Source organism: Massilimicrobiota sp. An80, from assembly GCF_002159255.1.
GTDB classification, from domain to species: domain Bacteria; phylum Bacillota_I; class Bacilli_A; order Erysipelotrichales; family Coprobacillaceae; genus Allocoprobacillus; species Allocoprobacillus merdigallinarum.
On record NZ_NFHI01000006.1, the window covers coordinates 1 to 57671 of the forward strand.

The 57671-nt window shown below is 30.4% G+C and carries 65 protein-coding genes, 2 other RNA genes, 1 pseudogene, 1 riboswitch and 1 other annotated feature (1 of these 70 running past the window's edge); of the genes and pseudogenes, 18 read left to right on the forward strand and 50 right to left on the reverse strand.

The genetic code is table 11. The features are described from left to right. Positions 1-73 precede the first annotated feature (73 nt). The 3 genes and pseudogenes from tnpA to B5G32_RS13770 all read right to left on the reverse strand — a co-directional run bounded on the left by tnpA (position 74) and on the right by B5G32_RS13770 (position 1103). Positions 74-487, reverse strand: coding sequence for an IS200/IS605 family transposase (gene tnpA / locus B5G32_RS02690; RefSeq protein ID WP_204209603.1), 414 nt, complete (start codon positions 485-487; stop codon positions 74-76). Positions 488-586: 99 nt separating this feature from the next. Then, positions 587-757: pseudogene (locus B5G32_RS02695) on the reverse strand (transposase); the annotation flags it as partial. Positions 758-929: 172 nt separating this feature from the next. After that, positions 930-1103, reverse strand: coding sequence for a hypothetical protein (locus B5G32_RS13770; RefSeq protein WP_158093959.1), 174 nt, complete (start codon positions 1101-1103; stop codon positions 930-932). 187 nt (positions 1104-1290) lie between these two features. Between B5G32_RS13770 and B5G32_RS02700 the strand changes: the two genes are divergently transcribed. From B5G32_RS02700 to B5G32_RS02715, 4 genes are all read left to right on the forward strand, one after another. Then, a complete protein-coding gene (locus B5G32_RS02700; RefSeq protein ID WP_087245006.1) occupies positions 1291-1626 on the forward strand; it encodes a hypothetical protein in 336 nt (111 codons plus the stop codon). Positions 1627-1721: 95 nt separating this feature from the next. Beyond that, positions 1722-2912 (forward strand): Rep family protein, encoded by a 1191-nt coding sequence (locus B5G32_RS02705; protein ID WP_087245005.1) that lies wholly within the window; start codon positions 1722-1724, stop codon positions 2910-2912. Positions 2913-3036: 124 nt separating this feature from the next. Beyond that, positions 3037-3450, forward strand: coding sequence for a DUF4258 domain-containing protein (locus B5G32_RS02710; protein ID WP_087935782.1), 414 nt, complete (start codon positions 3037-3039; stop codon positions 3448-3450). Positions 3451-3598: 148 nt separating this feature from the next. Continuing rightward, positions 3599-4516 carry a tyrosine-type recombinase/integrase gene (locus B5G32_RS02715; RefSeq protein ID WP_087245003.1) on the forward strand — a complete coding sequence of 306 codons (918 nt, stop codon included), beginning with the start codon at positions 3599-3601 and terminating at the stop codon, positions 4514-4516. On the opposite strand, the gene B5G32_RS02720 is transcribed toward B5G32_RS02715, so the two are convergent. Further along, entirely contained in the window at positions 4498-5175 is a 678-nt protein-coding gene (locus B5G32_RS02720) for a helix-turn-helix domain-containing protein (protein ID WP_158093960.1), read from the reverse strand. The two genes, B5G32_RS02715 and B5G32_RS02720, sit on opposite strands and share 19 nt — an antisense overlap. A gap of 154 nt (positions 5176-5329) precedes the next feature. Between B5G32_RS02720 and B5G32_RS02725 the strand changes: the two genes are divergently transcribed. Continuing rightward, positions 5330-5629, forward strand: a complete 300-nt coding sequence (locus B5G32_RS02725; RefSeq protein WP_087245001.1) for a hypothetical protein — start codon at positions 5330-5332, stop codon at positions 5627-5629. Between the two features lie 20 nt (positions 5630-5649). Beyond that, the gene (locus B5G32_RS02730) at positions 5650-6756 is read left to right on the forward strand and encodes a tyrosine-type recombinase/integrase (protein WP_087935783.1); all 1107 of its coding nucleotides are present in this window, start codon (positions 5650-5652) and stop codon (positions 6754-6756) included. Between the two features lie 104 nt (positions 6757-6860). On the opposite strand, the gene ssrA is transcribed toward B5G32_RS02730, so the two are convergent. The 9 genes from ssrA to B5G32_RS02775 all read right to left on the reverse strand — a co-directional run bounded on the left by ssrA (position 6861) and on the right by B5G32_RS02775 (position 14960). Beyond that, positions 6861-7215: a transfer-messenger RNA gene (ssrA, locus tag B5G32_RS02735) on the reverse strand. A gap of 1 nt (position 7216) precedes the next feature. Further along, a complete protein-coding gene (smpB, locus tag B5G32_RS02740) occupies positions 7217-7663 on the reverse strand; it encodes an SsrA-binding protein SmpB (RefSeq protein WP_087244999.1) in 447 nt (148 codons plus the stop codon). A gap of 16 nt (positions 7664-7679) precedes the next feature. After that, positions 7680-9884, reverse strand: coding sequence for a ribonuclease R (gene rnr, locus B5G32_RS02745; RefSeq protein ID WP_087935784.1), 2205 nt, complete (start codon positions 9882-9884; stop codon positions 7680-7682). Between the two features lie 65 nt (positions 9885-9949). Continuing rightward, positions 9950-10171, reverse strand: a complete 222-nt coding sequence (secG, locus tag B5G32_RS02750) for a preprotein translocase subunit SecG (protein WP_087244997.1) — start codon at positions 10169-10171, stop codon at positions 9950-9952. A gap of 56 nt (positions 10172-10227) precedes the next feature. Then, the gene (locus tag B5G32_RS02755) at positions 10228-10767 is read right to left on the reverse strand and encodes a hypothetical protein (RefSeq protein WP_239386177.1); all 540 of its coding nucleotides are present in this window, start codon (positions 10765-10767) and stop codon (positions 10228-10230) included. Further along, positions 10739-11464, reverse strand: coding sequence for a DUF4430 domain-containing protein (locus B5G32_RS02760; protein ID WP_087935785.1), 726 nt, complete (start codon positions 11462-11464; stop codon positions 10739-10741). The genes B5G32_RS02755 and B5G32_RS02760 overlap by 29 nt, the downstream gene beginning before the upstream one ends. Further along, complete coding sequence (locus B5G32_RS02765; RefSeq protein ID WP_087935786.1) at positions 11457-12596, reverse strand: prenyltransferase/squalene oxidase repeat-containing protein; 1140 nt, start codon at positions 12594-12596, stop codon at positions 11457-11459. The genes B5G32_RS02760 and B5G32_RS02765 overlap by 8 nt, the downstream gene beginning before the upstream one ends. A gap of 79 nt (positions 12597-12675) precedes the next feature. Further along, positions 12676-12853, reverse strand: a riboswitch (cobalamin riboswitch). Between the two features lie 63 nt (positions 12854-12916). Continuing rightward, a complete protein-coding gene (crcB, locus tag B5G32_RS02770; RefSeq protein WP_087935787.1) occupies positions 12917-13273 on the reverse strand; it encodes a fluoride efflux transporter CrcB in 357 nt (118 codons plus the stop codon). Further along, positions 13266-14960: an MraY family glycosyltransferase gene (locus tag B5G32_RS02775; protein ID WP_087935788.1), complete on the reverse strand. Its 1695-nt coding sequence runs from the start codon at positions 14958-14960 to the stop codon at positions 13266-13268. Before B5G32_RS02775 ends, crcB begins: the two co-directional genes overlap by 8 nt. A gap of 289 nt (positions 14961-15249) precedes the next feature. On the opposite strand from B5G32_RS02775, the gene B5G32_RS02780 reads away from it, so the two are divergent. Beyond that, positions 15250-16401, forward strand: a complete 1152-nt coding sequence (locus B5G32_RS02780) for a DUF871 domain-containing protein (protein WP_087297237.1) — start codon at positions 15250-15252, stop codon at positions 16399-16401. A 43-nt stretch (positions 16402-16444) separates the two neighbouring features. Here the strand turns inward: B5G32_RS02780 and B5G32_RS02785 are convergent, their stop codons facing one another. The 9 genes from B5G32_RS02785 to B5G32_RS02825 form a co-directional block, all read right to left on the reverse strand. Further along, positions 16445-17212, reverse strand: a complete 768-nt coding sequence (locus B5G32_RS02785) for an AIM24 family protein (RefSeq protein ID WP_087304670.1) — start codon at positions 17210-17212, stop codon at positions 16445-16447. A 73-nt stretch (positions 17213-17285) separates the two neighbouring features. Further along, positions 17286-17981, reverse strand: coding sequence for a DNA/RNA non-specific endonuclease (locus B5G32_RS02790; RefSeq protein WP_087935789.1), 696 nt, complete (start codon positions 17979-17981; stop codon positions 17286-17288). Next, the gene (locus B5G32_RS02795) at positions 17978-18523 is read right to left on the reverse strand and encodes a flavodoxin domain-containing protein (RefSeq protein WP_087935790.1); all 546 of its coding nucleotides are present in this window, start codon (positions 18521-18523) and stop codon (positions 17978-17980) included. Before B5G32_RS02795 ends, B5G32_RS02790 begins: the two co-directional genes overlap by 4 nt. 83 nt (positions 18524-18606) lie before the next feature. After that, positions 18607-19173 (reverse strand): dihydrofolate reductase family protein, encoded by a 567-nt coding sequence (locus B5G32_RS02800; protein WP_087935791.1) that lies wholly within the window; start codon positions 19171-19173, stop codon positions 18607-18609. Positions 19174-19324: 151 nt separating this feature from the next. After that, positions 19325-20404 (reverse strand): ABC transporter substrate-binding protein, encoded by a 1080-nt coding sequence (locus B5G32_RS02805; protein WP_087935792.1) that lies wholly within the window; start codon positions 20402-20404, stop codon positions 19325-19327. After that, entirely contained in the window at positions 20385-21191 is an 807-nt protein-coding gene (locus B5G32_RS02810; protein ID WP_087935793.1) for an ABC transporter permease, read from the reverse strand. The genes B5G32_RS02805 and B5G32_RS02810 overlap by 20 nt, the downstream gene beginning before the upstream one ends. After that, complete coding sequence (locus tag B5G32_RS02815) at positions 21188-22030, reverse strand: ABC transporter permease (RefSeq protein ID WP_087935794.1); 843 nt, start codon at positions 22028-22030, stop codon at positions 21188-21190. The genes B5G32_RS02810 and B5G32_RS02815 overlap by 4 nt, the downstream gene beginning before the upstream one ends. 1 nt (position 22031) lies before the next feature. Continuing rightward, positions 22032-23609, reverse strand: a complete 1578-nt coding sequence (locus B5G32_RS02820) for an ABC transporter ATP-binding protein (protein ID WP_087935795.1) — start codon at positions 23607-23609, stop codon at positions 22032-22034. A gap of 17 nt (positions 23610-23626) precedes the next feature. Next, on the reverse strand, positions 23627-24160 hold the full coding sequence (locus B5G32_RS02825; protein ID WP_087244984.1) for a helix-turn-helix domain-containing protein: 534 nt from the start codon (positions 24158-24160) through the stop codon (positions 23627-23629). A 201-nt stretch (positions 24161-24361) separates the two neighbouring features. Between B5G32_RS02825 and B5G32_RS02830 the strand changes: the two genes are divergently transcribed. Beyond that, entirely contained in the window at positions 24362-24787 is a 426-nt protein-coding gene (locus B5G32_RS02830; RefSeq protein WP_087935796.1) for an acyl-CoA thioesterase, read from the forward strand. 260 nt (positions 24788-25047) lie between these two features. On the opposite strand, the gene B5G32_RS02840 is transcribed toward B5G32_RS02830, so the two are convergent. Next, positions 25048-25836 carry a Cof-type HAD-IIB family hydrolase gene (locus B5G32_RS02840; protein ID WP_087935798.1) on the reverse strand — a complete coding sequence of 263 codons (789 nt, stop codon included), beginning with the start codon at positions 25834-25836 and terminating at the stop codon, positions 25048-25050. Further along, complete coding sequence (locus B5G32_RS02845) at positions 25837-26616, reverse strand: HAD-IIB family hydrolase (RefSeq protein WP_087935799.1); 780 nt, start codon at positions 26614-26616, stop codon at positions 25837-25839. It abuts the gene before it with no gap. 656 nt (positions 26617-27272) lie between these two features. Here B5G32_RS02845 and B5G32_RS02850 point away from each other — a divergent pair. Then, complete coding sequence (locus B5G32_RS02850; RefSeq protein WP_087935800.1) at positions 27273-27830, forward strand: hypothetical protein; 558 nt, start codon at positions 27273-27275, stop codon at positions 27828-27830. A 129-nt stretch (positions 27831-27959) separates the two neighbouring features. Then, positions 27960-28187 (forward strand): hypothetical protein, encoded by a 228-nt coding sequence (locus B5G32_RS02855; RefSeq protein WP_158093961.1) that lies wholly within the window; start codon positions 27960-27962, stop codon positions 28185-28187. 204 nt (positions 28188-28391) lie between these two features. On the opposite strand, the gene mreB is transcribed toward B5G32_RS02855, so the two are convergent. The 4 genes from mreB to B5G32_RS02875 all read right to left on the reverse strand — a co-directional run bounded on the left by mreB (position 28392) and on the right by B5G32_RS02875 (position 31368). After that, entirely contained in the window at positions 28392-29381 is a 990-nt protein-coding gene (gene mreB / locus B5G32_RS02860) for a rod shape-determining protein (RefSeq protein ID WP_087245783.1), read from the reverse strand. 187 nt (positions 29382-29568) lie between these two features. Next, positions 29569-30204 (reverse strand): M23 family metallopeptidase, encoded by a 636-nt coding sequence (locus B5G32_RS02865; protein ID WP_087245781.1) that lies wholly within the window; start codon positions 30202-30204, stop codon positions 29569-29571. 31 nt (positions 30205-30235) lie between these two features. Next, positions 30236-31138, reverse strand: coding sequence for a stage II sporulation protein D (spoIID, locus tag B5G32_RS02870; RefSeq protein WP_239386178.1), 903 nt, complete (start codon positions 31136-31138; stop codon positions 30236-30238). 26 nt (positions 31139-31164) lie between these two features. Continuing rightward, on the reverse strand, positions 31165-31368 hold the full coding sequence (locus B5G32_RS02875) for a DUF1146 family protein (protein WP_087245779.1): 204 nt from the start codon (positions 31366-31368) through the stop codon (positions 31165-31167). Between the two features lie 68 nt (positions 31369-31436). On the opposite strand from B5G32_RS02875, the gene B5G32_RS02880 reads away from it, so the two are divergent. Genes B5G32_RS02880 through B5G32_RS02895 form a run of 4 tightly spaced genes read left to right on the forward strand, consistent with a single transcriptional unit; the run spans position 31437 to position 33943 of the window. Next, on the forward strand, positions 31437-32357 hold the full coding sequence (locus tag B5G32_RS02880; RefSeq protein WP_087935802.1) for an aldo/keto reductase: 921 nt from the start codon (positions 31437-31439) through the stop codon (positions 32355-32357). A 9-nt stretch (positions 32358-32366) separates the two neighbouring features. Next, on the forward strand, positions 32367-32873 hold the full coding sequence (locus tag B5G32_RS02885; RefSeq protein ID WP_087245775.1) for a GNAT family N-acetyltransferase: 507 nt from the start codon (positions 32367-32369) through the stop codon (positions 32871-32873). Further along, positions 32864-33367: a GNAT family N-acetyltransferase gene (locus B5G32_RS02890; RefSeq protein WP_087245773.1), complete on the forward strand. Its 504-nt coding sequence runs from the start codon at positions 32864-32866 to the stop codon at positions 33365-33367. Before B5G32_RS02885 ends, B5G32_RS02890 begins: the two co-directional genes overlap by 10 nt. A gap of 42 nt (positions 33368-33409) precedes the next feature. Continuing rightward, entirely contained in the window at positions 33410-33943 is a 534-nt protein-coding gene (locus B5G32_RS02895) for a ferritin-like domain-containing protein (RefSeq protein ID WP_087245771.1), read from the forward strand. A 31-nt stretch (positions 33944-33974) separates the two neighbouring features. Here B5G32_RS02895 and B5G32_RS02900 read toward each other — a convergent pair whose 3' ends face one another. Then, the gene (locus tag B5G32_RS02900) at positions 33975-34856 is read right to left on the reverse strand and encodes a YitT family protein (RefSeq protein ID WP_087304682.1); all 882 of its coding nucleotides are present in this window, start codon (positions 34854-34856) and stop codon (positions 33975-33977) included. Between the two features lie 90 nt (positions 34857-34946). Next, a complete protein-coding gene (locus B5G32_RS02905; protein ID WP_087245766.1) occupies positions 34947-35981 on the reverse strand; it encodes a glycoside hydrolase family 25 protein in 1035 nt (344 codons plus the stop codon). 195 nt (positions 35982-36176) lie between these two features. Between B5G32_RS02905 and B5G32_RS02910 the strand changes: the two genes are divergently transcribed. Then, a complete protein-coding gene (locus tag B5G32_RS02910) occupies positions 36177-37364 on the forward strand; it encodes a C40 family peptidase (protein WP_087935803.1) in 1188 nt (395 codons plus the stop codon). A gap of 178 nt (positions 37365-37542) precedes the next feature. Further along, a complete protein-coding gene (locus B5G32_RS02915) occupies positions 37543-37749 on the forward strand; it encodes a hypothetical protein (protein WP_087935804.1) in 207 nt (68 codons plus the stop codon). A gap of 154 nt (positions 37750-37903) precedes the next feature. Here the strand turns inward: B5G32_RS02915 and B5G32_RS02920 are convergent, their stop codons facing one another. The 14 genes from B5G32_RS02920 to ffs all read right to left on the reverse strand — a co-directional run bounded on the left by B5G32_RS02920 (position 37904) and on the right by ffs (position 49074). Beyond that, positions 37904-39721 carry a PTS fructose transporter subunit IIABC gene (locus B5G32_RS02920; protein WP_087935805.1) on the reverse strand — a complete coding sequence of 606 codons (1818 nt, stop codon included), beginning with the start codon at positions 39719-39721 and terminating at the stop codon, positions 37904-37906. Then, positions 39711-40634 (reverse strand): 1-phosphofructokinase, encoded by a 924-nt coding sequence (gene pfkB, locus B5G32_RS02925; protein WP_087245758.1) that lies wholly within the window; start codon positions 40632-40634, stop codon positions 39711-39713. The genes B5G32_RS02920 and pfkB overlap by 11 nt, the downstream gene beginning before the upstream one ends. A gap of 66 nt (positions 40635-40700) precedes the next feature. Next, on the reverse strand, positions 40701-41555 hold the full coding sequence (rsmI, locus tag B5G32_RS02930) for a 16S rRNA (cytidine(1402)-2'-O)-methyltransferase (protein WP_087935806.1): 855 nt from the start codon (positions 41553-41555) through the stop codon (positions 40701-40703). Further along, positions 41548-42282, reverse strand: a complete 735-nt coding sequence (locus B5G32_RS02935; RefSeq protein WP_087297259.1) for a tRNA1(Val) (adenine(37)-N6)-methyltransferase — start codon at positions 42280-42282, stop codon at positions 41548-41550. Before B5G32_RS02935 ends, rsmI begins: the two co-directional genes overlap by 8 nt. After that, a complete protein-coding gene (locus B5G32_RS02940; RefSeq protein ID WP_087297260.1) occupies positions 42263-43093 on the reverse strand; it encodes a PSP1 domain-containing protein in 831 nt (276 codons plus the stop codon). Before B5G32_RS02940 ends, B5G32_RS02935 begins: the two co-directional genes overlap by 20 nt. A gap of 12 nt (positions 43094-43105) precedes the next feature. Further along, a complete protein-coding gene (locus tag B5G32_RS02945) occupies positions 43106-44059 on the reverse strand; it encodes a hypothetical protein (RefSeq protein ID WP_087935807.1) in 954 nt (317 codons plus the stop codon). Further along, complete coding sequence (gene tmk, locus B5G32_RS02950) at positions 44056-44679, reverse strand: dTMP kinase (RefSeq protein ID WP_087245064.1); 624 nt, start codon at positions 44677-44679, stop codon at positions 44056-44058. The genes B5G32_RS02945 and tmk overlap by 4 nt, the downstream gene beginning before the upstream one ends. A 69-nt stretch (positions 44680-44748) precedes the next feature. Beyond that, positions 44749-44907 (reverse strand): pro-sigmaK processing inhibitor BofA family protein, encoded by a 159-nt coding sequence (locus tag B5G32_RS02955; RefSeq protein ID WP_224759505.1) that lies wholly within the window; start codon positions 44905-44907, stop codon positions 44749-44751. A gap of 55 nt (positions 44908-44962) precedes the next feature. Then, positions 44963-45556 (reverse strand): recombination mediator RecR, encoded by a 594-nt coding sequence (gene recR / locus B5G32_RS02960; protein ID WP_087245066.1) that lies wholly within the window; start codon positions 45554-45556, stop codon positions 44963-44965. Next, positions 45556-45861, reverse strand: coding sequence for a YbaB/EbfC family nucleoid-associated protein (locus tag B5G32_RS02965; RefSeq protein WP_087245067.1), 306 nt, complete (start codon positions 45859-45861; stop codon positions 45556-45558). Before B5G32_RS02965 ends, recR begins: the two co-directional genes overlap by 1 nt. A 1-nt stretch (position 45862) precedes the next feature. Further along, complete coding sequence (gene dnaX / locus B5G32_RS02970; RefSeq protein ID WP_087935809.1) at positions 45863-47677, reverse strand: DNA polymerase III subunit gamma/tau; 1815 nt, start codon at positions 47675-47677, stop codon at positions 45863-45865. A 57-nt stretch (positions 47678-47734) separates the two neighbouring features. Beyond that, positions 47735-48427, reverse strand: a complete 693-nt coding sequence (locus B5G32_RS02975; protein WP_087935810.1) for a Bax inhibitor-1 family protein — start codon at positions 48425-48427, stop codon at positions 47735-47737. Positions 48428-48526: 99 nt separating this feature from the next. After that, positions 48527-48970, reverse strand: a complete 444-nt coding sequence (locus tag B5G32_RS02980) for a nucleoside deaminase (protein ID WP_087935811.1) — start codon at positions 48968-48970, stop codon at positions 48527-48529. Positions 48971-48986: 16 nt separating this feature from the next. Continuing rightward, positions 48987-49074, reverse strand: an RNA gene (gene ffs, locus B5G32_RS02985) — signal recognition particle sRNA small type. A gap of 348 nt (positions 49075-49422) precedes the next feature. Here ffs and B5G32_RS02990 point away from each other — a divergent pair. Next, positions 49423-50199: a Cof-type HAD-IIB family hydrolase gene (locus B5G32_RS02990; RefSeq protein ID WP_087935812.1), complete on the forward strand. Its 777-nt coding sequence runs from the start codon at positions 49423-49425 to the stop codon at positions 50197-50199. A gap of 93 nt (positions 50200-50292) precedes the next feature. Here the strand turns inward: B5G32_RS02990 and serS are convergent, their stop codons facing one another. The 4 genes from serS to B5G32_RS03010 all read right to left on the reverse strand — a co-directional run bounded on the left by serS (position 50293) and on the right by B5G32_RS03010 (position 55370). After that, positions 50293-51570: a serine--tRNA ligase gene (gene serS / locus B5G32_RS02995; RefSeq protein WP_087245072.1), complete on the reverse strand. Its 1278-nt coding sequence runs from the start codon at positions 51568-51570 to the stop codon at positions 50293-50295. A 41-nt stretch (positions 51571-51611) separates the two neighbouring features. Next, positions 51612-51801, reverse strand: a binding site (T-box leader). 37 nt (positions 51802-51838) lie between these two features. Continuing rightward, positions 51839-52333 carry a GNAT family N-acetyltransferase gene (locus B5G32_RS03000; RefSeq protein WP_479684581.1) on the reverse strand — a complete coding sequence of 165 codons (495 nt, stop codon included), beginning with the start codon at positions 52331-52333 and terminating at the stop codon, positions 51839-51841. A gap of 1003 nt (positions 52334-53336) precedes the next feature. Beyond that, positions 53337-54680, reverse strand: a complete 1344-nt coding sequence (locus B5G32_RS03005; RefSeq protein WP_087935814.1) for a dicarboxylate/amino acid:cation symporter — start codon at positions 54678-54680, stop codon at positions 53337-53339. Positions 54681-54758: 78 nt separating this feature from the next. After that, complete coding sequence (locus B5G32_RS03010; protein ID WP_087935815.1) at positions 54759-55370, reverse strand: DUF4230 domain-containing protein; 612 nt, start codon at positions 55368-55370, stop codon at positions 54759-54761. Between the two features lie 132 nt (positions 55371-55502). Between B5G32_RS03010 and B5G32_RS03015 the strand changes: the two genes are divergently transcribed. Further along, the gene (locus tag B5G32_RS03015; RefSeq protein WP_087245076.1) at positions 55503-55844 is read left to right on the forward strand and encodes a DUF6054 family protein; all 342 of its coding nucleotides are present in this window, start codon (positions 55503-55505) and stop codon (positions 55842-55844) included. Positions 55845-55911: 67 nt separating this feature from the next. On the opposite strand, the gene B5G32_RS03020 is transcribed toward B5G32_RS03015, so the two are convergent. Both B5G32_RS03020 and gyrA read right to left on the reverse strand, forming a co-directional pair. Further along, a complete protein-coding gene (locus B5G32_RS03020; protein WP_143746578.1) occupies positions 55912-57111 on the reverse strand; it encodes an immunoglobulin-like domain-containing protein in 1200 nt (399 codons plus the stop codon). A gap of 41 nt (positions 57112-57152) precedes the next feature. Continuing rightward, a protein-coding gene (gene gyrA, locus B5G32_RS03025) for a DNA gyrase subunit A (RefSeq protein WP_087935816.1) crosses the window boundary here: on the reverse strand, positions 57153-57671 show its 3' portion. The gene runs 1941 nt beyond the window's last position; only the last 519 of its 2460 coding nucleotides appear in the window; its start codon lies beyond the right edge, outside the window; the stop codon is at positions 57153-57155.

Here is a 57671-nt window from a genome sequence, read left to right on the forward strand (position 1 = left end):
AATCATCCTCCTTAAGATAATTACAAAAGTTTTATGCCGATAAATCAATAAAAAACTAATGATGATACAATGATTATTTCAATTTAATCGGCATAATTATTTTATCGGTATAAGTAGATTTATGCCGATATCGGCATAAGCTGACAAAAAAACCGCCACTCCAAAAGCTTCCTCCCCAAAGCTGTTTCTTTACTTCAGGATGTTCAGCAAATATGCGTTTTGCTGTTATACTTTTGATTGTTGTTATAATCTTAGTTGGACTATAATCCGGTGTTGACTGCACGAGAAAGTGCACATGATCTTTATCAGCACCTATTTCAAGAAATGTTATCCAATCATATCTCAACTCTATTCCTTCGCATATTTGCTTCAAGCTTTCATCCACTGTTTCTGTTATGACTATGCGGCGGTATTTTGTTGGACAAACGAAATGGTAAACAAGATTCGATACATTATGTGAATTATGAATATAAATACTATCTGGCATTTGTAATCACCCCAATGTTATTTTATAACATTGGGCACTACGCCGCAAGCAGCGGGGAAATGCCCAAGAGTAAAAAGTATTCACCGGATACTTTTTACTTATTATATTGACTCCCTTCCATTCGCATAACTGTCTTAATATTTTTCCTATTTCAATTCTTCTTGCATCATAAAACTCTTTTCTTCTATACTTTGGTGCAAGTACTATATGATATTTGCAGTTCCACTTTGTATGTGATAAACTATGTAAGTCATCTGTGTAATAACTCATGACTATTTCCTCCTTGTATAATATGATTTGTAGTTTCGCAGACCACAAATCAATTATATCACGGAGGATTTTTCGTTACCACGCCGCTAAAGCCTGTAGACACCCCCAGACTATCTGGGGTTTTATTGCAAGACAAAGAGCCAACTATAATGTAATAGTTGGCTTTTTCTATTTAAATAAGCCCATCAAATTCGTTTATAATTGCATCAAGCTTATTTCTTGTTACCTCTAATGCTGTAACCAGATTCTCACAATCTATATCAGCATATGCACTTTTCATTGCCACTGCAAGCAGTGATTTGCATTCGCATATCCCTTCGATAATATCTATCATTTTGTTCTTCATTAGGACCTCCTCATTTCGTTTCATTTTCATATCTATATTATATCATGTTATGAAATATGGAGAGAAAATGTAAAATGTTCAAAAAACCACAAATCACAAATCTGTGCTATAATAGATGTACAGAAAGGTTTCAGATAATTGCGATCCTTTTTGAATTTAAGTGAGCTTGATGCTCGGTGGTGAAATAATGACAAAGAATAAGGTATGTGGAACGAGAAAGAGGAACTTTCTCATCTTCTTCAGCACGTCTTATTCTTTTTTTTGTTCTATGAATAACGACATGGAAGAAAAGATAAAGAAGATTGGAATTGATAACATGTATTCCCTAAGACTTGCTGAAAATGAAGATGGAGGATGTATCGTCTTCATCCATACAAGAAATCCCATATGTGTCCATACGATTGAAGAACTCTTTGATGAGGGAATCATCATGGCACCACATGACTCCATTAGAGAGTTCATGGAATGCTGTCATCAGATGCTTGGTGATGAGCATGATAACAGAGTTCAGGTGTTGTTATAGGAAAAGGTGTAAAAGTGCCGTTGCCTGTTGCCAAAGCAGGCATACCCCTATAAGAAACGCCGAGAACGGGCTTGTCCTCTCGGCGGTTCTCCCTGTTGCCAGTTGCCAGACATATATTAATGGAGGTAACTTATATGAGAAAAAAGTACAGAAACTTTGAGATAATCTCAAAAAAAGAGTATATCAATATTGATGATATTATTAATAAAATAAATTCAAACAAGAGTATTAAATACTATCTCTATATTCTTCATGATAAAGATATATATACCATTGAAGATGAAAAGAAAAATTCTACTCATAAGGCAAACACAATTAAAGACCCTCATTATCATATCTATATTAAGCTTGATAATGCATATACATTTACAACTGTCGCTAATTGGTTGGATATAAAAGAAAACTTCATCAATAAGATAATAGGAAAATGGGGTGATGTTCTTTTATATGCTACACACAGGAATGCTTCATCCAAATATCAATATGATGATAGTGAAGTCGTAAGCAATTACGATTGGATAGCCGAACGTGATAAATATCAAGTCAAAAAGAATAATAAGGACATTAAGAATGAGCTTATTGAAAAAATAGACCAAGGTATAATCAGACGAAACAATTACACCCAATATATTGATGTAGATATGTATGTTAAATACAGAAAGGATTTTGAAAGCGCCTTTAAGTACTATGAGGATAAAATCAGGAATAAATCTATAAATAAAGAATGCATATACATCTATGGTACCAGTGGTAGTGGTAAAACAACCTATGCCAAGAAATTCTGTGAGGACAGAAACTTGTCTTACTATATTTCCAGTGCATCCAATGATATCATGAGTGACTACTGTGGAGAAGAAGTATTAATACTTGATGATGTGAGAGCAGACTGCTTTAACTCCTTAAGTGATTTTCTAAAGATGCTAGATAACAACACGTCCTCTACTGTCAAATCACGCTACCGTAATAAAATATTGGAATGTCAATATATTATCCTAACATCAGTCTTGGATATTGAAACTCTATTCGACAAGTTTCATGACAATTTTCACGAACCTATAAAACAGCTTAGAAGAAGATGTAAAACATATATTCATATGACTGATGATTTCATCACATATAATCTATATGATGAAGCACGTGGTGATTATATCAAAGCCACGACATTGCCAAATCCCATCAGCAAATTATATAAAAAGCAAAGATTAACCGAAGAAATGATTAATGAGAAGTTAGCTTTCTTTATCGGAGAGTCAAAAAATCCACAAGATAATAAGAACATGGTATAATATTATTGTAAGTTAGACGAACAGGAGAAAAGAAATTCGACCTGTTCGTTTTTCTTTTATATGACGAAATTTTCAAAAGATACTTAGCGTGTCTTTTAATTTATACGAAACGGAGGAAGTAATAATGTCATTACATCAAAAGAAACTTACAAAAGAAGTAAAAAATATAAAGAAGTATGCAAAATTCGGACTGATTCAAATATCGTTGCATGCTAAAGAAAGGATGAAAGAAAGAAACATTGATGAAAGACTTATTCAAATTGCTCTATCTTATAATTCCACCATAGTTCAGGATAGACCTGTCGGTAACTATAACACATCCCCCTTCTATGACCGCTTTGTCATACAATGCAAATATAATAAAATCCCATACCACGTTGTTATAGAAAAGCAGACAAGAGACAATCATTTTCATCTTTATAAAATGATTACTTGTTACAGACCCGATGAGGGAGTATTCAGAAAAGATGGAACTCTAAGAAAAAGAAGCAATAGAAAAAGCTTAAACGCTCGTACGATTTTAGCTCCAGCATCTTGATAGTAAGATGCTGTTGAGCTTAATTGCTCCTGCACCATGCAGTTGAGCTACTTACTGAACAATCTACAATTTAAAAAGTTGCCATTAACGGCGAAAGAATAGAGCCGATAATGGCGAAAAACACTGGTGCATAATATGAGGTGATAATTTGGGCAGAAGTCATCATAATCTATACAATCAGATGAAACAGAGTGTTTTAAATAGTTTTACCCCAGGAATTTCTAAAAGAAATGAGAAAATCGAGGATCACTACATCGAGAAATGCAGAGTATATTCATATAAAGATAAGGAAAACTTGCTTGATGTAGCAAGGGATTTTTCAAAATGGGTTAAAGAGAACTGTAATGAGATTAAAAAAATGAATCATATAACACCTGAACTTGTCAACAGATATCTTGAATCAAAAAGAACTTCATGTACATCCCATACTATCAAACAATATGCTTCAAGAATTGATAAGATTGGAAAGCTAGGTGAGTCAATGTTCAACTGCAAAATGAACATGAAAGCTTCACATATACCAAGTGGTAAAGAGGCTATGAGAACCATTGCCATGAAAGAAAGTGATTATCAAAAGATAGTCGACATCAGATCTAATGCCAAAGGTTTTATTGCTGTTAAATTAAGTCATGCTTTTGGACTTAGAGTAAGTGAAACAGTTAAAGTCAGACCTTGCGATATAAAAAATGACAAATTGGTTATATACAAATCAAAAGGCGGAAAGACAAGAATATTACCAATAGAATCAAAAGAACAGCGGGATATCATAAACAAACTTAAAGAGATTGCCGATAAAGAAAGATGCAAAAAAGACAGCCCCATACTCAACATTAAGCAAGGGTCTGTCAATAAATGGTTAAATTCCAGATGTAAGCAACTAGGAATCTCAAGATATAACGATCATAAAAGCAGTATCCATAGCATCCGCAAAAATTGGGCTATTAGAGAATATAACAAAGAGCTCATGCATCATAATCAAAAAACAGCATGGGCTAATGTCAGTGAAAAATTAGGCCACGGACGAGATAGAGAAGACCTTAGAGAAGTCTATCTTCCTAAACAATAATCTCTCTTTACTTTAAGAGGGTCATCAATATATATCGCAACTCGATTTTTACATAGCGATACAGGTACACTTATGGATTTACCATGTTTATTAGTAAAATAATAGACGTTACCCACTTTACTTTCATATTCACAATTTCTATTTAGATTTCCATAATCATCAATAACATAATAATCTGGTTCCTCAATATAGCTTAAAGATTCATCAATAGCCATGATTCTTTCTATAATGGCAGCATCATGAAGACCATCTTCTAAAAGATAAACATTATTATTTGGAATATCTCTCTTTAGGACAATTAGTGTAGGTGCGACAATTGGTGCTAACTTTTTTCTTGGTGATACACAAAACATTCCATGCTCAACATGACATTTCTGTACTGGAGCAACGTAATAATCTGTACTTCCTTTTATAAAATAGGTCATGTCAATCCCAAACTCTCTTGCTATCACCTCTATTTGAGGAAGGGTAATTTCCTTCTCCCCACTTTTCCATTTTGATACCAAAGTAGGAGATATCCCTAATCTTTCTGCAAATTGCTTTTGATTCATTTGATATCTTCTCATTATTTGTTCTACTCTTTTATAAGCGTCATTATTAGCTTTATCTATTTGCAATTTTACTTTTTCAGTTAAATAGTAACAATCATACTCACTCATTTTAGCTCTCTCCTTTAATATTAATTCTATCATTTATAATTTGAATTGACAATTCGTCAACTTTACAAAATGGTGGAGTCGATTATGTTATAATAGCATAGACATAGGCAGGAAAGGAGCTAAAAAATAACATGCCTATAAGGAGGTCAAACAAATGAATATTAATAAAAAGAAAGGATGTATGAATTGGAAAGAAAAATATATATTATCTCTTAAGGAAGAATTCAGTATTAAAGAAATAATGCTTCTTAGAGAATGTGGTGCGCCAAAAGCTAGACAACTACGTGAAGAAGCATTGAATTATTGTATTTCTCATCATATCAGCTTTAATGCAAATCAAAAAATACCTGCAGAAGCCTTGTTTGCAATTACAGGTAAAAATATTGATTTTTATAAACAAAAAATGGTAGCTGAATCTTTAGTTGAACAATTACCATTGCAACAATATGCATAAACTGATTTGGAGGAAATAAAATGGGCGTATATAAAGATAAGTTACGTGGTACATACTACGTTAAATATAAAAATACAACAAAAAGAGGTTTCAAAACAAAAAAGGAAGCTAAATTATTTGAAAATAAAGTTCTTAGACATAAAAGATTCAATGACGAATATTTCTGTGCTGTAGCACGAGGATATCTAAAACATCTTGAGCAGACATCAAAATATAGTACATATATGAAATGTCAGCAAGTAATGGAAGATTTTATCATCAAGAATTTCCCAGACAAGAAAATCAGCAACATAACTCCCCAGGATTGTTTTGAATTTAGAATAAAGTTGAGTAATTCTTCATATTCTACAACGACGAAAAACTATATCCTACAAAAATTCAAAAAAGTATTTAAACATGCTATGACATATAACGATTTATTTTCAGACCCTTCTGTCTCGCTTACCTCCTTCCAAAAAACATTAGAAGAAGATAAAAATGAAACAGTTAAAAAGAATACAATATGGGATGAAAATGATTTTAATCAGTTCATCAAATATGTAGATGATAATGTCTATAAAGTCTTTTTTATAACATTATTCTATACTGGTGCAAGATTAGGGGAAATCAGAGCCTTGACATGGAATGACTTTTCGAGAGGTAAAATCAACATTATCAAAAGTGTAACTTCGAAGACAGACCATGTTACTGATAATAGGAAAGAAGAAATTGTACCTACAAAGACAAGTTCTAGTAAACGAAGAATATCTGTTGGCAGTTCCCTTAATGAAATGTTAAAAGACTTAAAAAAACAGGAGCAACAGAAAGAAGGATTCAATAATGATTGGTTTATTTTTGGTGGCCCAAGAACTTTACCTACCACATCAATAGATAGGAAAAGACAAAAAGCCATCAAATTATCAGGTGTCCCTTTTATTACTAATCATGGTTTTAGACATTCAAGCATATCATTATGGATTAATAAAGGCGTAACCATTACAGAAGTCAGCAAAAGAGTTGGTCATAAAAATCCAGGAGTCACATTAGGAATTTATACTCATGCCAATATCAATGAAGATGATAAACTGCTAGATATTTTAAATAATTTACAATCCGAAACAATAAAATCAAGTCAAGATGAGGCTTGATTTTTGTTTTATTTAAATAAAAAATCTCAAAAACCTTCTCATAATTTTCTCATAAAAGAAAAGGAAACAAAAAAACACTGATACAATCAGTGTTAATGACTATTTGGTGGAGGCGGCGGGAATCGAACCCGCGTCCAAAAGCCGTCCCATATGAAACTTCTACAGCTTATCTTGTCGAATGAATTTAACTAAGCTACGATCCACAAGCAGTCTTTCACTTAGCGATTCTGTACATTTTCGTGGTATAAATCCAGAATCTTTATACCCTTAACCTATTAGATATGTTACCAGTTCTATAGCCATAGGTATGCTATAGGCTGATATTCGCTAAAGTCTAACGTCGACTAGCAAGCGAAAGATAATTGTTGTCTGTTTCCAGATATTTTTTGTTTGCAATTAACGTATGCCCACGGCTGCCATTCCATTCAAACTGACCCCTGTCGAATCCAAAACGCCCCCATTAGTAAGCATTTTTTAATGCTCTTTCCATATCTCTTTTTGCATCTTTAGCTTTCAGATCCTGACGTTTGTCATATAATTTCTTACCTCTTGCTAAAGCAATCTCTACTTTTAACTTAGACGTATTAAAATATAATTTTGTAGGAACTACTGTTAAACCATTTTCTTTCACTTCTCTTTGTAGCTTTTTAATTTGCTTTTTATGAAGCAATAGCTTTCTATTACGAAGTGGTTCATGATTAAAAATATTTCCTTGTTCATAAGGAGCGATATGCATGTTTTCAATAAAAGCTTCATCGTTCTTAAAACGAATAAAAGCATCTTTTAAATTGACATGTCCAAGACGTACTGATTTAATTTCTGTCCCTTTTAACTCAATTCCAGCTTCATAAGTATCTAAAATAAAGTAATCATGAAATGCTTTTTTATTCTGAGTGACAACTTTCATGCATATCACATCCTTTCTATCTATGTTTTCTTGTCTTTCTATGTGACCTATTTATTTTACCCTTTTTTGTACGTTTTGTCTTTACTTTTCTATCATTTATTTTCACAATTTTTGATTTCTTTTTTCTTGATTCCATTCCCACAACTTCAAAATCAATTGTTCTTTCTTTTTTATCGCAAGCGACAACTCTAACTTTCACTTTATCAGATAATTTAAAGATTCTTCCTGTTCTTTCACCAACGAGAACCATTTGTTTTTCATCATAGTGATAATAATCATCTGTTAAATCTGTGATATGTACCAAACCATCAATAGTATTTGGCAGTTCAACAAAGAAACCAAAAGAAGTAATAGAAGAAATCATACCTTCAAATTCTTCCCCAATATGTTCAGACATATACTCAGCCATCTTCATATCTGTTACTTCTCTTTCAATATCAACAGCTTCTTTTTCACGATATGAAGATTGTTCTGCTAATTCTGGAATCACTTCTTCAAAATGGGCTGTCTGTTTATAATCCTGTTTAAATAAGAATGTTCTAATTAAACGATGTCCCAATAAATCAGGGTAACGACGTATCGGTGAAGTAAAGTGTGTATAATATTCATCCGCTAAACCAAAATGCCCTAAACATTGAGCGTCATATCTTGCTTTTTGCATACATCTTAATAATAATGTTGACACAATCACATGTTCATCAGTTCCTTTAGATGCATGAATAATCGCATTTAATTCATTTGGATAAACATGTTCTAAAGATCCTTTAATCGTATATCCTAATGGTTTTACAATATTCACAAATTGTTGTAATTTCTTAACCTTTGGCTGTTCATGAACACGATAAATAAATGGTAAATCCATCCATTTAAAATGTTGCGCTACTGTTTCATTGGCTTTCAACATAAACTCTTCAATGATTTTATCAGAAGCACCACGTTTTCTTAAAACAACATCAGTTGGCTTTCCTTTTTGATCAACAAGCACCTTAGCTTCATCAACATCAAAATCAATAGCACCACGTTCATCTCTGACTTTTCTTAATAATGTCGCTAATTCCTGCATTAAAAAGAATAATGGCACAGCTGGTGCATATTCCTGCTGTAATTTTTGATCACCATCTAAAATCTTATTCACATTATTATATGTCATACGATAAGAAGAATGAATCACCGTTGGTAAAATATCATGATTAACAACTTCACCATGTTTATCAATTTCCATAATACAACTGATTGTATAACGATCTGTATTTGGATTTAATGAACATATTCCATTTGATAATTTATGTGGTAACATTGGAATCACACGGTCAACCAAATAAATAGATGTTCCTCTTTTAATGGCTTCCTTATCTAAAGGTGAACCCTCTGTAACATAATAAGAGACATCTGCAATATGAACTCCCAGCTGATAATGTCCATTATCCAATTTCTTTAAAGAAATGGCATCATCTAAGTCCTTAGCATCATCACCATCAATTGTCACAATCAACTCATTTCTTAAATCCACACGATTTTCAATATCACTGGGATCAATTTCATCTGAGATACCTTCAATTTGTTCGTAGACTTCCTTAGGAAATTCAATATCTACATCATGCGCATGGACAATAGATAAAATATCTATTCCAGGATCATTACGATGTCCAATAATTTTAATAATATCGCCTTTAATTTGTGGTTTAAAAGTCTTAATTTCTACCACAACCTTATGCCCTGGCATAGCGCCATGCATATGTGCTGCATCAACAATAATAGGCTTATCAAATTTCTGATCATCTGTTTTGACAATATAGTCTTTTCTTCCACGCTTCACTTCCCCAACATAACGAAGTTTTCCACGCTTTAAAACACGCACAACACGTCCTTCTTCACGTTGTCCATGAGATTTAATCTTTTCGATTAAAACAGTATCATTATGAAGTGCATCCTTCATATTGGAATCATGTATATAAAATTCTCTATCTTCATCAATTTTTACAAAACCAAATCCACGTTTATTTAATTCTAAGACACCTTTATAATATTGAAGCTGATTAATCAAATAATAATCATTAATACGACTTCTTATAATAAGCCCTTCATCTTCCATTTCATTAATAAGTTTGATAAACGCAACATAATCCTGTGTTTCTGTCATATGAAAGTGTTCAGCTAATTCTTGAATTTTTCTTCTTGTATAAGTTTGATCAGATAATAACTCTAATATTTCTTCTTTCAATTTTCTCACCTCACTTTTAGTTTATCCAATTAATAAAAAGAGGACACATCAAAGTGCCCTAATGATTAACCCATTCTAATTAAGATTGCAAGAACAAAAAATGCAATTGCAAGTCCAACAGTAATACGTGTTAAAACCAAATCTGCTCCTCTTTCTTTTTGATGAGCAAATAGGTTAGAACTTTGACCAGTCAAAGCATTCACCACACCATCAGATTTTCCACTTTGTAATAGGCATACAACAATAAGAGCAATTGAAACGATAATCAATAAAATATTTAAAATCATTGTCGTACCTCCTTTTCTTTTTATACATTCGCATAGACATCATAGCATATCATCATTTAAATTACAATACTTTTATTTTTAACAAAGATTTTCATCAACAATGGTGCCCCAATTAAATAGAAAAAGAAGTTTCCAACTGCATGAAAAGTATCAAATAATAATCCCGATATATAATAAACAATAAATAGTGATGGTCCACCCACAACAAATTTATCTAATGATACAATAAAACCAAAAACATATCCCATCAAAAAAGCAAATATAGCCATAACTAAAATATGTGGTTGTTTATGTATTTTCTTAAAAAAATCCATTAAACATTGCGTCAATAAACAAATCACAATCCATGCTAAAATCTGAAAAATTGTCCAAATTCCCATACCTAAATAGATATTAGAAACAAGTGTTGTCACAATCGTTAATTTAATACCAAATGCCAAACCAAAAATCATCACTGAAATAATGATAGTGGATGTTACGGGCTTAATATTAGGTAATGCCTGTAAAGCTATACGTGATGCTATATTGACAGCCGCTAATATTCCAATCAAACTGATTTCTTTAACTTTATCCATTTGTTGAATAGACCCATTCAACCTGATCACCATCTTTTAAAGTGCAAGCACCTGCACTCGTTTGAGGATATGTTCCATTAACCTTATATTTCCATCCTGACATGCCACCATAATCAAATTCCATAAGTCCGTTGATCCCTTTCACATAAATGGCTTGCCCAATTCCTGATGTACTCACAGGCATTTCATAATTATCTGCTAATATTTTTAAAGCATCATAAGCACTTATACCTTCTTCATATTCTATATAATCTTGTGCCATAACACCATCAACACCAGTGATTGTCACATAAACAGATGCAATTTCTTCTTCAATATAAACTTCTTCCTCTTTTTCAGGTACATCCTCTACTTGTGTTTGGTGAGATGTAGATGTTTCCTGATTGGAAGTTGTTGTTTGTTTCTGTTGTGTTGATTGAGATTCCGGCTTTTGTTTTGATGACTGTTTTTTTTCTTGCTGAGAAACTTGATTCACTTGTTCTTCTTTTTTTTCTTGTTGAGAAGTTTGATTCTCTTGTTCCTCTTTTTTCTCTTGGGAAACTTCCTCTTTTTGTTTCGAATCTGTCATTTCTTGTTGAACTTGATTTTCTGTATTGTCAGTCACTTGTTTTGCTGACTGACTTGGTGAAGCAAAGTAGGCATGATAAATGCCTACTCCACCTATTAATAAAAAACATACAACAACAAAAATGAGCGTATATTTCTTTGTTTTATTCAAGATACTGTCTTCCTTTCAATAGAAGTATACCACTTCCAATAAATAATAAACTATATCCTATCAACCATGATGAATCATCTGTTTGAACCACATCAGCTTTTTGTGATGATGATTCTTCTTTTGTCTGATTATCATTTTGCATTTCTGTCGAAGATGTTTCTTGATCTTCTTTAACTGAATCTTCTTCAACAGGTATTTCTGGTTCTTTTTCTATTTCGATAACTTCACCTAAAGCTAAGTATGCTTGATGGGCCTTTTGATAAACTGAACCATTATAATAGTATCCTATTGTTTGTACACCTTGTACAGTTGCAAGCAAATTATATTGCCCTTCTCCTGTAAATGATGACCAAAAACTTCCATCAGAGTTTTGGAAAGATAATAAGACATCATATGGATTATGTTCATTTTGATTATATGTTCCGGCTTTCACACCAGCACTATCATATGTTAATAATCCAGCCAGTACACATGCCTGCGTATTCGCATCTGCACCATATCCATACATATCAAATCCAGCATCCTCTTTTTGATATGATAAAATATATGTCATAGCCTGTTGAATAGTTGGCTGATATTTCTCTTGATTAACTAAACTCAAAGCTTCTATTGCCCATCCTGTGACAGCAAGATCTTCATAACCTCCAGCATATGTAAATGCTCCATTATCTTGAATCATAGAAGCTAGATAATCTGCAGCTAATTCTTGTTTATCTGAGCCTACAATATATAAAGCATCTACACAAAAAATCTGATTATTTGAACCAAAACCATTCTCATTTTCAAAATGAACAGCTCCATCACTTTGAATTGCTGATTCTAATAATTCAACATAGTTGACCCCGTTATAATTTCTAGGATCATTTCCATGTAAAGTTAAAACTATAATTGTTTTCGCAACATTTGATGCTGTATCTGTTGCAAGAAGTTCTTCAGGTATAACCTTCTGATCCGTTTCTACTCCAACTGATTCACTCGCAATGATTTCATCAACTGATTGAAACGCACTTAAATTTTGAAAATAATTTTTTGCTAATGTATAGCTTTCATCATACGATAATGCTGCTGTTGGTAAAACTTGACTAACAATTAACATCAACATCATTAATAAACTTGTAAAAATTTTCTTCATTTTGTCCTCCATTTCTCCTAGACAAAAATAGGGCCTTTAACCCTAAAATTGATACTAGAACGACTTTATACTCCGTAAAGTGTATTCCAAGATGTTGGCATGTATTCCGGCTCAAGTTCAACGTCTTAGCACCTTCCCAGTTTCCCAGTGGTATTACGCTTTAACTCCCTTTCACGGCTGCGGGACAGCTCAGGATTTTCACCTGCTTCCATTTTCATGAAATACTTCTATTTCCAACCAACAAATTCATAAACTTTTACGCCATCATTATACACTATTACGAAAAGATAATAAAGAAAAAGAAGCATCATGATATGCTTCTATTGAACAATTATTCTTCCTAAATAAACACCAATAATACATCCTATCACACTTATCATAGCATATACTACAGCAAGTGCATAAAATCCATCTTCTAAAAGTGTCAAAGTTTCTAGAGAAAATGTAGAAAAAGTCGTAAATCCTCCACAAACTCCAGTTTTTAAAAATATATTTATAGATGGTGAAATACGTTCTTTGGTAAACAAGCCTACAACCATTCCAATAATGAAAGCTCCTAGAATATTTGTTATAAGTGTGAGTATAGGAAAATGATTTTTTAATGGTATAAGACTTATGCCATATCTGAATATAGCTCCAAGTGCTCCGCCAAGTCCTACCCATAAAAATTTATCCATTATCGTTCTCCATCGCAACAACACTAAACTTCTGATCTTTTTCAATTAAAGTCACCGTTGTTGTATATTGTAATGTATCTAAAATAGGATTTATTTCTTTAAAAGTCATTTGAACTTTGACATCGTAATAACTATAATCTTCCAATCCTGACAAAGCTTTATAAGAAACCACATTAGATAAAATATCATAACGGATAACTTCAGGTAGATTTATATCTGTCTGTATTTCTTTATAATATTCATTTCGAGCATAAGCTGTAAAATCATCTTTTTTCTCAGCATAGAAATAATCAATACCACCTATTTCTCCATTCTCTTTATTCGATAAAGTATAGTAATCACTCACAAAATAAGCAGCCACTAATTGCCTTTCTGCGGTTTTATCACCACGATTAATAGCTGTGACTAATTGATTATATATATCACTCATTAAACTTGTTTCATTTTGTGATTCTACATATTCTATAGTTATCGTTTTTTGTGGAATAGCTTTTTCTTCATGATTTAAAACAAAAACCATTGAGAATACAATACCTATAACAAGAACCAAAATAACAGCATATTTTTTCTTGGCTTTTTGAATAATTCTTTGATATGGTTTTGTATCTTTGATGGAAGGCAAATATTCACTTTTAATAAAAATATTTAAAATCGTTAAAAGTGGTTTATATTTACGATCAATCATATTTGTTGCTTCTACAAAAAGTTCAAATAAAACCATCAAAGCAATAAATAAAATAGTTGCTGCAACCTTATCAAATAAATAAAGATAAGAACATAAAGAGAATAATACTGTAACAGCATATAAGATTAAAACACTCTTGGTTTGTCCAAGTTCTAAAGAAAACATCAATTTATGATGAAGATGATTACGATCAGCTTCACTAAAACTTTTATGATGAACTTTACGACGAATAATCGCAATAAACGTATCCATAATTGGAACCATCAAAACAACAATCGGTGCCCCTAATGTAAAAAAAGAGGAGCTTTTATAACCAAATCCAAGTAATGAAATGACTGCAATCATAAAACCAATAAACAACGCCCCACAATCACCCAAAAAGATAGATGCAGGATGAAAGTTATACACTAAAAAGCCACCTATTGCGCCAGCTAAAAGCAATGATAAAGAAGAAATATCTGTACGTCCATAAGTTAATGAAGTCAATGAAATAGTCACCAGAACAATAATAGATATACCTGCACACAATCCATCTAATCCATCAATTAAATTAATAGCATTACTAATACCTACGATCCATAAAATAGTAATAATAATAGCTAGTATATAAGACACTGATTCAGGTAAGAATGGAAGCGTGAATCCCTTTAAAACAATATCACCATAAATAATAACGACTAACGCGGCAATGACTTGACCAAGCATTTTTAATTTCGGAGATAAATCATGAATATCATCATAAAATCCTGTTAAGAAAATGATAAAGCCACCTATTAAAATAGCATTAATCTGTGTGTCTGTTTTTAAGAAGATCATCGTTCCAATTAAAAAACTCATATAAATCGCATAACCACCAGTTCTTGCGATAATGCCTTTATGTATTGTTCGTTTATTTGTATGGGCAATAATACCAAGTTTTTTTGAAACCTTTCCTACTATTGGAACAAGAATTAAGCTTAATACGAATGTCACAACAAACGATAAACATATTTCTAAACTCATGATTCTTAGCTCCTTTCTTCAATTCTATATCTTTTGTTATATCATAAATATGCGATTTTGCGAAGTCCTGACTGCATTTATTTCATTTATTTATTCTTATTAATGAAAAAATTTTCCATTTATATACTCATCATATAGACTTATCTTTTCTTTTGAAGTTATTTAATTATCTCTTTAAAAATATCATAATATAATATATTTTAAATGACAAAATCTATTCTAAGCTCTTTTTTGCTTAAAGTCTATTCACAAAGGTGTTATAATGTAAAATATAAGGAGGAAAATGAATATGCACAAATTAGGTATTTCTGTATACCCTGACAAAACACCAATGGAAGAGGTATACGCATACATGGAAAAAGCTGCAAAATTAGGTTTTAGCAGAATTTTTACATGTTTCTTATCTATTCCAGATGATGAAAGAGAAAGTTATTTAGTTCAATTTAAAGATTTCATGAAAAAAGCTCATGAATTAGGATTTGAAGTTGCTGCTGATACAAATCCACAAGTTTTTGACTTAATTGGAGCAACACCTAGCAATTTAAAACCATTCGCTGATTTGGGATTAGATATTATTAGAATGGATGGTAACTTTGGAACTCAAGGTGATATTCAATTAACACGTAACCCATACAATATTAAAATTGAATTTAACGCTAGTATGGATATGGGTGTAGAACTTTTAATCAATAATGGTGGTAATAAAGATCAAATCACTATGTGTCATAACTTCTTCCCAGAACGTTATACTGGGTTAGATTTTGATTTATTTATGGACTTTAACCGTTATTGGAAAGAATTAAATTTACACACTGCTGCTTTTGTTTCTAGTAACAATGAACATACAATTGGTCCATGGCAAGTTTTCTGTGGTTTACCAACTGTTGAAATTATGCGTGGTTTACCAATTGATTTACAAGCTCGTTATATGCTTGCGACTGGAGATGTTGATGATATCTTAATTGGAAACTATCCTGCAACTGATGAAGAATTAGAAGCATTATCTAAAGTGAATATGCAAGCTATTGAAATTAGAGTTGATGAAGCTGAAGGTATTAGTCAAAACGAAAAAGAAATCATGTATGATTTCGCTCCTCATTGGGATCGTTATGATCATTCATCATTTATGTTAAGATCTTCATCACCACGTGTATGGTTTAAAGAAAAGAAAAGTGTTCAAGATGGAGATATGGGAAAAGATTCTCAAATGAATGTAGAATCACAATCTATTCCATATAGAGATCCAGGTAAAAAAGTTTTCACTCGTGGAGATGTATTGATTGTTAATGATAATTTAGCACACTATCGTGGTGAACTTGAAATTGTTTTAACTGAAATTCCTAATGATGGTGAACGTAACTTAGTCGCTACTGTAAAACCTGAAGAATTAATGTTGTTAGATTTCATTAAACCAGGACATCACTTCAAAATCTTAAAATAAAAAACAAAGGATTGAAAGTTTCGTTTTCAATCCTTTTTTATACCTATTTTCTTGATTCAACTGGTGCAATCAAAACCTTTCCTGTGCCACGATAGACATTCACAAGGCCTTCACCAGATGCTGCTGATCCTGCTAATGTTTTTCCAGAACGTTCTACTTTGAACTCAAGAGTTCCACTCCATGCAATAGCCATATTTCCATCAATTTTTAAAACATCATCTTTTAAAGTCACTTCAATAAGTTCTTCTTGTGGACATTCTGATTCTAAGCATACAATACCAGAACCTTCTATTCCAAGATTAAATAATCCTTCATTTCCCATTGTCGCTGATGATAAATTAGAACGCATCACAGCTTTATGCTTTAATTTTGCATCACAAGCTAAAAATAAACCATCATCTAATACAACAGATTGATTCCATTCATCAAGATCAAGCAATAAAATATGTTTATATGTAGGTTCTAATACTAGAACTCCATCTCCTGTATATTCTGGTTTAATTGCTGATTCTCCAGTCACTTTTCCTCTTACTGCTTTAGATAACAAATCCCCTACACCTTTTAATCCTGTTGTTGCATAGACATTGCCAACCATCCATTGCATTGCCCCTGCCTGTACCACAACATTAGCTTGACTAATATCACAAATAACCTGTCTTTTACGAATATTCATTTCACTACAAAAATAAGCAGTTTGCGCATGATGTGGCATTACACTTAAATCACGTTGATATTCAATGACTTGAAAAGGTCCTTTCTCATTAATGATTTTCACATCATTATTATTTGTAAAATTAGAAATTGTAAACATATTGATGACCTCCTTTTCTACATTGTACTAAACCATTTTTAAGGAGTCCAACTTTTTTATTATTTTTATATTTTTATTCATCTAAAGAGCTTTTTCCAGTCTGATAATCAATTTTCACATGAGGCTGAACATTATACACAAAAACATTAAATTCTATATCTAAACCTCGATCCTCTACAGACATAGCTTCCATCAATACACCATCAGCCACCAGATTATCTTCTTCAAAAACAGGTGTCACACGATATAAAACATGATTTCCTGTATCTTTCACATAATCAGCAACTTCATTTTCAAAAGGCAACATTCCTTCTGTATTCATATATCTTGTCCCTGTGATTAAATTCTTTTCATTTGCATTTTCACCACTTAACTGATAACCAATCAAATGACATCTGTTGTAAAGATATTTACCATCTACAAAATCATATTTCTTTGTTTGCCATCCTGATGGTTTAATCATGCCAATACTTCCTCTTTCTTTTGTAGGCATAATATCTTCTCCAATATTTGCATATGCTACACCACAACGTCCGAAAGAATCTAATGGACTATATTCTTCAAATGATTGCGTTGTTAAATCTTTTTCATCAAAATAGGGCTCATTATCATTAACAATGACATAAGGCTTACCACTATATTCTGGGACATCTTCAATACTGATAGCACTATATGTCTGCTGATGAAATTCAACACCAAGATATCCACCCAGTGCAACAACACCAGCAACAATAATTTTTATAAGTTTCTTTTTATATCTTTTTCTCATTTCGATTCTCCTTGCATGATAAAGTTAATTTCTTCAACAATTGGCTTTAATGCTTGAAAATCAACAAAATCAACTTTTTTATTATACGAATCCACCATAGCTTGATCTTCTGCAGTCATATTTTCACGTGGTTTATTTTTAGTAACCTTATATAAAAGAGTCATCATAGTCTTGTGTTTAAAGCTTAACTTTGAATAATCAATACCTCCACGTAAATGAAAAAACTTTGAGCCATGAAAAAGTTCTGGTGATAATTGTTGTTGGAGAGCATGTCTTATATTTTTTATATTTTGTTCATCTTGAACATCTGCTAAACCTACTGTCACGACAATCATTTGTGTCTGTGATGGTATCATTTTAACTATATGTTTTAATCCCTTAACTCCTCCTGCATATAATCCACCTAAATAAACAATGAAATCATCATGTATATTTTTTACATCTTCTTCGTTTTCTAATGGTAAATGTGTTAATCTTGATAATTCTTCAGCATATTGTTTTGTTGTTCCATAGTGAGAACCATATATAATAATTCCTTTCATTTTTATGCCTTCTTTCCATGATATTCATTCTTTTTCTTGCTCTATACATACAATAAAATAGAAACCTTACTATTTCTAAAAAATCATTTTCTATCACATGACTCATTTATATCCGTTTCTTTTCTACGCACATAAATTGTGTCCAATATTCCATTATTCTCATGAGATTCTACTAATTGTAGTGGAATTGTTGAAAATCCTGTATGAAACAATGAAATGCCTGATCCTAAAAGAATTGGAATAATAGAAATATGATATTCATCAATCATTTGATTTTGCATAAGCGATTGAATGATTTGTGCTCCACCACAAATCCATATATCTTTTCCTTCTTTTTGTTTTAACTCCCTAATCAAATCGCTTGGATCCTGTAAAACAAATTGAATATTTTCTGTTGATTCTTTTTGATTATGTGTTATGACATAGCTTTGAAGTGAAGAATAAATCCACTGATCTGGTGATAATTCTGTTACAATCTGATGATATGTATTCCATCCCATAATAACTGTATCTATATTTTGAATAAATTCTGTATAAATATCTTTTGTTTCCTGATTGGAGTCCTGTCCTTGTAACCAGTCTACTCCACCATTTTGATCAGCAATATATCCATCTAGACTCATCGCAATAAATAAAATAACTTTTCTCATTCATCCACCTCAATGCATTCAAATTATAACATGTTAAATCTTTGTCGTCATTTCTTTTTATATGCAATGAATACTTATATAAATGTTCATCTTTTTTATTTTTCAAACAAAAAAAGAAGATTAATACATAGTATCAATCTTCTCATTATTGTTATTGAGCATTTGAAGCTGCAATTTTAACCTTACTGAAATAATCTGAAATGATTTTACGAGTTGCTTCATCATATTCAAAAACTTCATCTTTATCATTACCAGTTCTAGGCACATAAGCATTAATTCCTTCATAATCTCCATTTGCTAATTCATCCATAACTTCCTGATTAGCAGAAGTATATCCTACAAAGCTTGAATTATCCATAGCAGCTTCATAGCTACAAGCATAATTAATAAATTCATGTGCTAATTCTACATTTTCAGCATTCTTTGGAATCACCATAGCATCACTCCATAAATTTGTTCCTGTTTCAGGCATATAGAATCCCATGTTTTCATTTTCACTCATAACATAAGCAGCATCTCCAGAATAAATCAATCCTAAAGCTTTTCTACCTTGAGCCATGTTATCAATAATTTCATCAGTGACGATTTCTGGTTCCATTGTTTCTACACATTTCACTAACCAGTTATAAGCTTCTTCTAATTCTTTTTCATCTTTTGTATTCATTGAATATCCTAAAGCTTTTAATGCCATCATGAATGAATCACGTTCAGAATCATATAGATAAATATCTCCTTTGTATTTAGTATCTAAGAAAATATTGTATCCTTCTTTTTCTAAGTCTGCTTCACTGACTTTTGTTTTGTCATAAACAATTCCTACTGTTCCCCAGAAATAAGGAATTGAATAATCATTGTTTGGATCATATGGTAAACCTTTGACAGCATCAACAAGCTCATCCATACATGTAATCTTATCTTTATCTAATTTTTGAATAAGATCTTCTTGAATTAATCTTTCAATCATATAGTCACTAGGAACTAAAATATCATATGGTTCTCCATTTGCGACTTTGATATACATAGCTTCATTTGAATCAAAGTAATCCACAACGACTGTTGCGCCTGTTAAATCTTCAAAACCAGAGATAAAATTTTCACCCATGTATTCTCCCCAGTTATAAAGGTGTAATTCTTGTCCAGCATATGGCTTATCTGCATTTGAATCCCCTCCACACGCTGTTAAAGTAAACATTGTTGCAACCGCTAATAAACTAGTTAATAACTTTTTCATCTTTTTTCTCCCTTCTTGCTTTAATTAGTGGTACTACATTGATAATCACTAAGACTACCGTTATCAATACTACGACAAGCGTAGATATTGCATTGATTGTTGGGTTAACTCTTTTACTCATTGTATAAACCATGATACTTAAGTTTTTAACCCCTCCTCCTGTTACAAAGTATGAAATGATAAAATCATCAAATGACATTGTAAAGGCAATTAAGGCTCCTGATACGATACCAGGCATAATTTGTGGTACTAAAACTTTTGTTAAAGCTTGCCATGGTGTTGCTCCTAAATCCATTGCTGCATCAGATAGATTTGGATCTAGTGAACGAATTTTAGGCATCACACTTAAAATGACATAAGGTATACAGAATGTAATATGAGCAAGTAACATTGTCATAAAACCACGTTCTATATGAAATGTAATAAATAGTAACATCAACCCAATAGCTGTCACAATTTCTGGATTCATAATTGGAAAATCATTTAACTGCATCATGACTTTTTTAACAATCTTGCTTGATTTTGATAAACCAATGGCACTAATTGTTCCTACTATTGTCGATACAATTGTAGCAATCACAGCAACTGTAATTGTGACATATAATGATTCCATCATATCTCTATTTTGGAAGAGTTTTTCATACCAGTTTAAACTAAAACCAGTAAAATGTGTTAGTGATTTACTTTCATTAAAAGAGAAGATAACCATAAATACAATTGGTAAATAGAAGAATAAAATCATCAGAACCATTAAAATTTTACCAATAATTCTCTTATTTTTTTTCATGATTCCTGATTCCCTCCTCCACTATTACGTTCATCAATTTTTCTAATTGCATACATACAAATCATCATAATGACTGCCATAATCATAGAGATTGCACTACCAAAGTTCCATTCTCCAACTGTAATAAATTGATTTTCAATCACGTTTCCAATTAAGAAGAACTGTCCTCCACCAAGAAGTTTAGGAATAAAGAATGAACTCACTGCTGGTAAAAAGACAAGTGTTATTCCACTGACAACTCCTGATAAAGATAATGGCAAAGTGACACGTAAGAATGTCTGAACTCTGTTCGCCCCTAAATCAGCACTGGCTTCTAATAATGATTTATCCATCTTACATAAAGATGTATTGATTTGTAGAATCATAAATGGAATAAAGTTATAAACCATTCCAAGCAATACAGAACCTTCTGTATATAACAACTCCATATCTTTGAGTCCAAAGAAACCTAAAATTGTTTGAGCTATACCCCCATCAGAAAGAATTCCTATCCAGGCATATGTTCTGACTAACATATTAATCCACATTGGTAAAGTAATAGCTAAAACAAGAATATTACGAACACGATCACTGCTTCTTGCAATAAAATAAGCAACTGGATAACCTAAGACAACACAGATAATTGTTGTCTTCACAGCAATCGTCAATGAACGCCATAAGACAAGTAAAAAGTCTGGGTCGGTAAAAAATTTTTTAAAATGATCCAAAGTAAATGTAAAGTTAATGATATCATTTCCACTTGTTGTTAATGAATAGAAAAGAATTAATAACATTGGTAATAAAATCATTAAGATCACCCATATCATATAGGGCCATGCTAATTGTGAAAAACGTTTCATTCTAGAACCCCATCTTTTCCATGACATGAATATCTTCAGGGAAGAATGTTAAACCGACCTCTTTACCTTCTTCCACATAATCTGTTGTATGAATCTTTAATTCTCTACCTTCTGTTGAGAAAGTGACTTTATATGTTCCTTCTTCAATATGTTCAGGATCAAAATCATAATCTACATAAATATCTACAGATTCATCTTCATCATTTAATTTCCATCCTTGAGCATTTGCCCATGTTTTTAAATCTGTATCTAAGGCTACGGATTCATCAAGTTCATCAACTGTCTTAAAGAAATTGAATGCCATAACCCCTTCATTCGCTCTTTCATTCTTCACAACAGGTTGATTCACAACAATGATCTTACGTTCTACTGATGTTCCACTTGAAGTCGAGAATGTCACTGCATATTCACCAATTTCTTCTTTTAAATCATAATCAATCTTACTGATAGAAATATAATCATCTGTTTCAGGATTCCATGCCTGTGCATCAGCACGCGCAATAACTTCAGCATCATCTAATGATTTGACATCTTCAATATCGACATAGAAATCATTGGCACTGATTTTTTCTTTTCCGTTTTCAGATGTCACATCACGATTTCTGATGACATGCATGTTCACAGTTACACTTGTTCCTGGAACTGTTTCAACCATAACTTCATAATGTACACCTTTAAAAAGAACACTTAAGACTTCTCCTGTCATTTTTCCATCTTTGACATCGACAATATCAATATCCTCTGGACGAATCACAACATCAACAGGTTGTTTATCTTTAAATCCAAAATCCACACAGTCAAAAACAATATCATCAAATTTTACTTTATAATCTTCTAACATAACAGCTGGAATAATATTACTTTCCCCAATGAAGTTTGCTACATATCTATTTTCTGGTTCATTGTAGATTTCCTGAGGTGTTCCAACTTGTTGAATTTCCCCATCCTTCATAACAACAATCTTATCTGACATAGTTAAGGCTTCTTCCTGGTCATGTGTAACAAAGATAAAGGTAATTCCAACTTCCTGTTGAATTCTTTTTAATTCATATTGCATTTCTTTTCTTAATTTTAAATCCAATGCTCCAAGTGGTTCATCTAATAATAAAACCTTAGGTTCATTAACAAGTGCTCTGGCAATCGCTACACGTTGCTGTTGTCCCCCTGAAAGAAGTGTAACGTTTTTATTTTCAAAACCTTCTAAACCAATGAGCTTTAACATTTTCATAACTTTTTGTTCAATAACGTCTTTACTCATTTTCTTAATTTTTAATCCAAAGGCAATATTTTGATAAACACTCATATGTGGGAAAAGAGCATATTTTTGAAAGACAGTATTTAACTCTCTTTTATGTGCAGGAACTTGACTAATGTCTTCTCCATCAAAAATAACTTCTCCCTCAGTTGCATCTAGAAAACCACCTAAAATTCTTAGTAATGTTGTCTTTCCACAACCACTAGGTCCCAGTAAAGTCACAAACTCATTTTCATATATATCAAGATTGACACCTTTTAAAACAATTTGTCCATCAAATTCTTTCACTATATTACGAAATTGTATTAACTTCTTCTTATCCATAATCATACTCCCTTCTTTTAAAACATTGGTGGTGTTGTGACCCACAATATTTTGGCATCACTTGAACCATTATTGATAAAATAATGACTTTCTTTACCATCCATATAGAATGTTTCTTTTGCTTTTAATCTATATTTTTTATTCCCACGAACTAAAGTGACATTTCCTTTTAAAATATAACCAAATTCTTCTCCATTATGACATTCCATTTCTTTACTTCTTTCATGTCCATGAATAGTTAAAAGAATTGGTTCCATTTCATTTTTCTGAGCATTAGGAATAACCCATTCAATCGTATATTCGTCTTTTTCATCCACAAAGAAATCCTGTGTATGAAAGACAATCTTTTCTTCCTGATCAGATTGAAAGAACTCAGAAAGATTGGTGCCTAGTGCCTCTAACAAATCTTCGAGTGTAGAGATACTTGGACTGGTTAAATTTCTTTCGACTTGAGAAAGAAATCCTTTTGTGAGTTCACTTCTTGAAGCCAACTCTTCCAAGGTCAAATCATTTTTTATACGCAAATCCTTCAATTTCTTTCCAATGTCCATATAAACCTCCATGTCACTATACTAAACTTTAAATTCAAAAAATCAAACAACTTTATTATACATATTTCTACCCCTAATGCAACAATAAATTTCATATTTTTAAAATAAAGTTCATAAATATTAAACTTTTTTATCAAAATCAATTTGAATATATATAATAAATTCATTATAATAAAAAAGTAAAGGAGTATAGATTAGATTATGCACACATATACACATCAAGTTCAATATTATGAAACCGATAAAATGCAAATTACACATCATTCTAATTACATTCGTTTTATGGAAGAAGCGCGTATTGATTTTTTAAATCATATTGGTTTTGGTTATGATAAGATGGAAGAATTAGGTATTAGTTCTCCTGTTATAGGCATTCAATGTGATTATAAAAAAAGTACGACTTTCCCTGATCTTATTAACATTGAAACAAAGGTTTCTGCATATAAGGGAACACGTCTAGAAATAGAATATACGATGAAAGTCAATGATGACATTGTAGCTATTGGGAAAAGTTTACATTGTTTTCTTAATCAAAATGGTAGACCAATTATTTTAAAAAGATTTTTACCTGAATTAGATCAAATTCTTGTTCAACTTCTTAACGAGGATACAAACAATGTTGAGTGAACTCTTTCAAACTGATGGCTTTCATACATTGATATATCTTACCTGGTTTATTTTGCCTTTTCTCTTTGTGTTTTCATTAGCTTTTGGCATTAAAAATGAAGTACACAAAAAAACTGGCTTTAACTTTGCACTATTAGTTGCCAGTATATCCTTACTTTTTATGTTTGCAATGATATTATTTATGTAGATTTTATATGAGCAGAATGTTTCTGCTCTTTTTATATTATCAATAATACGAAAAAACTAGCTTTGATAGCCAGTTATTCATTAAACATCTTTTCTAATTGTATAGCCACTCCATTTTCCTGAACACTTGGACATATGATTTCTGCTCTTTTTTTAATATCTTCAATAGCATTTCCCATCGCAATAGGATGTCCAACTGTTTCAAACATTTCTACATCATTAGGACCATCCCCAAAACAGTAACTATCTTTAATATCAATATTTAATTCATGTAAGACATCTAATATACCTGTTGCCTTAGATACTTCATTAGAATAAATTTCTAAGCTATGATGATCTGGATGCAATTCGTAAGAAAAAGATTGAAAACATGAAATCGCATAATCTAACTCTTCCTGATTTTTTGTCCATGCTTCCATTTTAACTGTTCTTTTTATAATATCTTCTTCATCATATTGATAACATAAATTATGAAAATCTATATTACAATGAGAATAGAAATCTAATAAACATTGGTTTGACTGATTCAAATAACAAAGTGTTGGTGTCTGCAAAATATATTCAATATTTTTAGACTTTAAACACTCAGTCAATTCTTTAACCTTTTCTGGATTTAAATATCTTGCAGTTAAATCTTTATTATGATATTTCACATTAGCTCCATTTGCCAGTACATATCCATCAAATCCTATTTCCTTTACATTTTCAGCAATGAATCCATAAGGTCTACCACTTGCAACAAAACATAAATGTCCTTGCTTTTGAACTGATTTCATTGCATTTTTCACTTCATCAGTAATACGTCCTAACTCTGGACAAAACAATGTTCCATCAATATCAAAAAATATAATTTTCCTACTCATTTAATCCACCCATCCAAAATGCTGACATGCTTTATAAATGCCATCTTTATCAGCAGCATCTGTAATATATGTTGCTTTTGCTTTTAATTCATCAATAGCATTTCCCATCGCAATAGAAGTCCATTCATCACGAAACATACTCAAATCATTCTTCTCATCACCAAAAACAACAACATCCTGATAATCTCCACCAAAATGATCAACAATAGCTTTAATTCCTACTGATTTATCTCCTGGTTCAACAAATAAATATTCTTTATGGAAACGACACCAAGGTAATTGCTTTAAAGTTTCTAGTTTTTCTTCTTCTGGAGAAAAACAAGCCACATAAACTTTATAAATTTGATCATAATTTCTTGGATCCAAGCCTTCTTCAACAACTGTATCCATATAAATATCATGTGTAAAATCATAAAAGCGATTATCTGGTGCTAAACGTCTTGTTTCATTATCTGGTGATATTGCCCAAATGAATCCTTTTTCTTTACATTCATCAATTAACGCTAGACACTTATCATAATCTAAAGGTTTGATTTCAATTAGTTTTTCATTGATAGTGATTCCATTTCCCCCGTCACTCACCATATTTTTAAATCCTAATTCTTTCATATGATTGACTGCCATTGCATAACTTCTTCCTGTCGCAATAGCAACAAAATGTCCTTTTGCTTCTAATTCTTTAATTGTTTTTTTCGCTGATTCAGGAACATATTGATCTCCTGGTGTTCCTACAGCTAAAGTTCCATCAATATCAAAGAAAAAATATTTCTTTTTCCCCATCTTTATCACCTCAGTCATCTATTTTAACAAAATCATATAAAAAATCTATTTTTTTACAGATAAAGAAAAAACTATTATTTTCAATATTTTATAAATGATAAAAGATATTTAAACTATTTATAGAATTGATTTTATATTTGAGTCAATATATATATCATAGTATAATTGAAATAGAAAAAGAATAATATGCCAAGGAAGGATGGTACGAAAAAAAGGCAGTTCTTTCCATTATAGATACAGTCATAAAGGTAAAAATGACATATAAGATTGTATGAAGAAATAATTAAAATTTCTCTATGACTATTGATAATATTATGAATATTCTTATAACAATGATCAATGCAGTATATTTCACTCATATTGTAATCATTCAGTTGAAGAATACTTAGAAAAAGATGTATCCATTCATAATATTTAATTATATCATTTCAATGGAAAACAATTCTATGATTCAAATAAATTGATTGATGATTTTGCTAATACTATGGTGGAAAATAATAATTATTCATATAGAAATAAGTTCTACTATTTTAAACTTGATGATTATAACTTATATATAGCTCTTATGAGCTATAGTTCAATGATTAAACTTTCTAAAAAACTTATAAAAAATAGTAGGATAATGGGAATAAAGCTTGTCGAGGTAAAAATGTAATATGAAAAAACGTATAATAATAGTTTTAGGTTTTATGAGTCTTTTGATAATTGGATTTTTGTTTTCACAATTATGGAGATATAATGACTATAATCCGTATTTCGTGGAGAATTATGATGGCTTTGATTTTATTTATAATAAGGAAAATGACCCTGTTGGTGTTTCATTACAAGATGATACAGAGTACATCTATTTTCTAAAGGAAAGAGATTCTAAAGCGTATATAAATGATTATAATAAGAAACAACATGAATATAATTGGAAATATGAAGGATATGAATGTGAAGTTGAGCTGATGAGTAGCACTTCATTATGGATATACGGTAAAAAAAGTATATATGTATTTATCAAAACTGATGATTTTTGGATTAGAAGATATGTTGACTGTTCAAATATACAGAACAGTTCAGATTTTGAAAATATAAAAAATATTCAAGACATAGTGAATCCGTATATTACAAAAATGATCAACATATATGAAAAATACCATCAGCAAATTATACAAACTTATCAAAATGGCAGTGAAGAATTAATGCGCAGTAAAGATGAATTAGTCTAAGATATGGATGGTGGTTTTATGAAATTTATGAGTCCTAAGATGAATAATTTATGAATTTGTGTTTTAGGTCTTTTAGCACTATTCTAGCAAAACGGCGAATATCACTTTTCGTTTATGAATGATTCAGTTATGTTGCTAATGATTGTTTTATTTATAGGTTTTGTTTTCTTTCCAAAATCATGGTTTCATTGTATTTGGGGATTGTTAATAGGATTTGCAGTCAGTATACCTCTATTATTGGAAGTATTTAATGGAACAAATAATATGATTGCTATTGTGTTTGATTCTATTTTATCATTGTTGATCTTTGGTTATTTTGGTTTCCTAATTTATAAAAAGTTAAAAATTAAGGTTTAATAATATTCTATGATTGATTTTGTCAATGAAGACATTATTAAAAATAACTCAACCAAATATTTTTAAGTCATAATAAAAATGGGCAATGATCATCATTGTCCATTTTCATATCATAAGTTTATCATTTTTTATTCTCAAAATTCACATAAAAAAGCTGTACGCATTCACTCTTAAAAGCTATTTCGTTACAGCCTCTTTTATTAACTATTGTAAATATTGAGTGTTTTCTAACATAACACCGCATCCTTCAGCGACGCAGTCAAGAGCATTTTCAGCCACAAATACAGGAACTCCTAATCCTTCTTCTAAGAATTTATCTAAGTTATGAAGTAAAGCTCCTCCACCTGTTAAGAAAATACCTTTATTAACGATATCAGCTGATAATTCTGGTGGTGTTTGTTCAAGAACTTGTTTTGTAGAACGTAAAATTGTCATACAACATTCTTCTAAAGCTTCTTGAGTTTCTTTAGCATTCAATTGAATTGTATGAGGTAATCCTGTAACTAAATCTCTACCTCTTACATCCATTACTTCTTTTGGATCAGCTTCATAAGCACTACCAATTGTCATCTTAATTTCTTCTGCTGTACGGTCACCAATTAATAATTTATATTTATCTTTAACATATTTAATTAATTCAGCATCCATTTTATCTCCAGCAATCTTTAAAGATGTACTTGTAACGATATCACCTAATGAAAGAACTGCAATATCAGTTGTTCCACCACCGATATCTACAACCATGTTTCCTGATGGTTTAGAAATATCTAATCCAGCACCAATAGCAGCTACTTTTGGTTCTTCTTCGATATAAACACGTTTAGCTCCACATCTTAATGCAACATCCTGAATAGCACTCTTTTCAATTGAAGTGATATTTGATGGACAACAAATTAAGATAGTTGGTCTTGAGAAAACTCCTTTTAAGTTAAGTTTATTAATAAAATGAGTTAATAATATTTCAGTAATTTGAAAATCTGCGATAACCCCATCTTTTAAAGGACGAATAGCTTGAAATTTACCTGGAGTTTTTCCAAGCATATCTCTGGCTTCTTCTCCTACTGCGATAGGTTTATTTGTTTCAGTATTGATAGTTACAACAGAAGGCTCATTGACAACAATACCTTCACCTTTGACATAAATAAGAATGTTAGCTGTTCCTAAGTCAATACCAATTTCCTTTGATAATTTCATTGAACATTCCTCCTATAAGCATTTCTATTGTATCATTTTTCCTATTAATTACAAGAAAAAATTATTTCTATATCAACATAATTTTTATCTTTTTCAAAACACTTTCTTTTCCTCAATGATAATATACCAAATGTATGAAATTTATGTGAATATTTTAAAAAAATTTAGATTCCTAAGAACCTAAATTTTATTTAATCATATCAAGTGTCTGTCCAATAAATTTCTCTGGATTATACAATTGATCTCCTTTTTGAAGAATAAAATGTAAGTGATTTTTTAAGTCAGCTTCATAAACATTCTCACCACTTTTACCAATCACATCACCTTGTTTGACTTCTTTATTTAATTCTACTGATACTTCTGATAATGATTCATAAGTTGTAGAAATATTATCACTATTGGTAATAGTGATAACCCAGCCAAGTACAGGATCATTTGTTTTCTTTGTAACAGTACCACTGATAGCTGCCAACACATCAAATTTTTCATTCTTATTGGCATAGTCAATACCTTGATTAGGACGATAAACATCTTCAAATAATATTAAGGACTGTTCTTGCTTTGTGGCATCATCATCCTTATCATAATAATATCTCACTATTCCTATACCATCTTTAACCGGTGATTTTAAAGTTTCTACTTTCTTTTCTTCAGTTTTGTTTTCTTTTGTCTGATTTTCATCCACTTTGACAACAGTTTCATCTTCAAAATTTTGAGTACGTTCATCTAAAATATTTTGAACAATCCCAATACCACCTAAAAATAAAGCTAAAGCTAGTGAGATTCCTAATATCTTCTTATAATGAAAAGATCTTTTCTTCATGTTTTCACCTCAACTTAAGTATGAACAAAAGTTAAGAGTCTATACTTTCAATTTCAATATTTTGATAATAATGATGTAAAATCTCTTTATAACTTTTCTTTTCTAAAGCCATAGCTTGAGCACCATATTGACTCATACCAACACCATGACCATTGCCATGCGTAATAAAAGTATAACCTTTTGATGAAAACTGAATTTGAAAACACGAAGATGGTAGCGATAGTTTTTCTCTGATTTCTCTACCTGTATATGTTTTTTGATTAATAGTGACTTTGTCAACATAGCCACTTGATGTATGGGATGTGATTTTGATTTGTTCAGGAACAACATTAAATATATTGGCTAATTGTTGTTTGGTAAAAGTCTGACTCCTTGTATTATGAGGATCAATACTTGTATCCCAATGACTATCAACCGATTTAAGATAGGCCACTTCTCCCGTAAAATAATCTTCACTATTAACAGTTCTGCCATTACTGCTAGAAAAAAACAATGCAGAAATATATTCTCCCCGATATGTCATAACTTCGCCTTTTGTTTCTTGAATTGCTTCTTCTATTTTCTGTTTATTTTGTGCATATTGTTTTCCCCATTTTTTCTTCATTTCATCATCATCTAAATAAACCTGTGAATTGGTTGTATTATCAACTTTTAAATTCCTTGATAATACAAAAGTACGACTGGCTACTGCCTGTGCCTTGAGCGCCTCCTTTTCAAAACTGACTGGCATTTCCCCGGCAATAACTCCTATAAGATATTCTTCTAATGGGATGGATACAACCTGATCAGACATTTGAACTTGTACATTTTTTTCCTTTGTTTTCACTTGATATTTTGAATGAATCCAAACCATTGCATCCTGATAATGAAAACAACCGATCACTAATAAAATAGAAAATATAAAAAGAAGTTTTACATATATTTTTTTCATCATTCATATATATGTTGAAAACTTCTTATTTAGAATTGAAAACTTAAACTTCCAAAATCCAATATAAAAGATGCAAATAAATAACCTAAAGCTATTGATGTAACAATAAAGAAAATATGAAATTCTCTTTCTTTACCTTTTCTGATGTATTGATCAAAGCGAAAACAGCTTAAACCAATCATAGCAAGAGTAATCGAAACAATATACACGATAATACTAACAATATGATACATGGAAACACCTCTTTTTCTTTTACATTATAATCATTATTTTATATAATAACAACAGGAGGGACTAATTTATGGAATATTTTCAAATATCAAAAACAGATTTAAAGGCTTCTCGTTTAGCTTTAGGTTGTATGCGTATTGCTGATAAAAGCCTAGAACAAGTCGAAGAACTCGTTCAAACTGCTTTAGATGCAGGTATTAACTTTTTTGATCATGCTGATATTTATGGTGGAGGAAAATCAGAAGAAATTTTTGGTGAAGTTTTAAAAAAGCACCCTGAATATCGTGAAAAAATGATTATTCAAACAAAATGTGGAATTGTTCCAGGGAAACGCTATGATTTTTCTAAGGAGCATATCTTAACAAGTGTTGAAAATTCTTTAAAAAGATTACAAACTGATTATATTGATATTTTATTATTGCATCGTCCTGATGCCTTATGTGATCCAAAAGAAGTTGCTGAAGCTTTTGATGAATTATATGAAAGTGGAAAAGTGAAATATTTTGGTGTTTCTAATCATACACCTTTACAAATAGAACTTTTACAAAAATATACTCAACACCCATTAATTATTAATCAATTACAGTTATCTATTGTACATTCTGTTATGATTGATTCAGGAATGAATATGAATATGAAAGAATCATGGGCTCAAGATAAAGATGGTGGTGTTTTAGATTATTGTCGTTTACATGATATCACGATTCAACCTTGGAGTGTTGTACAGGCATCATGGACAGAAGGATGTTTTATTGATCATCCTAACTATGAAAAACTTAATTCTATCATGGAAAAACTAGCAGATGAATATCATGTGACAAAGAGTGCTATCGCAATTGCATGGTTACTTCGTCATCCAGCTTGTATGCAACCTATTATGGGAACAACTTCACCTGCTCATTTAAAAGAAATGGTCCAAGCGTGTGATATTCATTTAACACGTCAACAATGGTACGATCTTTACCTTGCGAGTGATAAGCCTCTTCCTTAAGGAGAGTCTATGATTATTGAATTAAAAACTTTAGATCAAATTGATCCCTGTCAATTAGCATATCATGCTAATGAAAAAAGTATTGGTACGTATTTAAGAAATACTTTTCCCTATCCATATACATTAGATCATGCTATGTCTTTTATTACTCATTCTTTACAAAATCATGGTCTAGATTTTGGAATTGTTGTAGATGGTATTTGTGTAGGTTGTATTGGTGGAACTTTGCATAATGATATTTACGTCCATAATTGTGAATTAGGATATTGGTTAAATCCACTTTATGCTCATCGTGGTATCATGCGACAAGCTGTACGTTTATTTTGTCAGCATGTTTTTGAATGTTATCATATTCATAAAATTTATGCTGAAGTCTTTGTAGAAAATAAAGCATCATGTCGTGTTTTAGAATGGAATCATTTTGAAAAAGAAGGTTACTTATTTGAACATGTCTATAAGAACTTTCAATATCATGATGTCATCATTTATAGTTTAAGGAGAACAACATGGAAATAAGAAAATCTCATCTTGATGATGTACAAAGAATTATGACACTTATTCATCAAGCTCAAAATTATTTTAAACAACAAAATATTGATCAATGGCAAGATGGTTACCCTCAATCTTTAGATATTATTGAAGATATTCAAAAGAATAATAGTTATGTTATTGAAGATCATGATATTATTGGAACAATGTATTTTGCTATTGAAGACGAGCCAACTTATCAAAAGATTCAGGGACAATGGTTAACTCATCATAAGCCTTATGCTGTTATTCATCGAATAGTTGTAGATGAAAGTCATAAGGGTCAAAATATAGCTCATCAGTTATTAGAATATGCTATTCATGAATGTCAACAAAACCATATTCATAGTATCCGCATTGATACCCATGAAGATAATTTATCTATGCAACGTTTTTTACAAAAACATGGTTTTCATCAATGTGGAGAAATTACTCTATTAAGTGGTGACTTGCGTATCGGTTTTGAAAAAATATTAGAATAATTATAGATAACCTTCATACAGTAGAAGTATGGAGGTTATTTTATGAACTACTTTATCAACAAACCTTATCCAGAAATGACTGATATAAAGGAAAATCCACAATATGCATCTTTAATGTTATCTAATTTAGCTGGACTCTATTCGGAAATGAATGCTGTTAGTCTTTATTTTTATAATCATGTTATTTTAAAAGACGTTTGGCCTGAATTATCTGTAGCAATGGAAAAAATCAGTATTGTTGAAATGCATCATTTAGATATCTTTGCTCATTTAGCTTATCATTTAGGTGCAGATCCTCGACTTTGGGATTGTCAGCAAGGTTGTCTAGAATACTGGTCACCTGGATATAATGTCTATCCTAGTCATTTAAAATCTTTATTAGAAAATGCGATTATTCAAGAACAAAATACAATTGCTATATATCAACAACAAATAACCTGTATAAAAGAAAGAACAATCCAAAAGATTTTGCATCGTATTATTGAGGATGAAGAATTACACATTCAAATTTTTGAATACTTTTTAAATGAATATTTACAAAATAGTTCCGAAATAGAAAAAGGAAGATTTATATAGAAATACGAAATCTATATAAACCTTCCTTTTCTTATTCGATAGGTTCTTGATAAAATCTTCCTGTTACACCTTCAGAGTTGATAATATTAATAAAAACATGTGGGTCTAATGCTTTAATCAAATGAACTACATCTTTCACTTCATCTGCTCCAACAACAGTATATAACATTGTTTTATTTTCTTTTAAATAACATCCTTGTCCTTCAAATTGTGTTACACCATGATGTGTATATTCTAATAACTCTTGTCCAATTGTTTCTCCATCTTTTGTAATAATTAATAAAGTCACTTTATGATCTCTACGATGTAATCTTTCTATGACTTGTGTTGAAACAAACTGGAATATAATTGAATACATGGCTGCTTCAAATCCAAATAAGAAACCTCCTGTTGTTAAAATAACAACATTAATTCCAAATACAAAATTCCATGATGGTTTCTTTAATTTATTTGATAAATAGACAGCAATAAAATCAGTACCTCCACTTGATGCTTTTCCATATAATGCAATGACAATAGCTATACCATTTAAAATACCTCCAAAAACTGATACAAGTAATGGATCATATGTAATAGGTGTGACTGGTATTAAGTCGACTAAAAATGAATTGAGAACAATCATTAGCACTGAATAACTTGTAAATTTCTTTCCTATTATCTTAAATCCAATAAATGCTGGTACAGCATTTAATGAAATATTAATAAGAGAATAAGGTAATTCTAATTGAAAAAAAACACTACATGATCTTTGAATCAATAATGATAAACCTGTAAATCCTCCTGGTATCAAATCCCCTGCTCTAACAAATGATTTTATATTGATAGACATAATAATGGAAGCAACAAGTACACATATAAACGAAGTAATATGTTTTTTCCATTCTTTTTCATTTCTTGTCTTGGCATAAACCATTATATTTCACTCTCCCCTTTAAAACGCCTCTATTATACTATTGTACAAACATAAATACAATATGAAAAGGTATCGCTTTACAGCAATACCTTAACTTTTTAAGCGACCTTCTTGAAGGAGTCTTAATAATTCTAAATTTTGTCTGGCACTACCAGTATAGTTCTCAATTCCATTTTTTTGTGCTAAATCTTTTCTCGATGCAAAAGATGAATCAACTCCTATCTGACTCAAAGCATCTACCAATGAATCTCCACGATATGTTGGATGAGATAAATATCTGAGAGTTCCTGTAATACTTTCATTATTCACCCATCCAAGACCATTTCCTATCAAGTATGGATTTCTCGCATTAGGAACAACTCTTGTAATAGTACCATGATTCATATATGGAACTAAAGGAACACTACTGTCTGAAGAGATAAAAACATGATTAAATGTTACATGATCTCCTACCTGATAGTTTTGTTGTGGTACTTCTGGTTCTGGTGCAGGTTCTGGGTTTGTTTCAACATTGAAGTTGTTATATCCACCAGCTTTAATTTCTGTTGGAAAATCACGATATGAATGATTTCTATCTACAGGTACACTTATTCCTTCAACAAAACCATGATTCGTATATTGCCACATATCAAATCCTTCTACTCCTAATTCTTCAGCATAGCGAGCAACCCATCTTGTATATCTTTTAAATGTTGGACCAGTTAGTTTTGTTGTCCACCAATAATATGAAGCATAGAATCCTGGGAAATAATTATGTTTAGCAAGCTCATCAGCCCAGACTCTTGCATTTTTTTCAATTTGATCATTTGTTAATCTTCCTATACTCGGATCTTCTAAATCCAAATAAATAGGATATTCCATCTGATAATCTTGAATAAGTCTCATAACATGTCTAGCTTCTGATAATGCCGCCCTTTCATCAGTGGCATATGAATAAAGATAAACACCAAAAGGAATACCTAATCTTGTACATTCATCAGCATTACGTTTAAAAGTAGGATCATCTTGTCCAGGCAAATCCTGTCCAAAGCCACATCTCAAAATTGCAAAATCAATATGATTTTTAACAAGTTCCCAATTGATTTCACCTTGATATTGTGAAACATCAATACCATCTTTAACCATTAACTCACCTCCTCAAGATACAATATGTTCTTATAAAAAAAATGCCTCCACATTTGCCATAGTTATAACGACTTTCTATTATATGCTTTATAATATATAAACATGTATGAATACTGACTTTCATAAATTCTATGAATTGGTATTTTTTTTAGAGTTTTTTATGTTATAATGTTTTTTACAGAGGTGATTAATTGAATGAAAAAATTAGGTATAAGTTTTTTAGCTTTTTGTTCAGTATTTGCTATGAGTCTATTTCCAATAGATGTTCATGCGACTGATTTTGAAGGACAGGAAGATAAATATATTAAAATTTGTTCTTCAAATCTAACAAATTCTAATAAAAAAGTATGTCAGGAATTTAACAAATATTTAAAAGAAAAAAATCAAGATTTAAAAGAAGAGATTCAAGATACAAAAGATGATTTAAGTGAAACTAATGATAACATTGAAGAAGTATCTAAAAAGATCGAAACTTTAAATTCTCAAATAGATGAAAAAAACAAAGAAATTGATTATATGTTAAAATCAATCGAAAAAATAAAGAAAGACATTGCAAAGAAAGAAGAACAAATGAGAGAACGTTTATATGTTATGCAAACAACATATAACTCTAACTGGGTTTTAGATTTCTTATTTGGTTCTGAAGATTTCTCAACTTTCTTCTCACGTATAGGAAGTGTTAATGATATTACAGCTTATGAAAAAGAGTTAGTAGAAGAACTCACACAACAAAAGCAAAATCTTGACACACAACAAAAGTCTCTAGAAACAGCTAAAGAAAACTTAGAATCACAGAAAAAATCACAGGAAGCTTTACAAGAAAAATACATAGAACTGAAAACTGCACAACAAGAAAAAATTAAAGATAGTCAACAAGAATCTAAAGAAGTTTCCTCTGCACAAAAGAAAATTGATGCAGCTTTATCTGAATTGATTTCTCGTGCTCCTAGTGGTGGTGGCGGTGGTGGATCATATGTTCCAGGTGATTCAGCCGTAGGAAATGCCATTGCTCAAAAAGCTCTAACAAGATGGGGTTGTCGTTATTGGTGGGGTGCAAATGGTCCTAATTATTTCGATTGTTCTGGTTTAGTTTATTGGGCTTATAACCAAGCTGGCGTAAGTCTTGGTCGTACAACTGCTGCAGGATATGCTGGTAGTGGAAAAGCTATTTCTCGATCAGAATTACAACCTGGTGATGTCATTACATTTAGTTATGGTAGTGGTGTTGCTCATATTGGTATCTATATTGGTGGTGGAAGTTTTGTTCATGCTTCTGGAGAAGGTTCTGGAACTGTTGGACAATATCCTGATCAATGTGTTAAAACTGCCCCATTATCTGGATACTGGGAAAGATATGTTTATAATTATAGAAGATTATATTAATAGCAAAATAAATATCCAATAGTCTACAAAAAGGGTAATGAAAATCATTTTTTTGATCATCATTACCCTTTTTCATTTCATTGATAATACATATATTCTTCATCATCGTGATAAATCTTCTATAATAAGTATAGAGATTTTAAAATTATATTGTAAAAAGTAGATATGGGGTGACACTATGAAACAATTATTGAATAATACTGGTGTTAAAATTTTTTTAAGTATAATACTCAACATCATTTTAGGTAAAGAAATTGTTTATAGTTTTATATCAAACATGAATGGTACTGACTATATTCTTAAACAAATTTTAGCTATGCAGATTACCATCATTATCTTAATCATTACTTTTGGTTTTATTATATTAAAGAACATAAATAAATAGAAGTCATTTATAAAAAACAAAGAGAATCAATTTTGAAGATACTATTATTTTTTTATCAAAATTCAAATTAAAGAAAAGAAGCTGAACATATCAATTTTTAAAAAGATATTTTGTCACAGCTTCTTTTTTATTCCAATAAATTGCATATAGCAATTTATGCTTTTAGTTTTAATTTATTCATTATAACGATTAATAGTGTTCCTATGATCAGTGAAATCATTAAACTAGAGATAAAATAAATTGGATTATTAATGAGGAATATGGTCCATATACCACCATGTGGGAAAGCTTGACCACATTGAAAATACATTGATAATGCGCCAGCTATGCTTGATGCTATAATACATGGATATTTAACAGCGCTTTTATATTTTTTCATATATAGAATAGCTACTTCACTGACAAAACACAATCCATTTAATAAACAAGACCATTTCTTTTGTTTATCTTCTTGATCAAAAACTTTTGTTGTTAACATTGTTAACCATATGATCAATGGTGGCATCATACCAGCTAACATAACTGCTGACATCATATCATATCTACCTGTAAAGATACCGATAATACCTATTGTATAAGCAATCTTATTAATTGGACCACCTAAATCAATGGACATCATCATACCTAAGATTGCACCAATAATAACAACTACAATACTATCTAGATTTTGATTCAATAAACTGACATAATCAATAAAATATGGGGCTAACATATAAATGAGAAAACTTAATATTGTTGTTCCTATAATAGGTACAAATAAATTTGGAGTTAAACTTTGTAAATCCTTTGGTAAATATGAAAACAAATGTGATAAGCCTAATGCTAGATATCCACCTATGAATCCTACTAAAATCCCTTCTATAATATTACCCTGCACATTAATCAAAAAGATGGATGAAATCAAAGAAACAACAAATCCCTGTTTTCCTGCTATACTATCACCAATAAAAGCACTGGTTATTGGAATTGCAATATTAATAGCAAGTGATGCAATATAATATATGATAGTTAAATATTCCTGATCAACATCCATATTCTGTAAGTATGGAATAAAACTCATTAATATACCTGAAATCATTAAGATAGGTATAATCTGTGATATACCATTCATGAGATGTTGATATATTTTTCTAGTCCCCTTTTCATTACTTTCTTTGTATAATTCTTTGCCATGATAAATTTCAGCTTTTTGCTGTAATGCGTTTTTTAATAATTCTTCAGTATGATCAATCGCTTTTGTCACAGGAACTTGAATAACATATTTATTTTGAAATCTTTCCATCTCCACTTTCTTATCTGCCGCTACAATAACACATTTTGCCTTTTCTATATCTTCTTTTGTTAATTTATGTTGAATACCACTTGCTCCATTTGTTTCAACCTTTATGGATATATTCATTTCTTTTGCTTTCTCTATTAATGCTTTTTCTGCCATATAAGTATGTGCTATTCCTGTAGGACATGCAGTTACAGCTACTAGATCAATATTATTTTGAACAACATTGTGATCTTTCATTGTATCCATATTTTGAAATAATAAATGAATAAACTCTTGTTCATCTTGACTATTAATCAATTGCTTAACCATATCTTCTTCCATTAACATTTGACATAGTTGAGCTAATATCTGTAAATGCTGTGATCCACCATCTTTAGGTACTGCAATCATAAAAAAGAGAGAGACTGGCTTTTGATCTAATGCATCATAATCTATACCATTTTTGTTAACCATTGCTACTAAAGAAGGATAACAAACTGTTTCACTTTGAGCATGAGGTATTGCTATCAAATTACCTACTCCTGTTGATGATATCTTTTCCCTCTCTAAGATAGCTTTTTCAAAAATAAACTTATCTTTGATATGTCCACATTGAAAGTGTTTTTCTACCATTTCATGAATCGCTTCATTTTTATCTTTAGCATTTGAATTAAGAATAATACTATCTTCTTTTAATAAATCTTTAATATTCATATTCGACCTCATTAATTGTTTTTAATAAAAGTTCAACTTCATCAGCAGTCGCTAAGTTTTTTGAAAATGCACTTGCACTTCCTGTTGCTACTCCCATTTTAAAAGCTTGTAGATAATCTTGAGTTTTGACATATCCTGCAATGAATCCTGCAACCATTGAATCTCCAGCACCTACTGAATTGACAACTTGACCTTTAGGTGCATCACAAAAATAGACTTTTCCATTTTCGCATACAAAGAGTGCTCCATCTCCTGCCATTGAAATCAATACATTTTTTGCACCCATTTCTTGAAGCTTTTTAGCATATTTAACAATATCCTTTTGATTAGAAAGTTTCACGTGAAACATTTCTTCTAATTCATGATTATTAGGTTTAATTAAAAATGGTTTATATTCTAATACATTCATTAATAAATTTCCTGTTGCATCAACAACAACTTTTATTCCTAAATGATTAATCTCTTTCATAATATGAGCATAAATATCATCAGATATACATTTTGGTATGCTTCCTGATAAAACAAGTATATCCCCTTTGTTTAATTTTTTTATTTTTTCAATAAGCTTTGTTAAATCAGTTTCATTAATCATTGGTCCATTTCCATTAACCTCTGATTCTTCATGACTTTTCATTTTAAAATTAATACGTGAATAACCATTTTGAACATCAATAAAATCTGTATGTATACCATTTTCTTCTAAATGACTTTGAATATAGGAACCTGTAAATCCTGCAATAAAACCTAATGCCTGACTTTCAATTCCTAAATTATTTAAAACGATTGAAACATTAATTCCCTTTCCACCAGTTAAAATATATTCATTTGCTGTTCTATTGACTTTCCCTAGTTGAAAATCATCTACTTCAACAATATAATCAATTGATGGGTTAAATGTTATTGTATAAATCATATTTATTCCTCCTTTTTTATATGTTTATTATACATAAAATATAAAAAAAAGAATATATTTCTATATTCATTTTTTATGATATTCATTATATACAATATTTTTAGATAAACCTCTTTCTTTTGCTACTGCTTTAATAGCATCCTTAGTAGTTAAACCATTTTCGATATACTCTTCAACATGTTCTTCAATACTCTGATCAAAAGTTTTTATATCTTCTACATTTTTTTCTTGATTACCTTCTACAACAATGACCATTTCACCTTTCATATCATCTATAACAGATAATATGTCTTCAATTGTTCCTCGATTAATTTCTTCATGCTTCTTAGTTAATTCTCTACATAATGCAATTGAACGATTTCCTAAAATCTCTAACATCAATTTTAGTGTCTTTTTAATACGATGTGGTGCTTCATAAAAAACAATTGTTTCTCTATAGTTTTTAAGTTTTTCTAACTCCTTCTTCTTATTTTTATCATTCCTATCTAAGAAACCATAAAACATAAATGGCTGAGGAGCAATACCTGAAACAACTAATGCATCTAAACATGCATTAGCACCTGAAACTGGTACAACATTAAATCCTTCACGAATAGCTTCTTTAACAAGTTCATAGCCTGGATCGCTAATTGCCGGATATCCAGCATCACTAACCAATGCAATATTCAAACCACTCTTTAAATCATTAATAATTTTAGGTATTGCAATCATTAAATTATGTTCATGATGAGAAACAAGTTTTGTTGAAATGTCAAAGTGGTTTAATAATTTAATAGTATTGCGTGTATCCTCTGCAGCAATATAATCGACTTCTTTTAAAGTTTGTATAGCACGATAAGTCATTTCATTCAAATTACCAATAGGTGTCGCTACAATATATAGTGTAGGTAATGAATTTTCAAAACTTTTTTGTCTATTCATTGATATCTTCTCCAAACATTTTTCTTATTTCGTTCGTATAACTACCATCATCATTATGAGCATATAATGGTGATTCAATTTTCAGTCCTTTATTTCCTTTATACATACCTTCAATTAAAAAGATATGAGAATCCTTTCCAATTTTAGGATAAACAAAGCGAATACGTTTAGGTTCAATATCATATTTTTGCATGATATTAATAATTTCAATCATACGATCAGGACGATGAACCATTGCAAAACGTCCTTTATTATCCAAAATTCTTGCTGCTGATTGAATAATTTCTTCTAAGTTTATTTTAATTTCATGACGAGCTATTTTAAGGAACTCATTATCATTAAGATTACTTCTTTCATCAACCCTAAAGAATGGCGGATTACATACAACCAATTTCACTTTAGAAGCATTCTTTACATAATCTTTAATATCTGAATGTATAATTTTAATCTGATTCTCTAAATGATTTAATTGAACATTCTTCAAAGCCAAATCTACAGCTTCTTTTTGTATTTCAATCCCCTTTATTTTCTTGTCAGTTCTTAAACTCAACAAAAGAGGAATGGCAGCATTATTCGTTCCAAAATCAATAATTTCATCTAAATCTTTATTAATTGTACAAAAGTGAGCTAATAAAACAGTATCCAAAGAAAAGTTAAACATATCTTTTCTTTGGATAATCTGCATATTTTCATAAGCCAATAAATAATTAACGACTTCTTGGTTCATGTTTATGCTCTCTTGGTGGTAATATTTGAATTTCATCTAATGATACAAATGAAATATTACCATCATGTTCAATTTTGACTAAATCACTTATTACATTTAAACCAGTCACTTTTACAATTTTATTATCGTATTTTACTTTTGAACCAATTTTAGGAAATCTTTGTTTTTCCTTTGTATATGTATCATCTTCATATTTAAGACAACAAAGCAATCTTCCACATGCTCCTGATATCTTATCAATATTGATTGCAAGCATCTGATTTTTTGCCATATTAATAGAAACACCATCAAATTCTCCTAAAAATGATGAACAGCAAAGTGGTAAACCACATGATCCAAGTCCACCCACAATCTTAGATTTATCACGAGGTCCAATTTGTCTTAATTCAATACGACATTTAAAAACACTTGCCAACTCTTTCAACAATTCTCTAAAATCTACACGTGTTTCAGAAGTGTACATAAATATAACTTTTGAAGCATCAAGTGTATATTCACAACTTACTAAATGCATGTCCAAATCATACTCTTTGACAATCTCTTTACATATTTCTAAAGACTTTTCAGCCTTTGCTTGATTATAAACAAATAATTCCAAATCCGCACGATTTGCAACTCTTTTAATTTTTTTTAGTTCAGTATCAAGATTAAATTCAGAAATATGTTTTAAATTTGATACCAACTCTCCTAATTCCAACCCTCTTATTGTTTCTACAACGACTTTATCACCTTTATAAAGATCTAAATCAGTTGAAAAATAATAAGATTTTCCAACATTATTAAAACGAATAAGAGCTAATCTTTCTTCCATAAGTTCTCCTTTCTATATTCTAAACATCATACTATCCATTAACAACATAACATTGGCATTTGTACTCAATAAATATTCTGTATTTAAAATCAAATCAATTTTATTAATAATATTTTCATCACTATCATTTATTCTTTTATATAAACTTAAAAAAGATGGATAAGTGAGATTCATAGAATGTTTCACGTGAAACAAATCTCTTAATGCTAAAACAAGCATATTCAAAAATAATTGAATGTTCTCTTTTTCTTTAAAATCTTTTAATAAATGAGTCTGAACATTAATGATTAAATTATCTCTGTGAAAATAAAGATCATCAATAAAATGATAAACTTCAAGCTTTAGTTTTTCAAACATATCAGATTCAATATATTTTTGACATTCATCATAGCTTGTAAACAATTCAGATAAAATATTGATATCATCTTCCAAGATGTCATCTCCCTTTAACTCTTCTTTCAGTGATTTTTGAGAAACAGGTAATAATTGAATAACTTGACATCTTGATTGAATCGTAGGTAAAACACGATTTAAGTTTTGACAAGTAAAAATAGCATAAACACCTGAAGTTGGTTCTTCAAGCATTTTTAATAAACTATTCATTGCTTCAATAGTTGAATTTTCAATATTTTCCATTAAATATATTTTTGACTTTCCTTCTAAAGCAGATTTAGAAAATTGTTCTTGAATATATTCAATATGTGGTTTCTTAATTGTTTCTTCAAGTCCATTACAATAAATAAAATCCCCATAATTATGTTCATCAATACGTCTACATTCATTGCAATGATCACATGCGAGAACATCATTTTCACAAATCAAACTTTTCGCAATAAAATGAGCTGGTTGTCGAGCATTCTTCCCTACTAATAAAAAAGCATGTGGAATTTTATTGTTTTTAAAGCTTTTTGAAATAATCTGATATAAAATAGGTTGTTGTTGTTTTAAGATTTCTTTATAACTCATAGAATTTCTTGAATTCTTGATAAGACTTGATTAAAAACTTGATTTACATCTAGTGAAGCATCTATTTTTACAATACGCTCAGGAAATTTATCACATAAAGTTAAATAACCTTGATAAACTTTTCGATGAAAATCAATATTCTCTAAATCCAACCTATTTACTTCTCTATCCTTATTTGCATATACACGTTGGAGTCCATCTTCCGGTAAAATATCAAAGAAGATTGTACGCTTTGGTAAAATGTTTTCAGTCGCAAATAAATTCATCTGATAAACTTCATCAATACCAATCCCTCTAGCAATACCTTGATAAACCATTGAACTATCAACATAGCGATCACAAATCACAATATATCCTTTTTCTAATGCTGGAATAACCTTTTCAACTAGATGCTGTCTACGACTTGCTGCATAGAGTAAAGCTTCTGTTTTTCTATCCATATTTGTATATTTTACATCATGTATAATATCACGAATTTTTTCAGCAATTTCAACACCACCAGGTTCTCTTGTTAAAACAACATGATACCCTTCTTTTGTAAGCGCTTCTTTAATCATTGAGGCAATAGTTGTCTTTCCACTACCTTCTCCACCTTCAAAAGAAATAAAAACGCCTGACATATTAACACCTCATTTCTTTCTCTATTATATAAAAAATTAATCCAAAGATAAAGTTTTATTTCTTGACAATTAAAGGACAACTCTTAAAACAATGCAAAGTATAAAGCCAAAAATATCAAATATAGAAATAATAAGAATATTAAATATATTGAGTGATAAAGTTAAATGAGTTATTGAGGAAAAAGCATTAAATATAAAAATTGAAATAGTTGCCATAAGCAACCTCATAAAAATGCGTGTTCCTTTCAACAAAAAAATCACCTCATTTTAATATATGAGATGATTAGATTTTTTTTCTTCCTTCTAATGATTTTAATAAAGTCAATTCGTCAGCATAATCTAAATTACTTCCTATTGGTAATCCATTAGCTATTCTAGAAGCTGGAATATTCTCTTTTGAAAGAAGTTTAGCTAAAAATAAAGCTGTTGTTTCACCTTCACGTGTAGGATTTGTAGCAATAATAACTTCTTTAATATTGTCATTGAGACGTTCAAACAAAGAATGAATATTTAAATCATCAATTGTTTTACCATCCATAATGGATATAGTTCCATGTAATACATGATATAATCCATGATATTCTTTCAATTTTTCCATTGCAAAAACATCTTTAGGTGATTCTACCACACAAATAGTTGTCTGATCCCTTGTTGGATCCTGACATATATCACATATTTCTCCTTCGCAAATATGTCCACACTTCTTACAATAATGAATTCGTTTTTTCAAATTTAATAAGGCATCTGAGAATCTTTCAACTTGTTGTAAATCCATTGAAAGAACATGATAAACAAGTCGTTCAGCTCCTTTTGTTCCAATACCTGGTAACATTTTAAAACATTCAACCAGTTCTTCAAAACTTTGTGGATATTCCATTATAGAAATGCTGATACATCAACACCATTGGTAACTTGATTTAATGTATCTTCCCTTTCTTTAGAAACTTTAGCTATTGTTTGATTAATAGTTGCCATTAATAAAGCTTCCATATTGTCCTGATCTTCTTGCATTAAAGAAGGTGCAATATGTAATTCAATAATAGAAAGATTCCCTTTCATCTTTCCAACAATCAAATCATCCTGACTATTGAATTCAAATTCTCTTTCATCAAATTCCTTCTTTGCTTTATTGACTTTACGTTGCATTTGTTGCGCTTGTTGTAATAGATTTCCAAAATTCATATTAATCCTCCTTAAATTCTACAATATCTTCTCCAAATAATTGAATCGCAAATTCTTGTGCTTCAGTCATATCAACATGATCTAAATCATGACTATCTATATGCTTTAATGTTAATTCATGAGGTTGAGGTAATTGACCTTTTCTCTTTAATTCAATAAAATGGCTACGCATTTTCAACCACTCATCCTGCTGAATCGCAATAAAACGATACTCACTTCCTAAAACTTCGCTAAGAAAAGCACTTAACTGTTTATAATTCTTATAATAATTAACAGCATTAACAGATGGCTGATATTCAAAAGAAATAATAAGTCCACCTTCACATGCAGCTACTGCTGTTCCATCACATAACATACTTGCACTTTTAGCCATGTTCAGATTAGCTAAATATCTTTTAATAATTGGCCATCTTTCTTGAATACTTTCCAATATTGTTCTTTTGGCTTGAACAAGGATATTCATAATATCAGCTTCATCTACCTGAATTTCATCATCAACAGTTGGCTCAATATCCTGTTTTTGTTCAAATTCAAAAGTGGGAATATCATCATTTTCATGACTTTCTAAAGATGAATCATCAATGCTTTCATCAATAATCTCTTCTTGAACAGGCTCTTCTATCACATCATGATGATCTTCTTCAACATCATGATGGTCCTCTATAATCACATCACTTTGTTTAAGTTGTTGAATAGGCTGTTCAGGTACTTTTACAGTTTCCATATGAATAACTTTTTCATCTTTTATTTGATTACACATTTTTAAAATAGCTAATTCAAAATAAACGGAAGGATTGATTACTTTCGCATATTTTTCACTGGCATCCATTAAAATATCAATAAAATCTAATGCTTCTTCACAACCCATATACGGTACAATTAAATCTAAGTAATATTTAGATAAAACAAATAAAATAGATTCATCATGTGTATTACGATAAATAACAACATCTTTTAAAATATCAACTAAATCTAATGTTAATCTTTTAATATCTGTTCCATTCATTTTCATATCATCTAATAATGATAAAGCTTTTTTCATATCTTTAGAAAGAATTGTTTTTATAAAATCAATCTTATTTTCTAAAGAAACAATTCCATATATCTGATTCACATCTTTTACAGTTAAATGTTGATCATTATAAGCAAGACATTGTTCTAAAATAGACAATGCATCACGCATTCCACCATCAGCCAGTTTTGCAATCAATTCCAATGCCTCATCATCACATTCATAATGTTCCTCATTAATAATATCTTTCATACGATGAACAATATCTTGAATGCTTAATTTAGTGAAATCAAATCTTTGGCATCGAGAAATAATTGTCGGTAATATTTTGTGTGGTTCTGTTGTTGCAAAAATAAATATAACATGAGTTGGAGGTTCTTCTAATGTTTTTAATAAAGCATTTGAAGCACCTGGTGACATCATATGAAATTCATCAATAATATAAACTTTATATTTTCCTTGTGTTGGTGCGTATTTGACCTTTTCAATAAGATTTCTCACTTCATCAACACCATTATTGCTGGCAGCATCAATTTCAATAACGTCTGGATGCGTACCTAAAGTTATCTGTTGACAATTCTCACATTGATCACATGGTTTAGGAGAACCTGTACAATTAACAGCTTTTGCTAGTAATTTAGCAATTGTTGTTTTTCCAGTTCCTCGTGGACCACAGAATAAATAAGCATGAGCAATTTTATTTTCATCAACAGCATGTTTTAAAGTTGTAATAATATGTTCTTGTCCAGCAACATCTTCAAACTTTTGCGGACGATAAACACGATATAATGTCTTATATGCCACCTCTATCAACTCCTTGTCTTGTCACATTATAACATAAAAAAAGATATCTTTCGATATCTAATTATTATCCATGATTAACATTAAAATATCAATAAAGATATTAACAAAATCCAAATACAGTTCAAAAGCACAAAACAATATTAATCCTTTTTGGTATTCTTCTGACGATTGTTCATACATTGTCGAAATCATCTTGAAATCATATAAAGTAATACCTGTAAAAATTAATAAATCTAAAAAAACAATAATATAATAAAGCATTGGTGCCTGAATAAACAATAAAATGATATAACCAATAATCATGACTGGTAATACTGATATACAGACTTTAGCGATATTTGAAAAACTTGAAGTCGTATATTTTGTAATGGTATATAACAAACCAAAATAAGCACATGTTAAAGCAAATGCTAAAGCTGTTATATAAATAGAAACTGATGCTAATATAAATGAAAAAATAACACCATTAACAATTGAATATAAGATAAAAAATCTTTTCACAGATGAAAATGATAATTCATCTATAGGTTTGTCTATCTTTTTATTTAATATCCATACAAATGCGATTTCAATAATAACTGAAATTATTAAAACTGGAAAATAAAAAGGTATTAAAGCATAGATAATCCCAGAAAAAATCACTAATATGGAAGTTATAGCCGTTATGCCTACGCCAAAGAAAACCCATTTGATAACTTCAGACAAGAATTTTTCATAATTCATTTGTTTCGTTAACATCTTTTGATCCATATATCTCACCTCTAAATATAGTATATCATATTGATATGGATAAATGATGAAAGTCTATAAGATAATATCAAAACATATGCTTAAGATAAAAAATCTGCATTAATGATTTCTTTTTCCTTTAAAATATTGGGACAATAATAAACAGCATTGTTTTTCTAAGATTCCTGAAATCACTTGAGGCTGATGATTAAACTCATGATTTGCTAAAAAAGTTGATAATCCATGCCATCGTTGTCCTTTAGCAGCAAAAACAACTTTTTCTATACGACTTTGAATAATAGCTCCACTGCACATAATACATGGCTCTAATGTTGAATATAATGTACAGCCATCTAAATGCCAATTGCCTAATTTTTGACAAGCTTCTCTAATTGCAATCATTTCAGCATGTGCCGTTACATCATGGGTAGATTCTTTTTGATTATAAGCCTTTGCGATAATCTCACCATCTTTGACAATAATAGCTCCAATAGGCACTTCATCAATGCCTCTTGCTAAACAAGCTTGCTGATAAGCTATTTTCATATATTCTTCATCACTCATAATCTCACTCCTTAGAAAAAAAGCCACTACACATAAACGGACATTCTTAATGCTGCTACCTTCCGGTCCTGACATGGTTCGAAGCCGCCTATTGTAATGGCAAAATCTATTATAGCATATTTCTTATACAAATCAATAAAAAATTCTATTTCCCAATAAATCCATCTTTTCCTTTATAAAACTTCAACTTTTGATGATAAGTTAAATAATTCATGTTCTATTGTTAATGTTTTAAATCACTACGATAGTTTTAAAAAGGATACTGTTATTTCATATTCTTCTCAATATTAAATAACCTTCTAAACACCAAAATTATCTAAATGATATCTTTATGACTGTCTTGAATATAAATTTGATATGTACGAATATTCAAACAAAATCATTATTTATCTTTATATATAAACTTAAAAATTATACAATAATATATATCACTCAATATAAAGGAGATTTATATGAAAACAATAAAAATCATTTTTTTTGATATTGATGGAACACTTATTGATATGAATAAAAAACAAATATCTCAAAAAATGCTTGAAACATTAAAAAGATTAAAAGAAAATCAAATCAGAATCTGTTTAGCAACTGGTCGAACACCCATGAGTTTACCACATTTTGATGGGATTGAATTTGATGCTTTCTTAACTTTTAATGGTTCTTATTGTTTTACAAAGGATCAAGATATTTCAAACTTCCCTATTCCATCTTATGATGTTCAACAAATTATTCAAAATGCCAAAAAACTACATAGACCATTATCCATTGCTACAAAAAACAGAATTGCCAGCAATGGAAAAGATGATGATTTGGTACAATATTTTGACTTTGCCAAAATGAAAGTAGAAGTTGCTGATGATTTTAATGAAGTCGCTAAAGATGAAGTTTATCAAATAATGGTTGGTTGTAGAGAAAAAGATTATTCAATTCTTATGGACAATGTAGAAAATGCTAAAATTACAGCATGGTGGGATAGAGCAGTTGATATTATTCCTGCTCAAAGTGGTAAAGGTATTGGTATTCAAAAAATTCTTGACTATTATCAATTAGATGCATCACAAGCTCTCGCTTTTGGTGATGGAAATAATGATATAGAAATGTTACAAACAGTAGGGACAGGTGTTGCAATGGGAAATGCTTCATCACAAGTGAAAGAGATTGCTGATGATATATGCGGTCATGTATGTGATGATGGTATTTATCACTATTGCCTTTTACATCAGCTTATATAAGATCTAAGCTGCATCTTTGCAGCTTTTTTATATCTTTATAAAATAAAAAAATGCCCCGGATTTTTATCCAGGACACCCTGTCATTTTTGAATCTTAACCAATTCTTTCTTTTCCACCCATATATGGTCTTAAGACTTCAGGAATAGAAATACTTCCATCTTCATTATAATTGTTTTCAATAAATGCAATTAATGCACGTGTACTTGCTAGAACAGTATTGTTAAGAGTTGCAACATAATATGTTCCTCTTTCACCTTTTGTACGAATACCTAAACGTCTAGCTTGCGCATCTCCTAATGTAGAACAAGATCCGACTTCAAAATATTTCTTCTGTCTAGGTGACCATGCTTCTACATCACAAGATTTAACTTTTAAATCAGCTAAATCTCCACTACAACATTCTAGTGTTCTTACAGGAATATCTAAACTTCTAAATAATTCAACAGTATATGACCACATTTTATCATACCATTCCATAGCTTCTTCTGGTTTACATAAAACAACCATTTCCTGTTTTTCAAATTGATGTACACGATAAATACCACGTTCTTCAATACCATGAGCACCAACTTCTTTTCTAAAACATGGTGAATATGAAGTTAATGTAATTGGTAATTCTTCTTCTTTAACAATCTGATCTTTAAATTTACCAATCATACTATGTTCACTTGTTCCAATGAGATATAAATCTTCACCTTCAATTTTATACATCATAGCATCCATTTCTTCAAATGACATAACACCAGTCACAACATCACTTCTAATCATAAATGGAGGAATACAATAAGTAAATCCTTTATCAATCATAAAATCTCTGGCATAAGATAACATGGCTGAAGAAAGTCTAGCAATATCACCCATCAAATAATAGAAACCATTACCACTTGTTCTTCCACTTGCTTCTTTATCTAAACCATTTAATTTTGTAATAATATCAGCATGATATGGAATTTCATAATCAGGAACAACAGGATCTCCATATTTTTGAATTTCAACGTTTTCACTGTCATCTTTTCCAATAGGTACACTATCATCAATAAAGTTAGGAATTTTCATCATCACTTCTTTTAATTTTGGACCTAATTCAACTTCTTTTGCTTCTAATTCTTTTAAAGTATCAGCCATTTCACTGACTTTTCTTTTATTTTCTTCAGCTAAATCTTTTTTCCCTTCACGCATAAATTGTCCAATTTCTTTAGATAATGAATTACGCATAGCTCGAAGTTCACTTGCTTTTGTCAGAGCTTCACGATATTCTTTATCTAATTCAAAAGCTTCATCAACTAAATGTAAACGATCATGCTGAAATTTCTTTCGCATATTTTCTTTTACAGCTTCTGGATTTTCTCTTAGTATAGCAATATCAATCATTTTTCATTTCTCCTTTTTCAATAAAATAAAAAGCACCTTTCACAAGGGACGAATTTATCGTGGTGCCACCCTATTTCTTATCAAACTGATAACTTTTATGAGATAACGGTTCAACCGGAAGTGATTAGCTTCTCTTATTGGTAGATTTCAATGTTTCCTCATACTGATTTACACCAACCATCAGCTCTCTATCATGATTTCACATTTACTTATCCAATGCAACGATTTGATATACTGATTATAGCATAAGACTTGATAATTTCAATAATTATTTAATCAAAGAATACATTATCATGTCATGAAACTCACCATTTTTAAAGCCGTTCTTACGTAAAATACCTTCTCGTTCAAAACCACATTTTTCTAAGACTCTTTGTGAGGCTGGGTTATAATCAAAAGGAGCCGCAAAAATTCTCTCTATATCACTATGTTCAAAAACATATTGACATGTCTGTTTCACAGCTTCACTCATAATACCTTTTCCCCAATAAGAATATCCTAAATAATATCCTAATTCTGCACTTCTACGATAAATATCATCTTGTCTTAAAACAGAAATACTGCCAACAACATGTCCTTCATATTCAATCGCAAAAGCAAAGATTTCATTTTCATCAGCAGATAACATAGCATCTATATAATCATAGGCATCCTGTAAATGATATGGGTAAGGTATACGATCTGTTAAATTATTTAAAACTCTTAAATCATTAATAGATTGTTGTAAATCTTGAGCATCTTCTCTTTTCCATTTTCTAATCAAACAAGTCATCCTCATAACACCTCTGTTTCTTATAAAAAATTATATCATTTTTAATAATTACAAACAAATGAATCAGTATATTGACAATTAAAAATGCATAAACTATAATGAAAATGTAAAAAGAGCAACCGATAAACGGTTATGCCTTGGATTTTGTGAAGTAAGAATAACTACCTCAACTTTTCCAGAGACAGAGGTAGTTATTTTTTTATGCTCTTATCAATAATAATAAGAAGCATTTTCACAATCAAACTTATTAATGTCACAAGGAATGTCAGCATTCCTAATACTATCGTGATCATTTCATAAGATGTCATGTCAATCACCTCCGCCATTCATATTTCCATCAAATTGATGGATATCTATGTTAACGAAGGATTACGTACCTTCGATCAAGACGACCAAGGCATAACCACCTACCGCTATTGTTGCTCATATGCATTATATCATTCATAAATATCGTATTCTATAATGTTTAGAAAGAATGATTTTATTTTTAAAATTTACTTTTAGCAAATATCATTCTTTGTATATTGACTTCTAAAATAACATAAACTATAATGTAATTGAAAAGGAACAGCCAATAAGCGGTTATGCCTTAGATTTGTTTGAGAAAAATAACTATCTCAATTTATCCTAAGCACGAGGTAGTTATTTTTTGTACTCTTATCAATAATAATAAGAAGCAATTTCACTATAACACTTATCATTGTCATGATAAATGTCAGTATGCCTAACATTATCATGACCATCTCATAAGATGTCATGTCCATCACCTCCGTCTTTCATATTTCCATTTATTAAATGGATATCTATGTCAATGAAGGATCACGTGCCTTCGTCCCACGACTAAGGCATAACCACCTACCGTTATTGCTGTTCCATCTGCATTATATCAATATCAAAAATTAGATTCTATATTATCTAGAAAGTGTAGATTTATTTTTGACATTTACTTTAAGCAAACACAGTAATTAAAAAAGTAAACTCAATTTGAGTCTACTTAACTATGATAAATATCTTCATCTAACATATTTTCTTTTTTACCAACAATAACAGAAGTTGCCGAATCTCCAACAACATTTAATGATGTCACAAGCATTTCAATTGGTCTATTGATTGCTAAAATTAATGAATAAGCCAATAATGCCCCATCATTTGTATATCCCATACCAGTCAAAATAGTAAATAAGATAACAGCTCCTGCTCCTGGTGCAGCAGGTGTTCCTACTGATGCAATTAAAGCAAGAAATGCAATGACTGCCATAGATGTTAAAGATACATCATAACCAGAACTTGCTGCAATAAAGATAGCTGCAATAACTTGCATGATGGCTGTACCATCCATATTGATTGTCATTCCTAATGGTAAAACAAATGAAGCTATTTCATCACTTACACCCAATTCATGAACTGTTGTTTCTTTATTTAATGGTAATGTTGCTGCACTTGATGATGTTGAAAAACCAAATAAAGCAACTTTTGGTATTTTACGCATAAATGGTTTTGGATTGATTTTTCCCATCACCATTAAATAGATAGGATAAGCTATAAACAGATAAACAAACAAAGCAAATAGAACTGTTAAGACATAAGCTAAAGCAGGTAATAAATAATCAATTCCATAGATTGCAAATGTTCTTGTTAATAAACAAAATATTGCATATGGTGCACATTTTGTAATTACAAATGATAAACAAACTGAAATAATATCACTACATTCAATTAATAATTTCTTTAATGTTTTTGTTTTATCTTTTAATTGATTCATCGCAAGTCCAATCGCTACTGCTAAGAAAACAACTGCTAAAACATTCCCGTTATTTGTAAATGCATTAATTAAATTATTAGGAATCACTGATACAATGATATTTAATGGATTAGAACCTACAGCTCCTTGTTGAATCACTAAGTTATCAGCATGTACAGCATTAAATGCTCCTAAATGATAAACAATTGAACCAATAATACCAGCCCATATTAAAGCACAAACTGTTGTTATAAGGAATGTTCCTATTGTTTTAGAAGAAATTCTTCCTAGCTTCTTTGTATCAGTAATAACACAAATAGCTAAAATAATAGACACAAATACCATTGGAACAATAATTAATTGTAATGCATTTACAAATAATTGCCCTACAATATAAAATATCCCAATTGCATTATTAGCACCTTCAGCTGTAATGTCTTGGAATAATACATTATTAATAGTATTCCATAAAGATTCCTGTCCACTTGCTAATAAGTTTTCTCTTAATAAGATACAACCTAATCCAGCAACCAAACCACAAATTAAAGCAATAATCATTTTCTTCGCTAATTTCTTACCACTTTGTTTTGATTTCATATATAACCTCCCACTTATCTCCAAACTTCTAACATTATACTATAAACTTTACATATTTCAACAAAAAATGACAGAACTTTAAGATTCTGCCATCTTTATTTCAATTTTATAATCATCTGAAGATGAATACATTGATTCTACAAATGTTTGTATTATTTCTTTAGCTTTATTTTGAGCTTCTTCCAATAATCCTTTCTCTTGTGCTTTACTTTCCATGCTCTTTTTTTGATCTATCGCAAATTGATTATAATCAGTAATACTAATCTGATTAAATATATTTTTTGTTTCATCAAAAACTTCAATACTTTCCTGATCAATTTCATGAGATAGGATTTTAGCTTGTGGTATTGTTATATCAATATTTTGACCATGAACATTGACTTCTACTAAACTCATATCAATACCAGCCTTAATTTGACCATCATATGATAAAATGAAACTCTTTGTTGTAAAAGGGACTTTCCAACCATAAAAAGTCGCCTGGTTTTCATATTTTCCCATATTGGTATAATTATATTCTACACTTGCTAGTTCGCTAATACCTTGAATTTGTTGTGACAATAAATCACTTGTTATAGCTGTTGGTTCTTCACCACTTGGCCATACTTTTCCAACAAAAAAGAAAACAACTGCTATCACAACAATAACAATAATATTTTTTAAAGTTTGACTAATTTGTATTTTTTTCATTCATTTCACCTACTTACAAACATTGTAGAAAAGATCAAGATATTTGTCAAATATTGTTGAAATGATATGAACATATAAAATACACATAATTTTCAAAACTTCATGATAATCTATAAATAAGGAGGTATGATCATGGCTAAATATTCTTGTGAACTTCATGGTTCTTTCAATCATTTCTGTCAATTTTTAAAAAATGAATTAATAAATTCAAGTTTTTCAGCTTCAATAGAAGATGAACATTATTATGATATACACGATGTTCATGTTGGTATTTTAATATTAGAGAGATATAGTTATACAGGAGGAAACCGATTAAGCTTGTCTATTACTATAACAGAATATCAAAATCATATTCAGGTCACTGCCATTAGTTCCGGTGGAAGTCAAGCAATGTTCTTTAAAATTAATACCTTTGGTGAAGATGCTTTTTTAGATAAATTTAAAGAAGCTATTAAAAATTATAAAAACAAATAATTTAATACATTTTATTTGAACATCATTCTAAAAAAAGATTTCTACATAATTGAAGTAGAAATCTTTTTTACATTCCTAATGATGCTATATATGATTGCAATGATGATTCACCAAGTACACGTACTCGTGGTAATTTTGTTGGATCCTGACCTTTTTTTACTTTTCCATACTCTGTTGTAAAAGCACATAAAATTCCAGCTTCTTGAATAGCTTGTTGTCCTTGTACTGTGACATCTCCATATGGATAAGCAAAAGCTTCTGTATTTTCAACAATATTTTGAGCCTTTAATAAATCTTCTTTAATTTGTTCCATATTTAAAGCACTGATAATACCACCATGTCCAATATTTCCTCCACCTTTATGCATATCATACGAATGAGATTGAAAAGTAATATACTCACTGGCATATTTTTTTACTTTTTCTTTTCCATTTTGAGATGCAATAATAAATGAAGTTGCTGGAATCTGATATTTTTCTAATAATGGAATACCATACTTTAAAAACCCTTTTTGTCCATCATCAAAGGTTAAAATAACACTTTTCTTTGGCAAATCAATTTCACCTTTTATATAAGCTGATAATTCCTGATATGATGGAAAATAAAAATCTTGTTCTTTTAAGTATTTTAATTGTTCTTCTAATTTTGAATCAAGAATATAATTTGTATTTATCGTTTTTGGTAAATCATCTGGAGTATAGACATAATGATACATTAAAACAGGTATCCCATGACTATTTTTTTCAAATTCATTGACAACATGTACGATTCTTTTCTTAGAACAATAGATACCTTCTTTATTTTGAACAGAATATATAATCTCATAATCGCCAACCTTTTGAGTATCAACTTTTCCTGTGATTTTAACTTGATCAGTCAGATTACCTTCATTTTGATCAATAACATGACATCCTGATTCTATATACTTCTGTCCTTTTAAAACATAAGTATCCTGAGATCCATTTAAATTCATAACGATTTGTTTATTATTTAAGACTTCAACAAGACGTTTAACAGTCTGATTTTTGTATTGATATTTAATTTCATATTGTCCTTCTTGAGATGTATCAACATTCCCAATCATTTCTACATCTTCAAGATTTGTTCCCTTTTCTTCATAAATAGAATTTAGCATGAAAACTTCTTTTTCATTTCCTATTAATTCTAATGTTTCTGTTTTTCTAAACACAAACCAAAAAATCAAAACAATCATAACAATGATAGGAATGAATGTTATCATAACATGTTTTTTATTGAGTTTTCTCATTTTTTCCTTCCCCATAAGAGAATAGTATGTCCTACGACATACTATTCTTCTTCATTATCTTCAGTTTCTTCTTCAGATTTATCAACAACTTCTACACTTGAAACAATTGATCCTTCAGCAACTTTAATCAATCTAACACCTTGTGTATTTCTTCCAGCAAGTTTCACTTGTTCCATTGGAAGTCTAATCATAATACCTTCACTTGTCATAATTAATAAATCTTCATCACCATTAACAGCTCTTAAAGCTACCAATTGTCCTGTCTTTTCAGTCGTATTAATGGTTTTTACACCTTTACCACCACGATGTGATTCACGGTAATCTTCTATTGGAGACATCTTACCATAACCATTTTCACTTATAGCCATAATATATTGTCCTTCTCCATTTGTTGTCATACCCACAACATGACTACCATCTACATTAATACCTCTGACACCTGATGCTGTTCTACCCATTGGTCTGACATCATTTTCATTAAATCTAATTAATTTTCCATTAGATGCTGCAACGAGAATTTCTTCATTTTCTTTTGTTAATTTCACAGCAACCAACTGATC

What these genes read in the sequence shown, in the direction of transcription:
- tnpA (WP_204209603.1), bottom strand. Translation starts at nt 487, where the DNA reads ATGCCAGATAGTATTTATATTCATAATTCACATAATGTATCGAATCTT.
- B5G32_RS13770 (WP_158093959.1), bottom strand. Translation starts at nt 1,103, where the DNA reads ATGAAGAACAAAATGATAGATATTATCGAAGGGATATGCGAATGCAAA.
- B5G32_RS02700 (WP_087245006.1), top strand. Translation starts at nt 1,291, where the DNA reads ATGACAAAGAATAAGGTATGTGGAACGAGAAAGAGGAACTTTCTCATC.
- B5G32_RS02710 (WP_087935782.1), top strand. Translation starts at nt 3,037, where the DNA reads ATGTCATTACATCAAAAGAAACTTACAAAAGAAGTAAAAAATATAAAG.
- B5G32_RS02720 (WP_158093960.1), bottom strand. Translation starts at nt 5,175, where the DNA reads ATGAGTGAGTATGATTGTTACTATTTAACTGAAAAAGTAAAATTGCAA.
- B5G32_RS02725 (WP_087245001.1), top strand. Translation starts at nt 5,330, where the DNA reads ATGAATATTAATAAAAAGAAAGGATGTATGAATTGGAAAGAAAAATAT.
- B5G32_RS02730 (WP_087935783.1), top strand. Translation starts at nt 5,650, where the DNA reads ATGGGCGTATATAAAGATAAGTTACGTGGTACATACTACGTTAAATAT.
- smpB (WP_087244999.1), bottom strand. Translation starts at nt 7,663, where the DNA reads ATGAAAGTTGTCACTCAGAATAAAAAAGCATTTCATGATTACTTTATT.
- secG (WP_087244997.1), bottom strand. Translation starts at nt 10,171, where the DNA reads ATGATTTTAAATATTTTATTGATTATCGTTTCAATTGCTCTTATTGTT.
- B5G32_RS02765 (WP_087935786.1), bottom strand. Translation starts at nt 12,596, where the DNA reads ATGAAGAAAATTTTTACAAGTTTATTAATGATGTTGATGTTAATTGTT.
- crcB (WP_087935787.1), bottom strand. Translation starts at nt 13,273, where the DNA reads ATGGATAAATTTTTATGGGTAGGACTTGGCGGAGCACTTGGAGCTATA.
- B5G32_RS02775 (WP_087935788.1), bottom strand. Translation starts at nt 14,960, where the DNA reads ATGAGTTTAGAAATATGTTTATCGTTTGTTGTGACATTCGTATTAAGC.
- B5G32_RS02780 (WP_087297237.1), top strand. Translation starts at nt 15,250, where the DNA reads ATGCACAAATTAGGTATTTCTGTATACCCTGACAAAACACCAATGGAA.
- B5G32_RS02785 (WP_087304670.1), bottom strand. Translation starts at nt 17,212, where the DNA reads ATGTTTACAATTTCTAATTTTACAAATAATAATGATGTGAAAATCATT.
- B5G32_RS02790 (WP_087935789.1), bottom strand. Translation starts at nt 17,981, where the DNA reads ATGAGAAAAAGATATAAAAAGAAACTTATAAAAATTATTGTTGCTGGT.
- B5G32_RS02795 (WP_087935790.1), bottom strand. Translation starts at nt 18,523, where the DNA reads ATGAAAGGAATTATTATATATGGTTCTCACTATGGAACAACAAAACAA.
- B5G32_RS02800 (WP_087935791.1), bottom strand. Translation starts at nt 19,173, where the DNA reads ATGAGAAAAGTTATTTTATTTATTGCGATGAGTCTAGATGGATATATT.
- B5G32_RS02805 (WP_087935792.1), bottom strand. Translation starts at nt 20,404, where the DNA reads ATGAAAAAGTTATTAACTAGTTTATTAGCGGTTGCAACAATGTTTACT.
- B5G32_RS02810 (WP_087935793.1), bottom strand. Translation starts at nt 21,191, where the DNA reads ATGAAAAAAAATAAGAGAATTATTGGTAAAATTTTAATGGTTCTGATG.
- B5G32_RS02815 (WP_087935794.1), bottom strand. Translation starts at nt 22,030, where the DNA reads ATGAAACGTTTTTCACAATTAGCATGGCCCTATATGATATGGGTGATC.
- B5G32_RS02820 (WP_087935795.1), bottom strand. Translation starts at nt 23,609, where the DNA reads ATGGATAAGAAGAAGTTAATACAATTTCGTAATATAGTGAAAGAATTT.
- B5G32_RS02825 (WP_087244984.1), bottom strand. Translation starts at nt 24,160, where the DNA reads ATGGACATTGGAAAGAAATTGAAGGATTTGCGTATAAAAAATGATTTG.
- B5G32_RS02830 (WP_087935796.1), top strand. Translation starts at nt 24,362, where the DNA reads ATGCACACATATACACATCAAGTTCAATATTATGAAACCGATAAAATG.
- B5G32_RS02840 (WP_087935798.1), bottom strand. Translation starts at nt 25,836, where the DNA reads ATGAGTAGGAAAATTATATTTTTTGATATTGATGGAACATTGTTTTGT.
- B5G32_RS02845 (WP_087935799.1), bottom strand. Translation starts at nt 26,616, where the DNA reads ATGGGGAAAAAGAAATATTTTTTCTTTGATATTGATGGAACTTTAGCT.
- B5G32_RS02850 (WP_087935800.1), top strand. Translation starts at nt 27,273, where the DNA reads ATGAAAAAACGTATAATAATAGTTTTAGGTTTTATGAGTCTTTTGATA.
- B5G32_RS02855 (WP_158093961.1), top strand. Translation starts at nt 27,960, where the DNA reads ATGTTGCTAATGATTGTTTTATTTATAGGTTTTGTTTTCTTTCCAAAA.
- mreB (WP_087245783.1), bottom strand. Translation starts at nt 29,381, where the DNA reads ATGAAATTATCAAAGGAAATTGGTATTGACTTAGGAACAGCTAACATT.
- B5G32_RS02865 (WP_087245781.1), bottom strand. Translation starts at nt 30,204, where the DNA reads ATGAAGAAAAGATCTTTTCATTATAAGAAGATATTAGGAATCTCACTA.
- spoIID (WP_239386178.1), bottom strand. Translation starts at nt 31,138, where the DNA reads ATGATGAAAAAAATATATGTAAAACTTCTTTTTATATTTTCTATTTTA.
- B5G32_RS02875 (WP_087245779.1), bottom strand. Translation starts at nt 31,368, where the DNA reads ATGTATCATATTGTTAGTATTATCGTGTATATTGTTTCGATTACTCTT.
- B5G32_RS02880 (WP_087935802.1), top strand. Translation starts at nt 31,437, where the DNA reads ATGGAATATTTTCAAATATCAAAAACAGATTTAAAGGCTTCTCGTTTA.
- B5G32_RS02885 (WP_087245775.1), top strand. Translation starts at nt 32,367, where the DNA reads ATGATTATTGAATTAAAAACTTTAGATCAAATTGATCCCTGTCAATTA.
- B5G32_RS02890 (WP_087245773.1), top strand. Translation starts at nt 32,864, where the DNA reads ATGGAAATAAGAAAATCTCATCTTGATGATGTACAAAGAATTATGACA.
- B5G32_RS02895 (WP_087245771.1), top strand. Translation starts at nt 33,410, where the DNA reads ATGAACTACTTTATCAACAAACCTTATCCAGAAATGACTGATATAAAG.
- B5G32_RS02900 (WP_087304682.1), bottom strand. Translation starts at nt 34,856, where the DNA reads ATGGTTTATGCCAAGACAAGAAATGAAAAAGAATGGAAAAAACATATT.
- B5G32_RS02905 (WP_087245766.1), bottom strand. Translation starts at nt 35,981, where the DNA reads ATGGTTAAAGATGGTATTGATGTTTCACAATATCAAGGTGAAATCAAT.
- B5G32_RS02910 (WP_087935803.1), top strand. Translation starts at nt 36,177, where the DNA reads ATGAAAAAATTAGGTATAAGTTTTTTAGCTTTTTGTTCAGTATTTGCT.
- B5G32_RS02915 (WP_087935804.1), top strand. Translation starts at nt 37,543, where the DNA reads ATGAAACAATTATTGAATAATACTGGTGTTAAAATTTTTTTAAGTATA.
- B5G32_RS02920 (WP_087935805.1), bottom strand. Translation starts at nt 39,721, where the DNA reads ATGAATATTAAAGATTTATTAAAAGAAGATAGTATTATTCTTAATTCA.
- pfkB (WP_087245758.1), bottom strand. Translation starts at nt 40,634, where the DNA reads ATGATTTATACAATAACATTTAACCCATCAATTGATTATATTGTTGAA.
- rsmI (WP_087935806.1), bottom strand. Translation starts at nt 41,555, where the DNA reads ATGAATAGACAAAAAAGTTTTGAAAATTCATTACCTACACTATATATT.
- B5G32_RS02935 (WP_087297259.1), bottom strand. Translation starts at nt 42,282, where the DNA reads ATGAACCAAGAAGTCGTTAATTATTTATTGGCTTATGAAAATATGCAG.
- B5G32_RS02940 (WP_087297260.1), bottom strand. Translation starts at nt 43,093, where the DNA reads ATGGAAGAAAGATTAGCTCTTATTCGTTTTAATAATGTTGGAAAATCT.
- B5G32_RS02945 (WP_087935807.1), bottom strand. Translation starts at nt 44,059, where the DNA reads ATGAGTTATAAAGAAATCTTAAAACAACAACAACCTATTTTATATCAG.
- tmk (WP_087245064.1), bottom strand. Translation starts at nt 44,679, where the DNA reads ATGTCAGGCGTTTTTATTTCTTTTGAAGGTGGAGAAGGTAGTGGAAAG.
- B5G32_RS02955 (WP_224759505.1), bottom strand. Translation starts at nt 44,907, where the DNA reads ATGAGGTTGCTTATGGCAACTATTTCAATTTTTATATTTAATGCTTTT.
- recR (WP_087245066.1), bottom strand. Translation starts at nt 45,556, where the DNA reads ATGGAATATCCACAAAGTTTTGAAGAACTGGTTGAATGTTTTAAAATG.
- B5G32_RS02965 (WP_087245067.1), bottom strand. Translation starts at nt 45,861, where the DNA reads ATGAATTTTGGAAATCTATTACAACAAGCGCAACAAATGCAACGTAAA.
- B5G32_RS02975 (WP_087935810.1), bottom strand. Translation starts at nt 48,427, where the DNA reads ATGGATCAAAAGATGTTAACGAAACAAATGAATTATGAAAAATTCTTG.
- B5G32_RS02980 (WP_087935811.1), bottom strand. Translation starts at nt 48,970, where the DNA reads ATGAGTGATGAAGAATATATGAAAATAGCTTATCAGCAAGCTTGTTTA.
- B5G32_RS02990 (WP_087935812.1), top strand. Translation starts at nt 49,423, where the DNA reads ATGAAAACAATAAAAATCATTTTTTTTGATATTGATGGAACACTTATT.
- serS (WP_087245072.1), bottom strand. Translation starts at nt 51,570, where the DNA reads ATGATTGATATTGCTATACTAAGAGAAAATCCAGAAGCTGTAAAAGAA.
- B5G32_RS03005 (WP_087935814.1), bottom strand. Translation starts at nt 54,680, where the DNA reads ATGAAATCAAAACAAAGTGGTAAGAAATTAGCGAAGAAAATGATTATT.
- B5G32_RS03010 (WP_087935815.1), bottom strand. Translation starts at nt 55,370, where the DNA reads ATGAAAAAAATACAAATTAGTCAAACTTTAAAAAATATTATTGTTATT.
- B5G32_RS03015 (WP_087245076.1), top strand. Translation starts at nt 55,503, where the DNA reads ATGGCTAAATATTCTTGTGAACTTCATGGTTCTTTCAATCATTTCTGT.
- B5G32_RS03020 (WP_143746578.1), bottom strand. Translation starts at nt 57,111, where the DNA reads ATGAGAAAACTCAATAAAAAACATGTTATGATAACATTCATTCCTATC.